Here is a 56380-nt window from a genome sequence, read left to right as displayed (position 1 = left end):
CATGACTATTCCCTGATGGTTAATAAACAATCGCTGCCCAGTGTCTCATTTCTGGCGAAACAAGACATGACCAAAGTGCAGGTCTTGGGCTCTTTGTTATGAAAATCAGTAGGCTTTACCTCAACCTCCTGTCATGGTCAGGCCCCCGCTTTTCAGGCGCGAAGGTGATTAGTATCAAATTTTGGAGTTTTATTACAACCGCACGCCTGACAGCACGCGTACAGATTTCAGCCCATCCCCGCCGAGGATTAAAAAAAACAAACCAAATTAGAGGCTTATACCAGTAAAAACGGCTGAAAAAAGTGATCCAACCAGTCAAAAAAAATGTTTCACCGGCTCTCTATCTTAGCGTTTTTTGTTCTTACGAAATGCGCCGGAGCTCTGTACGGCTGCGGCAAAGGCCGAAAAAATAACAATTTCACAACAATGACAGGGCCGCACTCCCGCCAGCTGGCAGGAGGCGGCCCTCGATATTCAATCGTTTCGCCGGTTGGCGCCCGATCCGGGGCTTTTACCAGGCAGCTTCATAAATATGCTGACTCTGCACCAGATCGATATCGCCGTGCTCGCCCAGACGGCTCATGCCGTGCTCACCCAGCTTGCCGATCAGGGTATCGATACCCAGATCTTTGAGACCGTAGTCGCGCAGCCGGGTCTTGACCCCCATCCGCTCGAAGAAGTCGCGGGTCGCGGCGATGGCATCGTCGATGCGCTCCGCTTCGCTGCCGCTGCGCAGACCCCACACCCGCTCTGCGTATTGCAGCAGCTTGGCATGCTTCTGTTTGCGCTTGGCCTGCAGCAGGGCGGGCAGCACGGCTGCCAGAGTCTGGGCATGGTCAAGTCCGTGCAGAGCGGTCAGCTCGTGACCCAGCATGTGGGTGGCCCAGTCCTGCGGCACACCGGCACCGATCAGGCCGTTCAGCGCCATGGTGGCACTCCACATGATGTTGGCACGCACCTCGTAGTTGTGCGGCTCGGCCAGCGCCTTGGGGCCCTCTTCGATCAGGGTCAGCAGCAAGCCTTCGGCGAAGCGATCCTGCACCTTGGCGTTGACCGGATAGGTGAGGTACTGCTCCACGATGTGGACGAAAGCATCCACCACTCCGTTAGCCACCTGACGCTCGGGCAGGGTGTAGGTGAGCACCGGATCGAGCACGGCAAAGCGCGGCATCACGAACGGCGAGAAGAAGTGCACCTTGTCGCCACTGCTGCGACGGGTGATGACGGCACCCATGTTCATTTCGGAACCGGTCGCCGGCAGGGTCAGCACCGAACCGAGCGGAATGGCGGAGCGCATTTCGCTGCCGACGGTCTCGAGAATGTGCCAGGGATCCCTGGCCGGATCGTAGTGCGCGGCAGCGGCGATAAACTTGGTGCCATCGAGCACCGAGCCGCCGCCAACGGCCAGCAGGAAGTCGACCCGCTCGGCACGGGCCAGAGCCACGGCGCCCATCAGGGTCTCGTAGGCCGGGTTGGGCTCGATGCCGCCAAATTCAAACAGGGTGAAGCCAGCCAGTTCGCTGCGGATCTGCTCCAGCAGACCGCTGCGTACCACGCTCCCGCCACCGTAGGTGATCATGACGCGGGCATCGCTCGGCAGCTGCTCGCGCAGCTGGGCGATCTGCCCCTGGCCGAACAGGATTTTGGTCGGGGTATGGAGAGTAAAGTTGTTCATCGACATTGCCTTCTTCTGATAGTCAGGGCGGCCTGGCCGCGAAATCGTGATTGCATTTTTCTCCAGAACAACCCTACCATCAAGACAACATCCTGCTTGATTCTTGCCTATTACTACAAAGCAGTGAAAACCAAAACAGTCGAATCAAAGAGCACCCATGCAAAACCGTTACAGCGACCTCGCCGCCAGAGTAGCCCGCCACGTCACCACCCCCGGCATCTCCCCGTCCCCGGTGAAACAGGTCAATCTCATCTACACCACCGAGTACCACGGCCGCACTCCGGTGCTTTACCAGCCGCGGATGATCGTGATCCTGCAGGGGCACAAGGTGGGTTATCTGGCGGATCAGGTATTTCGCTACGACCCCAACCACTACCTGCTGATGACCCTGCCGCTGCCCTGCGAGTGCGAGTGTTTCGCCTCCCCCGAGCAGCCCCTGATCGGTTTCTCCATCGAGATCGATCTGGTCATCCTGCAGGAGCTGTTGCTGGAGCTGGGCGATGCCCTGCCCGCCCCCGCACCGCAAAAGAGCGGCGTCCACTCGGTCCCCCTGTCGGAGACCATGTTCTGCGCCGCCGAGCGGCTGATCGAGCTGATGGACAATCCGCTGCACGCCAAGGTGCTGGGGCCGCAAACGGTGCGGGAGATGCTGTTTCACGCCCTCACCGAGGGGGGCGGCCCGGCGTTGCAGGCGCTCGCCAACCGCCACAATCACGTGGGCCAGATAGCCCGGGTGCTGCGTATGATAGAGCAGCGCTACGCCGACAACCTCACCATTGAGGAGCTGGCACGGGAGGTGAACATGAGCGTCTCCGCCTTTCACCACCACTTCAAGGCGGTCACCGCCACCTCGCCGCTGCAGTACATCAAGTCGTTTCGCCTGCACAAGGCGCGTCTGATGATGCTGCACGACGGCATCAAGGCGGGGGCGGCCGCCGCCAGAGTCGGTTACGAGAGCAACTCCCAGTTCAGTCGGGAGTACAAACGGTTCTTCGGCAGCACGCCGACAGATCAGGCCTCCCGCTTTCGGGATGGCCAGCTTCGCATCATAGAGGGATAACGAGAGAGGGATTACCTATGCGTTCACTGCTTTGTCTGTTTACCGTCTGGCTGCTGACAGCCTGCACCGGCCTCGCCGACGGCATCCGCCCCGTCACCGGCTTCCAGCTCGACCGCTATCTCGGCACCTGGTACGAGATTGCCCGCCTCGACCACGGTTTCGAACGCGGGCTGGAGCAGGTGAGTGCCACCTACAGCCTGCGTGACGATGGTGGCGTCAAGGTGCTCAACCGCGGCAAGCAGAGCGATGGCAGCTGGCGCGAAGCCGAGGGCAAGGCCTACTTCGTCGGTAGCCCTGACGAGGCACGGCTCAAGGTGAGCTTCTTCGGCCCCTTCTACGGCGGCTACAACGTCATCGATCTCGATCCCGATTACCAGCTCTCGCTGGTGACCAGCTACAACCACGACTACCTCTGGATCCTCGCCCGCTCACCCAACCCGCCCAAAGCGAAGGTGGATGCGCTGCTCGCCAAGGCGAAATCGCTGGGCTTTGCCACCGACCAGCTTATCTGGGTCAAACAGAGTCATTGACCCCTGCCACCGGTGGCGAAACGCCTTCGCCACCGGCTTGTTTTTCCTTTCCAGTGAATCCCCCGCCCCCACCTTCGCAGCCATAAAAATACCGCCGGTTGGTTGTTGCCAATATATTGCGAAGCTGCATCATGCCCTGCCAATAGCGCAACAAATAATAGCCATATTATCAGTTCTGCCTTGCCACACAGGCACCGGCAATCATTGCCACAGCTGATTAAGGTGAAACGAAATAGCGTCAAAATAATGGGATTCACCGTTGACCAGAGAGCAATAAACCAACAGCAAAAGGTAATTAAAAACCAAACGAATCCCACCAAAGTGATTATTTGTTGCCATCCCCGGAGTCTGGTGATAAACAACTCGGCTACCAAAAATTACACATAAATATTCACTTTAACGAGGTGGCTAATTGGAATGGATTAAACTGAGCGGCATTCTTATTATTTTGTTGGGTTTTTATTTCAAACTCGACACCCTGGCTGTTGTACTGGTGGCCGCCGTCACCACGGCGCTGGTCTCCGGTCTCTCCATGACCGATTGCCTCTCCCTGCTGGGGGAAGCCTTCGTCTCCAACCGCATGGTGACGCTGTTTCTGCTGACCTTGCCGATGATCGGCATCTGTGAACGCTACGGCCTCAAACAGCAGGCTGTCACCCTGATCGAGCGGATCAAGAAGCTCACCCCGGGCAAGTTCATGACCCTCTATATGTTTATCCGCGAACTGGCCGGTCTCTTCTCGGTGCGGGTTCAGGGTCACACCCAGTTTATTCGTCCGCTGGTAAATCCCATGACTCAGGCAGCCGCCACCAAGGTGCACGGCAAATTAAGCGAAGAGGACGAGGAATATATCAAGGCGCGGGTTTCGGCCACCGAAAACTACGGCAACTTCTTTGCCCAGAATACCTTCGTCGCCTCAGCCGGGGTATTGCTGATCGTCGGTACATTTGAATCTCTTGGATATAGCGTCTCTGCCGTCGATATTGCCAAGGCATCCATGCCGATCGCCATTATCGCCCTGCTGATGGTGGCTATTTCCAATATGTGGTTTGACCGTCAGATGGCCAAGACATATACCGTGAGCAGCGACAAGGAGGGGCAACAATAATGGCGACCCTCATCCCCAACATGCTCGAATTCTTTTATGTGCTGATCGGCGTCATCCTGTTCAGCAGCGCCTGGCGCGTCCTGCGTGACCCCAGCCACCCGGCCAAAATCGGTACCGCCCTGTTCTGGACCATCCTGGGTGTGCTGTTTGCCTTCGGCAGCTATATCCCCAATGTCATCAATGGCGTGCTGATCCTCGCCATGGGGGTCATCACCCTGCTCAAGCAGGTGAAGATCGGCAAGCTGGAGCAGGCGGGCGAGGAGGAGTCCCAGCGCCACGCCAACCGCATCGGCAACCGGATCTTCCTCCCCTGCATCCTGCTGGCCGTGCTGGCGGTGGTGATCGCCCAGTTCACCCCCCTTGGCGGTCAGGTGGGTATCGGTCTGGCGGCGGTCATCGCCTTCGTCATCACGGTCCTGCTGACTCGTGCCACCCCCTCCACCGTGGTGGGTGACTCCGACCGGATGATCCAGCAGGTCGGCATCACCGGCATTCTGCCGCAACTGCTGGCCGCGCTCGGGGTGATCTTCAACAAATCCGGCGTCGGCGATGTCATCTCCCACGGCATCTCTACCGTGGTGCCGGTCGGCAGCCCCTTCGTCGGGGTGGTTGCCTACTGCCTCGGCATGATGGTCTTCACCATGATCATGGGCAACGCCTACGCCGCCTTCACCGTCATCACCGCCGGTATCGGCATCCCCTTCGTCATCGCCCAGGGCGGTGACCCGGTGGTGGCCGGTGCGCTGGCGATGACCGCCGGCTTCTGCGGCACCCTGATGACCCCCATGGCCGCCAACTTCAACGCCCTGCCCGCCGCCCTGCTGGAGATGAAGGATCTCAACAAGGTGATCAAGGTGCAGGTGCCGATGGCGCTGACGCTGGTGCTGATCCATATCGCACTCATGTATTTCTGGGCATTCTGACCATTCGGGAGAAGATGATGAAAGTACTGATTACCGGTTTTGACCCCTTCGGTGGCGAGCCCATCAACCCGGCATGGGAGGCGGTCAAGCGCCTGCCAGAGACCATTCTGGACGCCACCGTGATCAAGGCGCAGATCCCCACCGTCTTTGGCAAATCAGCCACCCTGCTGGCGGAGCTGATGCGCCAGCACCAGCCTGACGTAGTGATCAACGTCGGCCAGGCGGGCGGTCGCTTCGCCATTACCCCGGAGCGGGTCGCCATCAACATCGACGATGCCCGTATCCCCGACAACGAGCAGCAGCAGCCCATCGACGAAGTGATTCAGGCCGATGGCGCACCGGCCTACTTCTCCCGTCTGCCCCTCAAGGGGATGGTGCAGCGCATCAAGGAGAACGGCATTCCGGCGGCGGTCTCCAACACTGCCGGCACCTTCGTCTGCAACCACATCATGTACCAGCTGCACTACCTGATCGAAAAAGAGTTCCCGGCGGTGCGCGGCGGCTTTATCCACGTTCCCTACATCACCGAGCAGGTAGCGGACAAGGTGAACCAGCCCTGCCTCGCCATGAGCGAGATTACCCGCGCGCTGGCGCTGGCCATCGAGGCGGTGGTGCTGCAGCAGGATGGCGATATCAAGGTCGTGGGCGGCGAGATCTCATGAGCCTTTGCCAGCCACGCCCGCTGTTCGTCTACGGCAGCCTGATGGACGGGCTGTTCAACTACCGCCGCTATCTGGCTCACCACGTGAGCCAGACGCCGCGACGCGCCCGGGTGCGCGGCGCCCTCTATCACCTGCAGCACAAGGGCTACCCCGCCCTGCTGCAGGGGGATGACTGGGTCTATGGCGAGCTGTTTGTGCTGGACGACTTCCCTGCCGCCATCGCGGCCCTCGACGAGATGGAGAACTTCCACGGCGAGGATGATCCCCAGAGCGAATATCTGCGCCAGCTCATCGAGGTGGAGATCTTCGACCCGGCGCAGGGGCGTTATGTCGGCCAGCAGCAGGCCTACCACTACCGCTACGTGGTGCAGCACGATCCCAGGTGGCAGCAGGGCAAGCACTATCTGCCCGACGGCAACTGGCGTGCCTTCCATCTGGCGCAGCTGGAGAGCGCCGCCTGACGGTCAGCGACAATAACAAAGGGCAGCCCGCGGGCTGCCCTTTTTCATGGAAGATGGCCTGAGGCTCAGAGCCGGAAACGGCCGATCTCCTGTTCCAGCCGCTCGGTCAGCGCCTTCAGCTCGGCCGCCTGCGCCGCCTCCTGATTGGCCTGCTCGGCCAGCTCCTGCGAGACGTGGCGGATATTCTCGGTGTTGCGGCTGATCTCGCTGGTCACCGAGGTCTGCTCTTCCGCCGCCGCCGCAATCTGGGTCGCCATGTCGCTGATGGAGCCGATCGCCTCGTTGATCCGCGCCAGACTCTGGTTGGCGGACTCCGCATCCTCGACGCTGGTGCCCGCCAGCTGGCGACTGGTCTCCATGCCACCCACGGCGCGGCGGGTGGTCTGCTGCAGGGTCTCGATCATCTGCTGGATCTCGTCGGTGGAGTCGTGAGTACGGCGCGACAGCACTCGCACCTCATCCGCCACCACCGCAAAACCGCGCCCCTGCTCACCGGCCCGCGCCGCCTCGATGGCGGCGTTGAGCGCCAGCAGGTTGGTCTGCTCGGCAATGCCGCTGATGGTGGCCAGAATGCCGCTGATCTTCTGGGCGTGGGCATCCAGCTCATTGATGATCTGGCTGGCATCGGCCACCTCGTCCGCCAGCCCGGTAATGCTGCGCTGGCTCTGGCCGACCTGCGACTGACCGGCGACCGCCAGCTTGACCGCCTCGCCGGAGGTGGTAGCGGCAAACTCGGCGTTGCCGGCGATCTCCTGCGTAGCGGAGGCCATCTCGGTCACCGCGGTCGCCACCATCACGATCTCGTCCTGCTGCTGACGCACCCGCTGGCTGCGGGAGTGGGCGCCGGCCGCCTGAGCGCGGGACTGGGCAGCCAGCTCGACGGTGACATCGCGCAGCCGGCTGACGATGCCGTGCAGCCGGGCCACGAACTGGTTGAAGTTGCGCGCCAGCTGACCCACCTCATCCTGACTGCGGGTGTCGATATGGACGGTGAGATCCCCCTCGCCATGGGCGATGTCATGCAGCGCACCGGCCACCCGGCCCAGATCGGCAAACAGATACTTGAACATGGCGGTGAGCAGGGCGCTGAACACCAGCATCAGCACCAGCGTCAGGCCCACCAGCTGCCACAGAAGGGAGGCGAGCGGCGCCTCCAGCACGTCACGATACATCACCATGGCCAGCAGCCAGTCGGTGCCCGGCACCGGCTGTACCGCCAGCAGCACGTCGCGCCCGTCGAGGGTGGCGGCGTGCAGTTCGTTGTTCTCGCGGCCCCACTGCTGGAAGGTGGCCGCCGACAGATCGGGGGAGAGCTCGCCAATCTGCTTGAGCGCCAGCTCCTTGTTGGGGTGACCGACGATGAGGCCGCTGCTGTCGAGCAGCATGGCGTACCCCTCGCCCTGCACCTGCATCGCCAGCACCTCGTCGATCAGCTTGTCGAGCGCCAGGTTGGCCCCCACGGCGCCGACCAGCTCGCCCTGATGGCGCACCGGCTCGGAGAGGGTCACCACCAGCTTCTGCATGGTGACGCTGACATAGGGGGCGGTGACGATGAGCTGCCCCGCCTTCACCGCATCCTGATACCAGGGGCGCTCGCGCGGGTCATAGTTGCCGGTGTTGAGGGAAGGATCCTGGCGGGTCATCACCCCCTGAGTCGAACCAAAGTAGGTGAGGCCGAAGCCGCCCGAGGTATAGGCCTGCTTCAGGTGTGGCACCAGCTCGGCCTGCGGGTTGTCGGCGATCAGGTTCACCAGCGCGTGCACCGTGTTCTTGCGATCCGCCATCCAGTCACCGATGGCGACCGAGTAGGCGTGACCATAGTTGACCGCCTCGCTCTGGATGGCGCTCATGGTGCGGGATTTGAGGGTGTGAAAGGCAACGATGCCGAGCAGTGATGCCATCAGCAGCACCACCCCGAGACTGGTTGCCAGCAGCTTGCCGCGCAAAGAGAGGGTCATGACGACAGATCCTTGTTGTTGTGACGAAGCAGGGAAAGACCCTGATGTAATAGAGGCTATCGGCCACTCTCTGAACAGACTTTAGTGAATCTGTATACTTTTACATCTATCAACAACAGAAGCCGCTATCCGTGTGAGCAAGATCGCTATTCCATGCTACTGACTATCGCCACAACAAAGCAGCAGGCCGCCCGAAGGCGGCCTGTCACTTACCCCTGATATGCACCGGCGGAGTAGGTCAGCTCATAGCTGTGGCTGTAGATCTCGATGATGTTGCCGAAGGGATCTTCCATGTAGACCATGCGGTAGGGCTTCTCGCCCGGGTAGTACTCGCGCACCGGCATCCGCTGCTTGCCACCCGCCGCGACGATGCGCGCCGCCAGCCCCTCGACATCCGGATCCTGCACGCTGAAGTGGAACACCCCGGTCTTCCAGAATTCGAAGTTGTTTTCGCGCTGCTCGCTGTTGGGGAACTCGAACAGCTCGATGCCGATCTTGTCGCCGGTAGAGAGGTGAGCGATGCGGAAGGAGCCCCAGCCCGGGCCAAACACGTCGTTGCACATCACGCCGATGGCGGAGTCATCCTCGCTGATGGTGGTCGCCGGCATGATGAGATACCAGCCCATCACCTTGGTATAGAACTCGACCGCCTTGTCGAGGTCAGTCACCGTGATGCCGATGTGGGAGAAGTTGCGCGGGTAAGTCATAAGTCACCTTGAAATTGTGTGTGGGAAACAGGTGACATGATAGGAAGAGGCACCATAATGAAAAATAAGGTCAAACTAATGGAAGGCATAAATTAAATTTATGGTTAATCCACTCTGGCTCCACACCCTGGTGGTGGTGCATGAAACCGGCAGTTTTACCCGTGCCGCCGATCGGCTGGATCTCACTCAGGCCGCCGTCAGTCAGCATATCTCGCGCCTCGAGGCCGAATTCGGCCCCCTGCTGCTGCGCAAACCCCGTCTGCTGGAGCTCACCCCGCGCGGGCTGGTGCTGCTCGACTTTGCCCGCCAGCAGGAGCAGGCCGCCGAACAGCTGCGAGCCCGTCTCTCTGACGACGATCCTCACCGCGGCGCCATCACCCTCACCACCCCCGGCAGCATCGGCCTGCTGCTCTATCCCCTGCTGCTCGACCAGCAACAGGAGCATCCCGGACTCACCATCCAGCACCGCTTTGCCCCCACCCCCGACATAGTGCAGGCGGTACTGGCAGGGCGCAGCGATCTGGGACTGGTGGATCAACCGCCGGAGCACCCCAGCATCGCCGCCGAGCCCTTCGCCCGCGAACCCCTCTGTCTGGTGGTACCCAACGATGGCGAGGAGCAGAGCTGGCAGCACCTCTGTCAGCTCGGCTTTATCGATCACCCGGATGGCCGCAGCATGGCTCAGCGCCTGCTGGGACGACGCTACCCCGGCCAGCGCTTCGACGAGATCCCGCTGCGCGGCTTTACCAACCAGATCGGCCTGATCCTGGAGCCGGTCGCCCGTGGCCTTGGCTTTACCGTGCTGCCCCGCTTCGCCGTCACCGCCTTTGCCCAACAGGAGAAGATCCGGGTGCTCCAGAGCCGGATCGAGGTGATCGACACCCTCTGGCTGATCTACCGCGCCGAGTGGCCGCTTCCCGCCCGCCATCAGCGGTTGATGGAAACCCTAAAGACGCAGGTCGGCGCCAGCTGATGCACAAACAAAAAGGCCGCCTCAAGGGCGGCCTTTTACTGTCCGGCGGCTGGGTTATTTGACCCGTGCCAGCGCCGTATTGATCCTCAGGTTGGTCGCCTCCAGTCCCGGCTGCTGGCCATAGAAATCGAACTCCAGCTCGACTCCGGGGCGGAACAGCAGGCAGTGGGTGGAGCCACCGAAGTGGAACATCCCCAGCTGTTCACCCTTCTCGATCCGCTGCCCCGGCTGCACCGTCACCTCGCAGCTCGACACTTCGGCCATCCCGACCGGCACCACGCACATCAGACCGATTTTGGGATTGTCCGCCTCGATAAAGATCAGGGCGCGGGTCGCCACCGCGGTGAGGAAGGGTTGCGACTGGTTGGGGGCGCTCGGGTCGGCGCCATCGAGGTTGCCAAAACCCTGATGGCGGTTGGCCAGGTAGTAGCTGCCGTTGACCACCTTGACCGAGCGCACTGTGCCGCTCACCGGGCTGTGCCAGCGGTGATAGCTGAGAGCGCTGAGGAAGGCCTGATAGATGGTGCCCCCCTCGAACTGGGCGGCGCGCAGGTCGAAGTCGAGCAGGTTGTCCAGCGAGTAGGGCTGCCCCTTGAGCCAGAAGGAGTCCTGCCGACGCACTCTTTTGGCCACCTGCAGCGGGGCCGATTCGCAGGCGTTGGCGATCACGTTGTCATCGTCGGGAGCAGCTACCGGCCGCACGCCGGGGCGAAAGCGGCGGGTGAAGAAGTCGTCCCAGCTGGCAAACCCTTCATATTCGGCACCCGGAGTGGAGTGGAAGATCCCCTCGAAGCTGTCCGGTGTGGGGTTGTCACCGGCACCGAGCGCCCCTTGCGCCACCTTGACCATCTCCTGTTTCGCCACGTCCCCCAACCAGGGGACGATCAGGGTCTGGCGATCAAGCGGACTGACCGACTCGGTCAGCACATAGCGTGACGCCGGGCTTTGCAGGAAATTGGCCCAGTAGCCGAGGATCTTGCGCAGCTGCTGGTTCACCAGCTCGTTGGCAAAGAAGCCGTAACCGGCAGCCGTCGCCATGGGCCAGTTGAGCAGGGCATTGATGGGAAAGCCGATGAGCCCGGCCGGTTCGTGGCTCTGCACATCCTGATAGGCTTCCGGCGCCGTGGTCATGATGCCATTGAGCAGCAGCAGAAACTCTTCGAAGCTGCGTACCTCGACCTGACCGAGCGGGGTTCTGTGCTTGTGCTGCCACGCCTCGTCAAACATCGCCTGCGCCTGCAGATGCAGCGCCGGCTCCTGCTCGACCAGCGCCTTCAGCTCGGCGATCGGTGCCACCAGCGGGCGGGGCTGACGGGTAACCGCCTGCCGCAGCCGCTGCACCCAGCGCTCCACATGCACCTGATCCCGGGGTACCCAGCCGCCAGCGTGGGTGTGATTGTGACGAGTCTCCACCGCTTTGTTCATCGATCTGTCTCCTTGGATTGAAGCGCCTCAGGCCAACCGGATGCAGTACAGACGCCGGGCAACAGGGCACCATCTGACAAGAAGCAAGGTGTAGCACAGGGGTAGAGAGGCCTCAATTGACAGATGTGGCAGAGGCAAACGGCAAGAAAGAGAGCTAGCGGGAAGAGTGGCAAACGCCAGAAAGCGAAAAGCCAGCTCGATGAGCTGGCTTTTCTTGAATTAAATGGCAGGGGCGGCAGGACTCGAACCCGCAACCATCGGTTTTGGAGACCGCTGTTCTACCAATTGGAACTACGCCCCTGCAACAAACGAGGCGTAGTATACAAAGCGGGTTTCAAAGGTAAAGGCTTTTTTCACACTTTTAATGCGATTGCACAAATCCCGAACAAGTCACGCCGATTTGTGCAGCAACGAGGGGTAACTTGCTGTATTTCCAGACTCAGCGGGGTAGGAATGGGGCATAAATGGGGGTAGGGTGAAAGCAGGTACCGGGAGGCTGCTTATGCTCAATTACCGACTGCTACAACAACTTGCGCCCCTCAACTTCAGGGACGAACGCAAAACAGAGTCCCTGCCCGACTACCTGGCCCGGGTCGCCCCGCTGGTGCCCTTCATCCCCGAAAATGTGCTTTCCCAGTGGATTTACCGTCATTGGCGCGGTTTTGAGTCCAACTGGAGCTTTATCGATCTCGCCAGCCACCAGTTCGCATGCGAAAGCTGGCCCACCGCGCAGATTATCGAGCAGATAGACTCCCGTCACATGGAGGTGATCGAGCGCTGGGGCGAGATGCTGCGCAGCAATCGCTATGTCCGTCGCTCCTGGCTCGGCGAGAAGATGCTGAGCGAAGGGAGTTGGCCCGAGCCGGTGATCGTGCTGGCGCCGGAGGCGGGAGCCAGTTACCCGAACGGCTATCCCCTGCCCCACCCCTTCTGCCTGCTGGAGGGGCACCACAGACTCGGTTATCTGCGCGCCATGGCCCGCGATGGCGAGCCGTTGCAGGCAACGCATCAGGTGTGGGTTTGCCGTCCCGTTCGCGCCACTTAAACGTTTTTCAGATCAAAATAGGCATGGAAAATAAAATTTTGACAATTAAAAATGCAGCCCTATAATCTGTCCGGTTTTGAACAAGGTCGGGACAGGAAGATGCCGTTTTTGATGAAAAAAACAGCTTTGCAAACGGGTGGAGCGCACCAGAGCGGCCCCGTTGTTTCCGGTTTCCGACCCGATGTTCCCCAGTTATTTTTAAAAAAAGCCCCTGTTTCCAGGGGCTTTTTTTTGTGCCCGAAAAACCTCCAATGATGTCAAAGGGAATGCAGACGATGACCAATCCACTCTACAAGAAACATGTCATCTCCATCACGGACCTGACCCGGTCTGAAATGGAACTGGTAGTCTCAACCGCACAACGGTTGAAGGCCGAACCCGATACCCGCTTGCTGAAAGACAAGCTGGTTGCCAGCTGCTTCTTCGAAGCCTCCACCCGCACCCGCCTCTCCTTCGAGACCGCGGTGCAGCGCCTCGGCGGCAACATCATCGGCTTCGCCGACGGTGGCAACACCAGCGCCAAGAAGGGCGAGACCCTGGCTGATTCCATCAAGATCATCGGCTCCTACACCGATGCGGTGGTGATGCGTCATCCGAAAGAGGGGGCTGCCCGCCTCGCCTCCGAGTTCTCCCGCGTGCCGGTCATCAACGGCGGCGACGGCTCCAACCAGCATCCGACCCAGACCCTGCTCGACCTCTTCTCCATCCGCGAGACCCAGGGCAAGCTGGACGGCCTCAACGTCGCCTTCGTCGGTGACCTCAAGTACGGCCGCACCGTCCACTCGTTGGCGCAGGCTCTCAGCCTGTTCAACTGCCGCTTCTTCTTCATCTCCCCGGAAGCGCTGGCGATGCCGGACTACATCTGCGAAGAGTTGGAAGAGAAGGGCATTCAGTTCAGCATCCACGAGACCATGGAGGAGGTGATGCCGGAGCTGGACATCCTCTACATGACTCGCGTCCAGAAAGAGCGCTTCGACGAGACCGAGTACAAACACATGGCCGCCAAGTTCATCCTGGAGCTGGCGACCCTGGAAGGGGCCAAGCCCACCATGAAGATCCTGCATCCCCTGCCCCGCGTCGACGAGATCGATGTGGCGGTCGACAAGACCCCTCACGCCTACTACTTCCAGCAGGCGGAGAACGGGGTCTATGCACGCCAGGCTCTGCTGGCACTGGTACTGAACGAAACTGTCTAAGGGAAAGGGGAACAACATGTCTGACAAGAACCAACTGCAAGTCGAAGCCATCCGTCACGGCTCCGTCATCGACCACATCCCCGCCGGCCAGGGCATCAAGATCCTCAAGCTGTTCCAGCTGGTGGAGACCCAGGAGCGGATCACCGTCGGCTTCAACCTGAAATCCGGCGCGCTCGGCAAAAAGGATCTCATCAAGATTGAGAACACCCGCCTGACCGAGCAGCAGGCCAACCAGCTGGCGCTGTTCGCCCCGAAAGCGACCGTCAACATCATCGAAGACTTCAATGTGGTGAAGAAGCATCAGCTGGAGTTGCCGGAGTTCATCGCCGGGGTGTTCCACTGCCCCAACTCCAACTGCATCTCCCACAACGAACCGGTTGAGAGCTACTTCCGGGTACGCGAGGTGAAGGGCGCGGTGCGGATGAAGTGCAAATACTGCGAGAAGTCCTTCACTCAGGACATCGTCAGCGAACGCTACTGATAGCCAGAATCAAAAGATATTCATGTGGGCCCCAAGGGGCCCATTTTTGAACCCTGTCACATCACCAAATTCCCAGTCGGCTATAATTTGCCATCCAATATGGTAAAGCCCGCTCATTCCCTGCCAATCACCTGATTGCCAAGATTTTCCGCTAACAAGCAGCAAATTTGGCAGATATCGAGCGCTCATCCCCGATCATCGTCAAAGGAAGTCGCCGTGGTCAAAACCCTCAGCCGTCCCGTTGCCCAAGAGCCCGATCTGGCCCAGCTGGATGCCTGTCGCCAGATCATCGGCCAGCACTGCTACAGCACTCAGGAAGAGATCCGCCGCGAGCTGTCGGAGCGGGGCTTTGCCGACATCAGCCAGTCCACCATCTCCCGCCTGCTGCGCCGTCTCGGCGTCGCCAAGGCGCAGAATGCCAATGGCAAGAAGGTCTACACCCTGGTCGACGAGCAGCTGGAGCCCGCCGGCAGCACCCGCTCCATCCACGACATGGTGCGCGAAGTGGTGCACAACCAGCAGATGGTGCTGATCCACACCACTCCCGGCGCCGCCACCGTGGTGGCCCGTCTGCTCGATCGCAACGCCAATCCCGAGATCATGGGCGCCGTGGCCGGCAACGACGTGGTGCTGGTCGCGCCGCGCCATATCAGCCGCACCCGTCAGGCCCACGCTGCCGTGGTGCGCACGCTGGAGCAGGCGCGCTAGCTACTGCCACACAACGAACAAGCAAAAGGCGACCTCAGGGTCGCCTTTTTGTTGGCCGCTACTTTGTGCCCATCTCTTCTTGCCTCCATAAAAAACGGGAGCCAGCGGCTCCCGTCTTCAGCGTCATCTTGGTTGTGGCTTAGAGCATGGCACCCAGGCTCAGGCAGGCCACGATCAGCACGGTCAGGATACCGAGCAGCGGAGCCACCCACTTCAGGTAGCGCACATAAGGCACCTTGGCGATGGCCAGACCGCCCATAACCACGGCGGAGGTCGGGGTCACCAGATTCACCAGACCGGAGGCAGACTGGTAAGCAGTCACCACCAGCTCACGGCCTACGTTGGCGAAGTCGGCCAGCGGCGCCATGATCGGCATGGTCAGCACGGCCAGACCGGATGAGGACGGCACCAGGAAGGAGAGCACCACTTCCAGCAGGAACATCACGTTGATGAACACCACGGTGGAGAGGCCGGTCACGATCCCTTCTGCGCTGTGCAGGATGGTGTGGGTGATCATGCCGTTGTCCATTACCACCACGATACCGCGGGCGATACCGATGATCAGCGCCACACCGAGCAGGTCGCGAGCACCGTCGATGAAGTTGGAGGTCAGCTCCTCCTCGCTCATCCGGGAGATGAGGCCGACGATGATGGCAGCAGCCAGGAAGACGCCGGAGATCTGCGCCATCCACCAGCCCAGCACGGCCACACCGTAGATCATCACGGCGAAGGCGGCGACGAAGATACCCAGCACGATTTTACGGGTCAGGGTGAACTCCAGCATCTGGTCGCTCTTGTTGCCGAGGAAATGGGCACGGTTTTCATCCCACTTGTCAGCCACCAGCGATTTGCTCGGGTCGTTGCGCACCATCTTGGCGTAACGCATGACGTAGGCAACGCAGATCAACCAGCCAGCCACCAGCATGGCAACGCGCAGCCAGATACCGTCGGTGAAGGAGATACCCGCCGCGTTGGCAGCGATAACGGTCGCAAACGGGTTGATGGTGGAACCGAGAGTACCGATACCGGCACCCAGCAACACAGTTGCAGCAGCCACCACCGGGTCAAAGCGGGCGGCCATCATCACCGGCACCAGCAGGGTGTAGAAGGGCAGCGACTCTTCGGCCATGCCGTAGATGGTGCCGCCTGCGGCGAACAGCGCCATCAGGATCGGGATCATCCACTCTTCACGGCCACGCAGACGGTCGGTCACGCGTTCGATACCGGCATCGATGGCACCGGTCTTGGTCACAATGCCAAGAAAACCACCGATGATCAGGATAAACAGGGAGACGTCGATGGCGCCTGCCTGATAGGTGTCATGGTTGTAGAGACCATCGATCGGCGCCAGCAGCACGTCGACGATCCCCTGGGGATTGCCCTCTACCAGCTTGTAGGTACCCGCCACCGGCACTTCTTTGCCGAGGGCTTCGTTCATGGTCATCTCATATTTGCCGGCCGGCACTATCCAGCTCAGGGCGGCCACCAGGGCGATCAGCACAAACAGTATCGTGTAGGCTGACGGGAACTTGAATTTGGTCATGGTCCAGCTTCCTTCTGTGGGTGTGGTATCCATGCAGGCTGCGGGTTGTAGGGTTAGAGGTATTATGCCGCTGTCACATGGTCGAAAAGCCGGGGGTCACCCCCCGGCACCACTACTGCGACCTTAGTCGCCCAGCGTAGCAACCATCACTGCCTTGATGGTGTGCATCCGGTTTTCGGCCTCGTCGAACACGATGCTGTGCTCGGATTCGAACACATCCTCGGTCACTTCCAGACCTTTCATGCCATATTTGTCAGCCACTTCCTTGCCCATGGTGGTCTCGTCGTTGTGGAACGCCGGCAGGCAGTGCATGAACTTCACATCCGGGTTCTTGGTGGCGTTGATGACATCCATGTTGACCTGATACGGAGTCATCAGTTTGACGCGCTGATCCCATGCTTCTTTCGCTTCACCCATGGATACCCAGACGTCGGTGTAGAGGAAGTCGGTGCCCAGCACACCCTCTTTGACATCTTCGGTCAGGGTGATGCGTGCGCCGGTCTCTTCGGCGATCAGGCGGCACTTGGCAACCAGCTCTTCTTCCGGCCAGAAGGCTTTCGGAGCGACCAGACGGATATCCATACCCATTTTGGCTGCGCCGACCATCAGGGAGTTACCCATGTTGTTGCGGGCATCACCCAGGTAGGCGAACTTGATTTGATCCAGACGCTTGCCCTTGCCGTGCTCCAGCATGGTCATGAAGTCAGCCAGAATCTGGGTCGGGTGGAATTCGTTGGTCAGGCCGTTCCACACCGGTACACCGGCGTAGGCACCCAGCTCTTCCACGATCTCCTGACCGTAGCCACGGTATTCGATACCGTCATACATGCGACCCAGTACCCGGGCGGTGTCCTTCATGGACTCCTTGTGACCGATCTGGGAACCGCTTGGGCCAAGGTAGGAGACTTGCGCGCCCTGGTCGAAGGCCGCCACTTCAAACGCACAACGGGTACGGGTGGAGGTCTTCTCGAAAATCAGGGCGATGTTCTTGCCAACCAGATGCTTGCGCTCGTAGCCACCGTATTTGGCTTTCTTCAGGTCGATGGCCAGATCGATCATGTATTGGATTTCGCGCGGGGTGAAGTCCAGCAGTTTCAGGAAGTTACGGTTACGCAGATTAAAAGCCATGATGAGTTCTCTCTATATTTGTTCAGACCAATTTAGGCAGTAGTGTTGACTACGCATTCTTCAGTACAGATTTGTAACTACGCATTCACGGTACGGGTGGCGACGATATTGGTACCGGCTTCACCCTTGAGGATGGCGAGGCCATCTTCCAGAGAGCCGATGCCGACCATGCCGCCGGTCGCTTTGACAAATTCACAGGAGGCTTCGACTTTCGGTCCCATGGAACCTGCGTCGAACTTGACCCCGGCCAGCTCGTCCGGGCTGGTGATCCGCAGTGGACGCTGGGTCGGTTTGCCCCAATCCAGGTAGACGGCATCGGCATCGGTCAGGATCAGCAGGGCGTCGGCCTTGATCTGCTTGGCCAGATAGGCGGCAGACATATCCTTGTCGATGACGGCTTCGATACCGGTCAGGCTCTGACCATCCCAGGTCACCGGGATACCACCACCACCGGTACAGATGATGAGGTGACCCTGGGCAATCAGGGTTTCGATGGCGTCGCCTTCGACGATGCGCTGGGGCAGCGGGGACGGCACTACGCGGCGGAAGAACTTGCCGTCAGCCTTGACCACCCAGTGCTTCTCTTCTGCCAGGGTGCGGGCTTCAGCCTCTTCGTAGACGGGGCCGATAAATTTGGTCGGGTTGGCGAATGCCGGATCCTTGGGATCGACCTGCACCTGAGTCAGCAGCGCGGTAACGTTGCGGCTCGGCATCAGGTTTTTTAGCTCCTGGATCAGCATGTAGCCGATCATGCCCTGGGACTCGGCACCCAGCACATCCAGCGGATAGGGGGATACCTTGGTGTAGGCGCTGTTTTGCAGGGCCAGCAGGCCGACTTGCGGGCCATTGCCATGCACCAGCACCACGTTGTACTCCTGAGCGATCAGGGCGATGGTCTTGGCGGCGGTGGCGATGTTCTTGCGCTGGATGTCAGCTTCGAGCGGCTCGCCACGACGGAGCAGAGCATTGCCACCCAGGGCGACGACGACAGTTGGTTTTTTCATGAGTGTTACTCTCGAGTCTTGGTATCTGTGGCGCCGGCATCTTGCCGGCGCCACGCCGTCTTGTTAGATGCCGTCGCGTTCCATCGGGCAGCTCATGCAGCGGGCGCCGCCGCGACCACGTCCCAGCTCTTCACCCGGGATGGGCAGCACTGTGATGCCAGCCTTGTCGTACTTCTCGTTGGTGTAGGTATTGCGCTCGTAACCCACCACCACGCCGGGGCGCACGGTCAGCACGTTGTTAGCGTCGTTCCACTGCTCGCGCTCGGCCTCGAAGGTGTCACCACCAGTGGTGATGAGCTTGAGCTGATCCACACCCAGCGCCTTCTCGATGGCGGTGACGAAGTAACCCTCTTCCTTGATGTTCATGCCGGTAGCGCCGCCCGGAGTCAGGCTCCAGCAGTTCACATCCTTGCGGATGACTTCCGGATAGACGGAGAAGGTGTCGATGTCCATGTGGGTCATCACGGTATCCAGGTGCATGCAGCTACGGTGTTTCGGCAATTGCATGGCGATAACCTGTTTGGCCTGACCGTGTTTGAACAGGCCGCGAGCCAGATGCTCTACACCTTGCGGGGTGGTGCGCTCGGACATGCCGATCAGCACGGCGCCGCGGCCGATAACCAGCACGTCGCCACCCTCGATGGTGGAGTTGTCGTAATCGCGATCTTCATCACCGAAGTATTTGATGAAGTCCTGACCGGCGAACTGCGGGTGCCAACGGTAGATGGCCTTCACATGGTTGGTCTCACGACGACGAGCGGCCTTGGCCATCGGGTTGATGGAGACGCCACCGTAAACCCAGCAGGAGGTGTCGCGGGTAAAGAGGTGGTTGGGCAGCGGCTCGATGATGAAATCGGTCGGTGCGTGCATGCCTACTACCATGTTGACGCCGCTGTAGGGCATCTCGGAGTAGGTCAGGCCGCCGGAGAGAATGCGGGCCAGTTCGCGGTGCGGCATGTCAGCCAGGAAGCAGCGCACATCGTTGGCAAAAGAAGAGCCGAGGCGATAGTCGGAGACCTGATGTTGCAGCAGCCAGGTTTTGGCTTCCGGCACATCCAGAGTCTCGGCCAGCAGATTGGTCAGCAGGAAAACTTCGACATTCTGATCGCGCAGTACCTGAGCGAATTTGTCGTGCTCCTGACCGGCGCGTTCAACAGACAGGACGTCATCAAACAGCAGATCCTGGCAGTTGGAAGGAGTCAGACGCTTCAGACTGAGGTTGGGGCGGTGCAACATGACACGGCGCAATTGGCCAACTTCAGAACCTACATAAAATTTGCTCATGATTATATTCCGTCTAGCAGTGGTCCCTGCGAGTGATTGAATAGATTCCTTCTATTCATGCTCGTGGCTAAGGCGGGATATTCTTTATGTAGGGTACTCGGCTTGTGTTCTATCCTGCCCTTGCCTTTCGAGAGCGAGGTTAGACCTGCCAATCACTGCAAACTTAGAGATTGATCACATTCACTCAGAACTGAATAAATTCATGAAAAGATCTTTGATAGGGGTAACAGATCCCACATTCTCTTATTCACCAAGCCCGCATACATACTTAAAAAAAGCCCTTTATATTTCATATTGAAAGCCATTTCATTCATTACCCCACTCTCAAAATGGATAGAAACAAAAAGGAAATGTAATTAATTTCAATTGGTTAGGTTAAATGAAAAATATTCCATGAATTTACCATGCACTAATATGAATAATGTCACCCTCTCATCGCCTCTAACCAATAAATAAAAAGTCACCCATCCTTCTCACTCTGCATAATTCTTTTCTTGTCCCAGATCATGGCATTCACGCCAGCTTGGTCGCACAGCGGCTCATATCATTACCGCCCAGCTATCGGTTGCTCATTAATATGCACAAAGTCAGCATCTTGGCCGCCAGAGATTCAGTACCTGCCATCAGGTTTCTTTTGAGAGTTTTTTCATTGGCTGAATTTATTCGCTCTTCCTTGCGCTGGGTCGAACCTCGGCTTAACTCAAAAAGTGATCCAGATCACGTATGAATGGTGTTACCAAGGAGTTTTTATGAAAATGAAGTCCATGCTGCTGTTCGCAACCCTGTTGCTGCCTCTCGTACCCAGCCTCACGCAGGCAGAAGGAGCCCCGGCCGTGCCCATGGTGGTATGCCATGTCGACAAGGCCCCCCAGACGCTGGTACCCGACTATGTGTGCCGCTCCAGCGGCGGTAGTCAGCACTACTAATAGATTGGGCGGGAGGCAAACCACCTCCTGCCTTGTTATGAGAGCAGCCCCTCCTATACTGAAAACAGCGGTTTTCTCATGGATAGGGGAACGTCATGATCTTGTTGGTTGGCGGAGAAAAAGGAGGGAGTGGCAAGAGCTGCCTGGCGCAAAATCTGGCGGTCTACCTCAGATCCCAGTTTCAGGGGGAAGTTTTGCTGGTCGACTGCGATCCCCAGCGCACCACCTCCGACTGGATTCAGGAGCGCAATGACAATCCGGAACTGCCACAAATCAACTGCGTCCAGCTCTACGGCAATATCCGCAACGACTTGCTCAGTCTGAAAAACCGCTACGACTACGTCATCGTCGACTGTGGCGGGCAAGACAACCGGGCGCTGCGTTCTACCATGGCAGTCGCTACCCACGCTCTTATCCCGCTGCGCCCCAAACGCCGGGATCTCAAGACCCTGCCCCATATGGAAGATCTCATCACCACCTGCAAGATGGTCAACCCGGCCCTCCATGCGGCTGTGGTGCTGACCCAGTGCCCTTCCCTGCCCAATCAAGTAAAACGGATTCTGGAAGCGAAAGAAGTTTGCTCCTCCTTTGGGGTAGATGTGCTTAATGCCATCACCTATGGACGCAACGTCTACGACGACAGCGAGGAGAAGGGGTTGTCGGTGATGGAGATCGAGCCGGATGGCAAATCCGCCGAAGAGATCCGTGCCATCGCCAAAGAGTTCCTGCAAGTGGGGGTGTGAGATGGGTCTGGCCGATCTGAAGAAGAAGCACCAGTTGCACCACCAGAAGAACTTTACCGTCGACGAGTTTATCGAAGATGCGGAGTTCTACGCCAAAGGCAAGCCCAAGGTGGTCAGTCTGGAGCTGAGCCTGCACCGGGACGAAGCCCTTACGGCACTGGCATTCATCGAGAGCGGCGAACACCTCAAGCCCAGTTACAAGAAGGCGACCTTCTCCATGAGTACCGTCGCCATCGATGAGTTGGGCAATCTGACCCAGCAGGACGGCATGAACAAATCTCTGCTGCTGCGCCTCTTTACTCACTACTTCTCATCGCTCAGCCCTGAAGAGCGGCAGACCATATACGAACGCCTCAATCAGCGCTCCTGACCCCGCCTTTTCTTGCTCAAGTTCCCCTTTTCCTGCTGGTGAAAGACATCACCATCAGGACGACATATTTGTTTCCACAGCAACCATAATGCCGCGTAAGAGATCAGCCATTAAATATGTGAGCAATACGCTCAAAATATTCTCGAAATAATCGGAAGATAACGTCTTAAAAACAGCAGTGAATTTTAATAACACAATGTTTTATATCAAATAAATCGAAAGCCATTGCTTTCGTTAACCATCAACACAAAAACGTTTTCCAACTTGCCATTGTCGCCTCCCGGAAAATCCTTATAGTTACTCATGCACGGACGCAATGAAGTCGGTCAGGAAGACTGGCTGCCAGGGTTGGGCAAATGGACTAGTCACAGGATGTGGCAAAGGACACCTCCCAGGACGGAGAAAGTGCGGCGGGACAGGATGACTCGTCAGGCCAAGATGGCTAAAGGACACCCCAAAGGATTGGGAAGGGGAAACCTAAAGGAAGAGGTAAACAGTCAGGGATTGCAGGGAGCAACTTCGTTCAAGGATATGAGCGATACGACTACCGGGGGCGACGCAAGTCGCCCCCATCTTTTTATCTGCGTTTCACTGGGCAATTGCTTGCCCCACTCGCAGCGCTTTCTTGCCAAGACCTTCCAGCGTCACTGGCTCAAGCAAAAGACATGCATATGAAAGGGGCGCCACTGATGGCGCCCCTTTCTGTTTTCTGACCGGCAAGCAAAACTTATATCACGCGAGAGAACTGCTGCTGGCGAGCCTTGTTGCGCAGGTAGACGTCGAAGCACATGCAGATATTGCGGATCAACAGCTGCCCTGTGGAAGATACCTCGAGCCCCGTATCTGTCATACGCACCAACCCATCGTCGATAAAGGTCTGTAGCAGCTTGAGATCCTCGGCGAAGTACTCTTTGAAATCCAAGCCAAATGTCTGCTCAATGGTGATGAAGTTCAAACGAAAGTCACAGATAAGCCGCTTGATCACTTCACGGCGGATCAGGTCATCCTGATTGAGCGAGCACCCTTTCCATTGTGCATGCCCCAACTCCTCGACCTGAGCGTAATAGGTTTTGAGCTCTTTCTGATTCTGCGAGTAGGCATCGCCGATCATGCTGATGGAGGAGACGCCCAGCCCAAGCAGATCGCAATCCCCCTGGGTGGTATAGCCCTGGAAATTGCGATGCAGCTTGCCTTCGCGTTGTGCCACAGCCAGCTCATCATCCGGCTTGGCAAAGTGATCCATGCCGATGAACTGATAACCGCGGCCGGTAAGGAACGCAATAGTCCCCTGCAACATAGCCAGCTTCTCCTGCGGAGCAGGCATATCCTCTTCCTTCAGCTTGCGCTGCGCAGCAAAGCGACTGGGCAGATGGGCATAGTTGAAGATGGAGAGACGCGCCGGATCCGTCTTGAGCACCTCTTCCAACGTATGGTGGAAGCTCTCTTTGTTTTGATGCGGCAAACCGTAAATCAGGTCGAGATTGGTTGAGCGAAAGCCCAGCTTTCTGGCTCGTTCCAGCATGGCGCGAATGAAGTCGTTATCCTGCTCGCGATTTACGGCAACCTGCACATCCTTGTTAAAGTCCTGCACGCCCAGGCTGATACGGTTAAACCCGACTTCTCGCAACACATCCAGCATGGAAAGTTCGATCTCGCGCGGATCGACTTCAATACTGAATTCGCCCTCATCGGCAAAATGGAAGTGCTCGCGCAGCATGGCCATCAGACGCCGGGTCTGGCTTTCATCGAGATAGGTAGGAGTGCCCCCCCCCCAGTGCAGCTGGGTAACCAGCCGCTGTTTGAATAGCGGAGCCTGCGCCTTGATCTCCCGTTCGAGATAATCGAGGTACTCGTCAGCCTTGTGCTGATGACGGGTAATGACCTTGTTGCAGCCACAGTAGTAACAGAGTTTGTGACAGAAGGGGATGTGAACATAGAGAGAAAGATGACGCTCGGGGTACTGCCCGGCAGCACGAACAAAATCCGGGTAACCGAAGTTCTCGTTGAACTCCAGCGCCGTGGGATAGGAGGTATATCTCGGGCCGCTGTAGTTATATTTTTCGATCAGGGCCTGATCCCACACAATCTGTCCTGCTTGCACGCTCGCTTCCTCTCTTTTTGTTATCAATGGCTTATCGGCTTAACTGAAAATCCTTCAGTTGTGCCACATCCTTGAGGATCTGGGCTTCCAGCTCGGCCTCATAACCGCTGCGCTCGAGATCCATCTTCATCACTTCATTGCGCTTGAGTGCACGCCGCGCCTCATGGGTCGGCATATCCTTCACCTTCTCGTATAACCCGTAGAGACCGGGAAATTCGCTGGCAAAAGGGCGCCCATCCTTGATCTGCAGCGCATCCAGCAGATTGGTCAGCCGAATGGCTCCTTCGGAGTAGTCGCACTGCCCCTCCTGCACCGCATGGGCAATAACCCGCACGCTCTCCAGGATTCGTTCATTGCGAGCTGCAATGGCCTGCCACTGCATCGCCTGCTGGCGCCGGAGTCTGGCCAGCAGCATACCTGCATAAATGGCCAGCCCGGACAAAATCAGGCCGCCCAACAGGGCGGCCAGCATCCATCCACTCATCACTTCTTCTTCGGCTCAGGTTTGGTCTCGGGCTGATAATCGACCTGGGTAAAGCGATCCCACAACTCATCTTCAGAAGCTGGCTGGAACGACTCTTCATAGTCGCTCTCCTCGAAGGCGTCGTCGGTCTCTTCGTCATCGTCGTTGTCGATGATGCCAAGCTCATCCATCAGCTCCTGATAGCGGTCAACCCGCTGGTCAACCCAGGCCTGCTCGGCCGCTTCCAGGGTTTCACCGGCATCGAGGCGATCCAGCAAATCATTGAGACGGTCATCATTCTCGATGGATGCCAGCTCCTGCTCCGGAGTCATCACCAGCTTCTTCTCTTTTACCGCCTTGGACACGGTGGACTTGGTGCCCTTCTCTTCAACAATCAGAGCGACCGGCTTGCGTGAACCGATACGCGGATCCTTGGCCTGTTTGCCGGCTGACTTGCCTTTCTGCTGCTCGACTTGCTGGCGAGAGCCCGCTTTCAAGCCCTTGCGCTTGGCCGCACGTTTCCGCTCACGACCTTCCTGAGCACTGGCTTCTGATTCTTTGCGCTTGCCAGCAGGCTTGCGATTGGGTTGTTTGGCAGACATGAATGGATAACTCCGAAAAATAACTGGATTGAGCCCGACTCCGGGATGATCTCACCCGGCGGGATGCAATTCTGGGGAACAGTGAAACCGGAACATCAGCAGGATCCCGCATCAATCCGGCCCGTCAGGGCCACTGAACACCGCAGGATCGGTATCCTCTGGGCATATTGCTGGTATTTTGACACAGAAAGGCTGATCGGGTTAATGACCCAATAAGAAAAAAGGCAGCCGAAGCTGCCTTGATATGTCTGTGTGAGGATCATCCTGAATGGTAAAACAGCCTGTTTTGTCCCGTCCATGACGACTTGTTGCCACATCATATCTTTATATGGTCATCCTGACCTTCTTGTGGTCGTTCCTGAATGTGCGTGTGCCTGTTTGACCCGTTCCGACCGCATCCTGCCATCGTGCCGGGGAGCCTGCATCCCGCAACTCCATCCCGCTCCGGAGATGGTCACCATCCTGATCTTTCAATCCCTTGCCAGTTCTTGCGAACCCATGGCATCCCGCCATGCCAAACATCCTGTGCTCAAAGCATCCTACTGTGAAACCGCTATCCATTCCGTGGATAAATCCATTGAACTTAATGTATCAGCTCTATAAAGGCGCTCAATCTACCTGAATAGATCCCAATGCTTCAGAAAACCGCAACAAAGCAATAAGCCATTGATAAATATCTTTTATTTTAAATTTTATACAAATCTATGAGCCTTGGCCTGCCGCGGGAATGGAAGATCTCTTACATAACGAGAGGATTAAACCGAGAATGATCTGAAAACCATAAAAACAACGAGGAGCCCAAGCTCCCCGTTTCTCATCCATTGCAGGTAACGCAATCAGCTTAGTGCAGTCCGGCAACATACTTGGACAACATATCGATATCCTGATCAGTCAGCTTCTTGGCTACGTCGCGCATCATGCCATTCGGGTCGTTATCCCGGGTACCGGCACGGAAACCGGTCAGCTGCGCTTTGATATAGGCAGGGTGCTGCCCGGAGAGACTGGGATATTTGGCCTGCTCAACCCCGGAACCTCGCGGCCCGTGGCAAGCAGTACAGGCTGGCAGGCCGCGACTCATGTCGCCACCCATATAAAGCGCCTTGCCTGCAGCAACAACGTCATCAGGAACGGCCACCGGAGTCACTTTCTGGCTGGAGAAGTAAGCCGCCAGGTCATCCATGTCCTGATCCGACAAAGGCAAAGCCATCGGCCCCATAACGGGCGCAACCCGACCAATTTGGCCAGAAGCGGCAGCCTTCAGTTCAACCAACTGCTTTTTGATATATGATGCGTGCTGACCAGCAATTTTGGGGTACATATCAATCAGGCTGTTTCCGTCCGGTCCATGACAAGCCGCACAAACTGCAGCCTTGGCCTGTCCCGCAGCGGCATCGCCTTTGGCTTGTGCCATCCCCGTTACGCCAACCATCAGAGCAAGAGTAATGACTAGGTTCTTCATGGCGTTCCAACTTTTAGTTATTAGGCTTCCAGATCCCATGCCGCTGAAGGCATGTTAAAATAAACGCGTTTAAGCGACGCCATTTTACACCTTTTTACAAAAAAGTAACTCTATAACCCTCTATCTCCATGGGGAATTTACGTTGGATACACAAACTCTCAATTTCAATAAGGTGCATTTTGTGACCAGCGCACCCGACATCCGCCACCTGCCAAATGATGGGGGTGTCGAGATCGCGTTTGCTGGCCGTTCCAACGCCGGTAAGTCATCTGCATTGAACACGTTAACCAAACACAAGAACCTGGCCCGAACCAGTAAAACCCCCGGCCGCACCCAGCTGATCAACCTGTTTGAGCTGGAACCGGGCAAACGTCTGGTCGACCTGCCGGGTTATGGTTATGCCCAGGTTCCACTGGAAATGAAACTCAAGTGGCAAAAGTCACTGGCAGAATACCTGCAGCGTCGTGAGTCATTGAAAGGGCTGGTAATCCTGATGGATATCCGTCATCCGCTCAAAGATACCGACATGAACATGCTGGAGTGGAGCGCTCATCGCGAACTGCCGGTTATGCTGCTGCTGACCAAGGCCGACAAGCTGAGCCCTGGCCCACGCAACAATCAGGTGATCAAGGTGCGCCAGGCCGTAGCCAGTCTGGGTTCCCAGATCCAGGTTGAAGCCTTCTCTTCCCTCAGCAATATCGGGGTAGAAAAACTGGCCCAGACCCTGACCAACTGGTATGTCGCCGGAGCCGATGACTCTCACATCGAAACAGATGAGCAAGAACCCGCCGGGGAGTGATCCACTCCTCGCTAGTCTCGCAATTGGCGGAGTCCCCCTCCGCTGATTGAAAGACTTTCAGATCCCTACAGTCCTCACAACCCAGCCCACACACCCGATATCACTCTTGGCAAGAGCGAGTTAGTGGTTGAAATTCATATAGATAGACAATTAATTCTCGAAAATAATTAACTTTTCATATTTCTGATATCGTTTTCATATCTGCCCCCACATCAGGGATGAAAATCACCAAAAACGACAAAAAATGAAATTTAATTACATCGCAAGCAGAGAAGGGATAAAAATGAGGCCGGACGACAGTTCTGCCATCCAGCCTTAAACAATAAGTTCAAAAATTGGGAAGAAGCTGAATCTCGAGCACCAGACGACCGGTGTACCTCAAGAATCGACCCCATTTTAGCAAACGCATCGACAAATTAAAGCTTTTACTCTAAATGCTGCACATAAAAAAACACCCCGACGAGAAACTCATCGGGGCCGCTATTCAGCCACATTCAATTACGTGAAATAAAAGGTCTGAAAGATAGAACATCTTACCTCTGTACCCTACGCAGACAACTGTACAGCAAAGCAGCAAAAAGTGAAAGTAATTTATGTAATTTAGTTTCACGAATTTTTGCTTTATAAAAAACACTTTTATTTCAAATAGATAAAAAAATCCCCAGTACGAATACCGGGGAGTTATAAAGGTGACTAGCTAGCACTTCCTCAACTATCAAGTTAGTCAGCAGAAAATCGATGAAGTTCCGCTGCAAAGGAAAAAAACTTTGAAAATCTACAGATAGATGGCGCCATCTTCAGCAAATGATTGTTCTTCAATGAGTTTTTCCGCAAAATCCTCAATATCAAAACGCACGCTTTCGAACGCTCGCAGGATGTCATCCTCTCGGCTCAGAGCCAGACCAGTCATCTTCTCCAACCGACGCAGGCTAATATAACAGTTGATCAGAGCCCCCATCTGCTGGGCAGGAAAATGCACCCGCATCTCCTGGGCCTGCCACTCCATCAGATCAGGAAACAGAATACCCTGGTTCATATCACCCCCAAGTTACGCTTCAACTCTCTCAATACCTGTTTAGTACCGGGACGGATTCCACGCCACACGGTAAACGCCTCGGCAGCCTGTTCGACCAGCATGCCGAGCCCATCCATGGTTTGACGGGCGCCATGTTGCTTGGCCCAACCAATGAAGGGGGTATCCGTTGCACCATACATCATGTCGTAGATGGCAATATCGGCGTGGATAAGACCGGGAGCCAGTGGCGGCAGCTCACCCTGCAGACTGGCCGATGTGGAGTTGATAACAAGATCGAAATGACCGGCCAGCTGTTCATACGTCAGGGCGCTGACACTACCCAGGTCGCGGAATTCGGCAGCCAGTTGTTCTGCCCGGGCGTGGGTACGGTTGACGATCACCACCTCGGCCGGATGTTCGGCCAGCAGTGGAGCCAGAGCACCTCGAGCGGCGCCTCCTGCCCCCAGCAGCAGGATCCGGCTGCCGGTCAATGTCACACCATGTGCCTTGAGATCCGCCACCAGCCCGGCACCATCGGTGTTATCGCCAAGCAGCACACCGTCATCGGTCAGTTTGATGGTATTGACTGCCCCCGCCCGTTTTGCCCTTGGGCTCAGCCGATCAACCAGCGCGAATGCCTGCTCCTTGAACGGCACGGTGACATTGCAACCCTTGCCGCCCCGATCAAAGAAGTCCCGCAGAGTGTTGGCAAATTCATCCACCGCAGGTTCGGCCAACCCGTACTCCAGCTCTTGCTGGGTCTGTCTGGCAAACAGGGTGTGAATGAACGGGGATTTACTGTGGCGCACCGGGTGGCCAAAAACCAGATAACGATCCATCAAACAGTTCCTTTATAGGGCAATCTCCCGATTTAACGGTTTTTCCCCTGCAGGAACAAGTCGAATATCGGCTAACAAAAAGGGGCCGTTATGGCCCCTTCGTTCACAACCACTCGCGTGGCTTGAGGTAATCAGTGTAGAGCAAGGCTTCCGGACTGCCTGCGGTCGGTTGCCAGTCATACTCCCAACGAGCCAGAGGCGGCATCGACATCAGGATCGACTCGGTACGGCCACCGGTTTGCAACCCGAACAGGGTGCCCCGATCGAACACCAGATTGAACTCCACATAACGTCCGCGACGATAGAGCTGGAACTCCCGCTCCCGCTCGCCATAGGCAAGACCTTTGCGCCTCTCGATAATCGGCAGATAGGCCGCAAGGTAACCGTTACCCACCGCCTGCATAAAGGCGAAGCACTCGGCAAAGGGCCAGCGATTCAGGTCGTCGAAGAAGAGGCCACCGACGCCGCGTGTCTCGTCCCGATGTTTGAGGAAGAAGTAGCGATCGCACCAGGATTTGAATTCCGGATAGATATCTGCGCCAAACGGCTGACAGAGGTCGTGAGAAACCTGATGCCAGTGGCGAACATCCTCTTCAAACGGATAGAAAGGAGTCAGGTCAAAACCACCGCCAAACCACCAGATGGGCTCTTCGCCCTCTTTCTCGGCAATGAAGAAACGGACGTTGGCGTGGCTGGTCGGCACATAGGGGTTGTGCGGATGGATCACCAGAGAGACCCCCATCGCCTCGAACTTGCGACCGGCCAGTTCGGGTCGATGAGCGGTGGCAGAAGCCGGCATGGCATCCCCATACACATGGGAGAAGTTGACCCCACCCTGCTCGATCACTGCACCATGGCGCAGCACGCGGGTACGCCCACCACCACGGCCTTCACGACTCCAGGCATCTTCCACAAAGTGTCCGCGGCCATCGGCCTGCTCCAGGCCACGGCAGATCTCGTCCTGCAACTGCAGCAGAAAGGCCTTGACCCGGGCCACATCCGGTTTGCTCATCTTGTCTCCAGCTCAGGCGGGATCTACAGAGTCCCGCTCATTTTTTATAGTGATATTACAGGCAGGCTAGCCCGCCGGCATGGCCGCAAAGCGGTCCGCCATTCAGGAAGGGCGGATAATTGCGCCGCTTCTGGCATCCTTGATTTCGGAGGGGTTGGCTTGTCCACCCACCTCACCCGGCAGGATATAGGCCAGCTTGCTTGCCAGCAGTTCGCCGATATCGGCCACGCGGCGAGCCGGCTCTTCGCCAGTCAGGTTGGCGCTGGTAGAGACCAGCGGCTTGCCAAAGGCCCGACACAGCCCTTGTACCTGCGGATGCGCCGTGACCCGCACTGCCAACGTATCGAACTGACCGGTCAGCCATGAGGGCGTGTCGGGCTTGGCAGGCATGATCCAGGTAAAAGGGCCTGGCCAGCTGGCCTCAACCCGAGCCAGCTGCTCTGCGGTGAGTTGACTCAGGTCGATATAATCAAGCAGTTGCCCCAGTTCGGCCGCAATCAGGATCAAGCCCTTCTCCACCGGGCGCTGCTTGATATCGAGCAGACGCTGCACGGCCAGTTCAGAATCCGGATCACAGCCCAGACCGAAGACAGCCTCGGTTGCATAGGCGATCACTCCTTCGCTCTTGAGCGCGGCAACCGCTTGTTCAAATTCGTTTTGCATCAGAAAAAATGCGGCAGTCCAGCTGCCGCCTCATCATTGGGTTGCTATCAACACAATGGCCACCGTTGCAAACCCGGCATCCCGGAGGGGAAGGTCGTGCAACTGGCGGCCACCTAGAAACTTACTTGAGCTGCGCCTGCAGGGCAGCATCTTTCGCCATCACCTCTTCGGCGCTCTTCTGGCGTTCGGCACGCACTCTTGCGGCCAGCTCGTCGTCAGCGACAGCCAGCAGCTGAGCTGCCAGATAACCGGCATTCTTGGCTCCCGCCTTGCCGATGGCAACCGTCGCTACCGGTACGCCGCCCGGCATCTGCACGGTAGAGAGCAGCGCATCCAGCCCTTTCAGCGGGCCACCATCGATGGGCACCCCGATCACGGGACGCGTGGTGATACCTGCAACTGCCCCTGCCAGATGGGCAGCCAGACCGGCAGCACAGATAAATACCTTACAGCCACGGGCCTCGGCATCGGTCACATACTGGTGGGTCGCAGCCGGAGTCCGGTGGGCTGAAGTCACTTTGACTTCCACTGTGATATCAAACGACTTGAGCACTTCAAGGGTGGCTTGCATCACGGGGAAATCAGAGTCAGAGCCCATCAGTACGGCAACAAAGGGTTTCTTCATGGTGGGAATTTCCTTACTCCAAGTGGGGGGTTGAAGTTCGCCGAAAACGTTTTAGTTCCGTTATGGCGGCGCGATTATACCCGCTCACTTTGATGGCCGCATTTCTTTTGCGGACAGACCCAGCGCAGCGTTCCCCGCACCTTTTTCTCCACCATGATGCCCCAGCCACACTGCGGGCAAGGCATGGGAACCGGCTTGTCATTAACCACATATTTGCAGTGTGGATAGCCGTCGCAGGAGTAAAACTGCTTGCCGTAGCGGGAGGTGCGGCTCACCAGGTGGCCCTTGCCACACTCCGGGCAGAGGATCTGGGTATCGTCGCTCTCCTGCAGGGATTCGATATGCTGGCAGGCCGGATAGTGAGTACAGCCGACAAACAGACCATAGCGCCCCTTCTTGATCGCCAGCGGCTGACCGCATTCGGGACAGGCAGAGCCATCGAGCACCTTCTCGATATCGCGGCCGGATGGCGTCAGAGAACGAATATAGTCACAGGCGGGGTAGGCAGAACAACCGAGAAAGGGGCCATGTTTGCCCTGACGGATCACCAGCTCGGCCCCGCACTGCGGGCACGGCTCGCGCTCGAAGGCATGTTCGTGGGCTGAAAAGAGGTGATGATCGATTTTTGACATGGGCCGCGCCTTGAAATCCAGATGGTCTGAATTCTACCAGCGCGGCACCGGACTGTCAGTGAATGACGCCGTCTGACTCGTCAAACACCAGCTCTTCCATCTGCTGGTAGGCATTTTCACTGCCCGGCACGTTGAATAGCACCATCATGACGACCCACTTGAGGTCATCCAGCTCGATGTCCGGCTTATCCAGCTCGAGCAGGCGCTCGATGCAGATCTCGCGGGTCTCGGCGTTAAGTACCTGAGCCTGCTCCAGAAACAGCAGGAAACCGCGGCACTCGGTGCTGAGACGAGCCAGCTCTTGCGGAGCATAGATACGAATGGAGCCTTGCGCGCTGGCGGCTACATAGACCTCACGCTCGCTGTCATGCAGATTGGCCAGCCGCTCCAGCCAGGTCAGCGCCTTGTCGATCTCTTCCTTGTCAAAGCCGGCACGGCTCAGCTCGTCGGTGAGTTCATTCTGCTCGACCATCACATCTGCATCGCTGTGGATGTAGGTCTCGAAAAGGTACATCAATACATCAAACATGATTCACCCTCCTCGCTCTGACGTATCCACCGGCGACCGCCGTGACTGCTCCGGCCAGCTCCAGCTCTACCAACCTGCCTAATACCACTTCGACAGGAAGCTGGGCCCGCTCGGCGACGGTATCCACACTTGTGGTCTCGTAATCTACGTTATCCAACAAATCTGCATAAGGCAATTCGCTATTATGCGATTGCTCAGATGATACGACCGGTTCCGGCAACCGCACTGCCCATTCGGGCAGCTCTTCCACTATATCGGCCGCACTCAACACAAGTTTGGCCCCCTGCTGAATTAATTTATTGCACCCGGTTGCCTGCCCGTTTTGCGGCGCTCCGGGCACCGCAAATACCTCGCGGCCCTGCTCAAGCGCATAGCGCGCCGTAATGAGTGAACCACTCTGCTCGGTAGCCTCAACCACCAGAGTGCCAAGGGATAAACCACTGATGATACGGTTGCGGCGGGGAAAATGTTCAGCCAGCGGCCCTTTGTCCGGCGCCAGCTCGGAAATCAATACGCCGCCCCGCTCGAGTATTGCAGCAGCCAGCGCTTGATGACGTTTGGGATAGAGCTGATCCAGCCCTGACCCCAGCACAGCCAGGGTCATGCCTCCGGCGGCCAGGGCCTGCTGATGGCAGACACCATCGATGCCAAGCGCAAGACCCGAGGTAATTGCCAAGCCACAGCCAACCAGCTCGCAACAAAGACGGGCTGCATTATCCTTGCCGGCATAGGTTGGATGGCGGGTTCCCACCATTGCCAGCTGTGGAAGAGACAAAGCAGAAAGCTCGCCACGGCAGTAGAGCAGCAAGGGGGCGGCGGGGATCTCCCTGAGCAAGGGAGGGTAAGCGGGATGATCCTGCGGAAGTAGTGCATTGCCGAGCTGGGTCGCCCACATCAGGCTCTGCTCGACAACAGGTGATGGCCAGCGCAATTGGCGGATCTGTTCTGACGACAATCCCATCTGGTGCAACTGCGTTTCGTCACACTGAAACAGTTGCTGAATATCGCCGCCAACCCGCTCCAGCAGACGGGATGCCGTCACCGGGCCAATCCCGGTGACTGCATCCAGCGCGAGCCAGAGTGCAAGGCGATCGTCAGGATAGTGCACGGTCAGAAGTGAGTTACCTGATAACCAGTACTCACCATGTCCTTGCTCTGCATGATGAGGCCGTAACTCAGCTTGTCATACACTTTGAACAGCATGACCCGGGCAATCGCTTCGGAAGGCAGTGGCGCCTTTTTGTTGCTGCTGTAAAACACCTTGTTGTAGACCGACGAGAGCTCTTTGTACTGGACGGTACCATTCTTGGTGACCAGCGCAGCACCGGGACGGCGGATGTCGAGCACATCGCCCGCCGACAGCAGATCCCGACTCCCCTTGTTGATGAGCACCACATCGAACTTGCCGCCGCCTCGAGCCTTGCTGGGCAGGTCGACGATATAGCCCGGCTGGATGGCAGGTGCCGCCTTGGGCATGAATACGGCAGGCATGCTCTCCTGCTCGGGTAGCGGCATCACCTTGTCACCCTGCAACACCTCCCTCTGGTTGTGGGTCAGAGTCACTTCGGTGCGATCACCATCCAGGCGCGCCACCGCTCGAACGATACCGGTGAGCACGGCCTCTTGCCCAAGCAGCTCGCCCGTATCGCGATCCTTGTAGATTGCACCGGGATGGTACACGCCATACACCTGGCCCGGGGTCAAAGCCCCCTGGACATAGAGGGTGTCCCCCTCCAGCATGCCGATATGTTTTTCATCCGACCCCAGCAGATAAGGCAGTTTCTTCCCCTGCTGAGCGTTGGCAAGAATATGGTCGGTCTGCAAAAACGGGCCAATCTCGCTGATAGGAAGGGTGGGAATGGGATTGGCTTTGCTCTCATAGCGGTTTTTCGGGCTCAGGCGGATGACCTGCTTGCCCCCTTGCATCGCCTTGCCAAGGCGGGGTTCGCCATTGACCCAGCTCAGTTGCAGCACGTCACCCGGGTAGATCCAGTGGGGATTGGCAATCTGCGGATTGATATTCCAGAGACGGGGCCAGAGCCAGGGCTCGGAGAGATACTTGCCGGAGATGTCCCACAATGTGTCGCCTTTTTGCACGACATAGCTCTCGGGATAGCCGGCTTTAAGCTTCAGCTGGCCGGCCAGCAGAGTCGGGCTCGCGGCAACCAGCAGACAGGCCAGGATGGTTCGCTTCAGATACATAACACTCCCTGTTACTTCTGCGCGCAAAGTGTTGCTGTTTTTTGTCGGCGTAAATGACTAGAATTACGCCAATATTGACTGCATTTATACGAAACTAAAGAAAAAACTATGGCCATTCTAGATGTATTGCGTTTTCCCGATGAGCGCTTGCGCACCGTCGCAGCCCCTGTCGAGACCTTTACACCCGAGTTACAGCAAATTGTAGATGATATGTTCGAAACCATGTACGCAGAGGAAGGCATCGGCCTGGCTGCAACACAGGTGGACATTCATCAGCGCATCATAGTGATCGATGTCTCTGAAAACCGTGAAGACCCTCTGGTATTGATCAATCCGGAAGTCATCTCCCAGTGCGGCAGCACCGGCATCGAGGAGGGTTGCCTCTCCGTGCCCGGCAGCCGAGCTCTGGTGCCGCGCGCCGAACAGATCAAGATCCGCGCGCTGGATCGCCACGGCAAGCCGTTTGAACTGGAAACGGACGACCTGCTCGCCATCTGCATCCAGCACGAGATGGACCACCTGATGGGCAAGCTGTTTGTGGATTACCTGTCCCCGCTCAAGCGCCAGCGCATTCGCCAGAAGCTGGAGAAGATGGCCCGTGAAGATCGCAAAGCCCTCTGAGGATCTGCCCCGTTGAATAAGTTGAAACTGATTTTTGCCGGTACTCCCGACTTCGCCGCCCGTCACCTGGCGGCGTTGTTGTCTTCCGACCACGAGGTCGTCGCCGTTTATACCCAGCCGGACAAGCCCGCCGGTCGCGGCCAGAAGCTCACCGCCAGCCCGGTCAAAGAGCTGGCGCTGGCCCATTATCTGCCAGTTTATCAACCGGCTAGCCTGCGCAAGGAAGAGGCGCAAGCCGAGCTGGCAGCCCTTGGCGCCGATCTAATGGTCGTCGTGGCCTATGGCCTGATCCTGCCCAAAGCGGTGCTCGATACCCCGCGTCTGGGTTGCATCAACGTCCATGGCTCCCTGCTGCCACGCTGGCGCGGTGCCGCACCGATCCAGCGCTCCATCTGGGCGGGCGATGCCGAAACCGGCGTCACCATCATGCAGATGGATGTGGGGCTGGATACCGGCGCCATGATCCGCAAAGTGACCTGCCCAATCGCCGCCGACGAGACCTCCGCCAGCCTCTATGACAAACTGGCCGAGCTGGGCCCGCAGGCACTGGTCGACACCATCGACGCCATGGCCGCCGGCGACACCGCGGCCGAAGTGCAGGATGATGCGCTGGCCAACTACGCCGAGAAGCTCTCCAAGGAAGAGGCCCGCATCGACTGGTCGATGGACGCCGTCGCCATCGAGCGCTGCATCCGCGCCTTCAATCCCTGGCCCATCAGCTGGTTCGAAGTGGCTGGCCAGACCGTCAAGGTATGGCAAGCCGCCGTCATCGACAGCGACCATGGCCAGCGCGCCGGAACCCTGCTCAAGGCTGACAAGCAGGGGATCGATATCGCCACCGGCAAAGGGGTACTGCGCCTGCTGACCCTGCAGCCGCCCGGCAAGAAGGCGATGTCCGTGACGGACCTGCTCAACTCTCGCCGCGACTGGTTTGAACCCGGCACGCAATTGAATTGAACTGGATTGAATTGACACAAGCGGGGCTCAGGCCCCGACTTGCGCATCTAAGGTAACACTATGAAAACACGCGCACAGGCTGCTCTCGTTATTCAACAGGTGCTGGATCAGGGCCAGTCCCTCTCCGCCGTTCTGCCTGCTGCCCAGGAGAAGGTTGCGCCCCGCGATCGCGCCCTCCTGCAAGAACTCTGCTACGGTACCCTGCGCTGGCTGCCCCGCCTCGATGCAGCGGTCGGCGAGATGATGGACAAGCCGCTCAAGAACAAGAGCCGCATCTTCCACTACCTCATTCTGGTCGGCCTCTACCAGCTCATCTACACCCGCATTCCGGCTCACGCCGCGGTGGCCGAGACCGTCAACGCAGTCAAACTGCTCAAGGGCACCTCCCTGCGTGGCCTCATCAACGGCGTGCTGCGCAACTTCCAGCGCAGCGCCGAAGTGATTCTGCTGCGTATCGACCGCGTGCCGAGCGTGCGCCTCGGTCACCCCGAGTGGCTCACCAAGCGCCTGCGTCAGGCTTATCCCGACGAGTGGGAGTTCATCATGGAGGCGAACAACCAGCGCCCCCCCATGTGGATCCGCAACAACAGCCAGCGCCAGAGCCGCGAGCAGATGCTGGCCCGCATGGCCGAAGCCGGCATCAATGCGGTGGCCGGTGAAGAGGGCGAGGATTGCATCCTGCTGGAGCGTCCCTGCGATGTGACCAAGCTGCCCGGCTTCGAAGTCGGTGACTGCTCGGTACAGGATGGTGCAGCACAACAGGCTGCCGCCCTGCTCGACCCGCAACCGGGTGAGTGGGTGCTGGATGCCTGCGCCGCCCCCGGCGGCAAGACCGCCCACCTGCTGGAGCGTCAACCCAAGCTGGCCGGCGTGGTCGCCGTCGATGCCGACGAGAACCGCCTCAAGCGGGTGCAGGAGAACCTGGATCGCATCGGCCTGACCGCCAAAGTGATCCATGGCGATGCCGCGGCGCCGGAACAGTGGTGGCCGGAGGGCCAGTTCGACCGCATCCTGCTGGATGCCCCCTGCTCCGCCACCGGCGTTATCCGTCGCCACCCCGACATCAAATGGTTGCGCCGCGATCAGGACATCCGTGAGCTGGCCGAGCTGCAACGCCGCATTCTGAACGCCCTCTGGGGCAAGCTGAAGAGCGGCGGCACCCTGCTTTACGCCACCTGCTCCGTCCTGCCGGAAGAGAACCGCGAACAGATCCGCGCCTTCCTTGCCGCGACCAAAGATGCCAAATTGGTACCGTTGCACGAACAGGACACCCCGGATTGCCCGGGTCGCCAGTTCCTGCCGGGTGAAGCCGAGATGGATGGCTTCTACTACGCCAAGCTGGTCAAGCTGTGACGCTGACATGCTTCTTCCGGGGCAATCGCCATGCTGGCGGAATGCCCCTTTACTGCCTCAACGTGAGTAGACGTTCCCTATGAAAATCATCATTTTGGGAGCCGGCCAGGTCGGCGGCACTCTGGCCGAGAACCTGGCCGGAGAGAACAACGACATCACCATCGTCGATACCGACAGTGAGCGCCTGCGCGAACTGCAGGACAAGTTTGACCTGCGGGTGGTCAACGGCCATGGCGCTCACCCCAAGGTGCTGCGCGAAGCGGGCGCCCAGGATGCCGACATGCTGGTCGCCGTCACCAACAGTGACGAGACCAACATGATCGCCTGTCAGGTCGCCTACTCCCTGTTCAACACCCCGAACAAGGTGGCGCGGATCCGTTCGCCCGCCTATCTGACCGAGCGGGATCGCCTGTTCCTGCCGGAATCGGTGCCGGTGGATCACCTGATCGCACCGGAGCAGCTGGTGACCGACTATGTACGTCGCCTGATCGAGTATCCGGGTGCCCTGCAAGTGGTTGATTTCGCAGGTGGCCGCGTCGGTCTGGTGGCGGTCAAGGCCTACTACGGCGGCCCGCTGGTTGGCAATGCGCTCTCCACCCTGCGCGAGCACATGCCCAACATCGAGACCCGGGTAGCGGCCATCTTCCGTCAGGGCCGCCCGATCCGTCCGCAAGGCACCACCATCATCGAAGCGGATGACGAGGTGTTCTTCGTTGCCGCGGCAGGCCATATCCGCGCCGTGATGTCGGAGCTGCAGCGCCTCGAGAGCCCCTACCGTCGCATCATGATCGTCGGTGGTGGCAACATCGGTGCAGGTCTCGCCCGCCAGCTGGAGAAGCGCTACAGCGTCAAGCTTATCGAGCGCAACCAGAAGCGGGCGGAGCAGCTCTCCGAACTGCTGGAGAACACCATCGTCTTCTGCGGCGATGCGGCGGATCAGGAGCTGCTGGCCGAGGAGCACATCGACCAGATCGATGTCTTCATCGCCGTCACCAACGAGGATGAGGCCAACATCATGTCGGCGCTGCTTGCCAAGAAGATGGGGGCCAAGAAAACCATGGTGCTGATCCAGCGCGGCGCCTACGTCGACCTGGTGCAGGGCGGTTCCATCGATATCGCCATCTCGCCGCAGCAGGCCACCATCTCGGCCCTGCTGACCCACGTGCGCCGGGCCGATATCGCCAACGTCTACAGTCTGCGCCGCGGCGCTGCCGAGGCGATTGAGGCGATTGCCCACGGCGACGAGAACACCTCCAAGGTGGTCGGCAAGACGGTAGGCGAGCTCAAGCTGCCGCCGGGCACCACCATAGGTGCCGTAGTGCGCGGGGATGAGGTGCTGATCGCTCACGACCGCACCAGGATCCAGCAGGATGACCACGTGGTCATGTTCCTGGTGGACAAGAAGTACATCCCGGAAGTGGAACGGCTGTTCCAGCCCAGCCCCTTCTTCCTGTAACGGGCCCATGGCCACTCACTGTCACGCCAGACCCGGCTCAGCCCCACCAGGGGGATGCTCCGGGTCTTTTTTCAATCACCGACCAGGTTATCGAACATGATCAAGCTGCGTCCCATCATCTTTACTCTCGGGCTGGTGCTCTCCAAGCTGGCGCTCTTCATGTGGCTGCCGACCCTGCTGGCTCTGCTGACCGGCTCCGAGGGGTTCGTCGAGTTTCTCAAATCGGTGCTCATCACCCACGGCGCCGCCCTGCTCTGCCTCCATTACGGGCGCAAGGCGGAGTTTCATCTGGGGGTGCGGGAGATGTTCCTGCTCACCACCTCGGTCTGGGTGGTGGCCTGTATCTTCGGGGCGCTGCCCTTTGTCTTCATCACCCACATCAACTTTACCGACGCCTACTTCGAGACCATGTCGGGGGTGACCACCACCGGCTCTACCGTGCTCTCCGGCCTCGACAACATGGCCCACAGCATCCTGCTGTGGCGTTCCATCCTGCAGTGGCTGGGCGGGGTCGGCTTTATCGTAATGGCGGTAGCTGTGCTGCCCTACCTCAACGTCGGCGGCATGAAGCTGTTCCAGACCGAGAGCTCGGACTGGTCGGATAAAAGTGCGCCACGGGCCAAGACGGTGGCCAACAACATAGTGCTGGTCTATCTGGTGCTCTCCATGCTCTGCATGATGGCCTACTGGGCCAGCGGCATGACGCTGTTCGAGGCGATCAACCACTCGATGACCACCCTCAGTACCGGCGGCTACTCCACCTCCGATCAATCCATGTCCCACTTCTCCAACTCGGCACACTGGATTGGCACCCTGTTCATGTTCCTTGGTGGCCTGCCCTTCCTGCTTTACGTGCAGAGCCTCAACCACCGGGATTACAGCCTGTTCAAGGATGCCCAGGTGCGCGGCTTCTTCTGGCTGGTGGTCTGGGTCACCGCCATCATGACCTTCTACCTGTGGGAGCGGAACCTGTTCGACTTCTGGGATGCCCTGCGCATCAGCTGCTTCAACATCGTTTCGGTGCTTACCACCACGGGCTTTGGCCTCGGTGACTTCGGTACCTGGGGGCCGCTGGCCAGCATCACCTTCATCGTGCTGCTGGCGCTTGGCGCCTGCTCGGGCTCGACTGCGGGCGGCCTCAAGATCTTCCGGGTACAGGTGGCCTTTGCCCTGTTCAAGAAGCAGATGCGCCAGCTGATGCACCCCTCCGGCGTATTTCCCCAGAAGTACAACGGCCGGACGGTCAACGACGCCATCATCCGCTCGATGATCTCCTTCGTGCTGGCCTACTTCGCCATCATTCTGGTGATCGCGGCGCTGCTGGCCGCCATCGGGCTCGACCCCCTCACCTCCATCTCCAGTTCCATCACTGCGGTTGCCAACGTGGGGCCGGGGATGGGGCCGGTGGTCGGCCCCAGCACCAACTTTGCCAGCCTGCCCGACTCGGCCAAGTGGCTGCTGTCGTTCGGCATGCTGCTGGGACGGCTGGAGATCCTGACGGTCGCAGTACTCTTCTTCCCCTCGTTCTGGCGCCAGTAACGCGCAAGTAGCGACGCCCTCCACCGGTTGATAACACGCGGTGGAGGGCGTCGTTTTTTATGCCCCTGATCGGGCACCGCCCTGTAACGGCTTGGCATGAGCCACAGAGTGCTTCAGGCAGCCCACTTTGCTCACATAAGGTAAAGCTGGGTCATTAAGACAAAATCCATAAATTAAATTTATAGCGATTGCTTTGGCTCACCCATAAGAGCCCGCCCCTGCCAACAGGCCCGGTAAGACCATCTTCCGATCTGCAGAGCCCAGCCTCCAGAACACGCCCTCTGCATCGAGCCATAGCAAGCCAAACGCCCATTGAAAGCCTGTCACGCCCGGCAGCAGCGCTTATCCACAAGGCAAGGTGCAACCGTTCAGCCCAGCCCAACGCAGATAAAAAAAGGCCCAAACCTGAGGTTTGGGCCTTTCTATCAGCGAATCGTCAGCAACCGCGAGGGCTACCGAGACTCAGCACATGGGATTAACCACGGCCAGAGCGCTTGCGATCCAGCTCGGTCAGCAGCTTCTTACGGATACGGATGCTCTTCGGAGTCACTTCTACCAGTTCATCGTTGTCGATGAACTCGAGAGCCTGTTCCAGAGTCATGCGGATCGGCGGAGTCAGAACCTGAGCTTCGTCGGTACCGGAGGCACGCATGTTGGTCAGCTGCTTGCCTTTCAGGCAGTTAACGGTCAGGTCGTTGGAACGGGAGTGGATACCGATCACTTGGCCTTCGTACACTTCGGTCGCGTGACCGATGAACAGACGACCGCGGTCTTGCAGACCGAACAGGGCGTAAGTCAGTGCCTTACCGGTAGCGTTGGAGATCAGCACGCCGTTCTGACGCTCACCGATGCTGCCACCCTTGTGCGGACCGTAGTGGTCGAAGGTGTGGTACAGCAGACCGGTACCGGAGGTCATGGTCATGAACTCGGTCTGGAAGCCGATCAGGCCACGGCTCGGGATCATGAAGTCCAGACGGACACGACCCTTGCCATCCGGGGTCATGTTGGTCATTTCGCCCTTACGCAGACCCAGTTGCTCCATGACGGAACCCTGGTGCGCTTCTTCCACGTCCACAGTTACGGTTTCGAACGGTTCTTGCAGTTCGCCGTCAACGGTACGCAGGATTACTTCCGGACGGGATACCGCCAGCTCGTAACCTTCGCGACGCATGTTTTCGATCAGGATGGAGAGGTGCAGTTCACCACGACCGGATACACGGAACTTGTCCGGATCATCAGTCTCTTCCACGCGCAGGGCCACGTTGTGGACCAGCTCCTGGTTCAGACGCTCCAGAATGTTGCGGGAGGTCACGAACTTGCCCTCTTTACCGGCGAACGGTGAGGTGTTGACCTGGAAGGTCATGTTCACGGTCGGCTCGTCAACGGAGAGCGGCGGCAGCGCTTCAACAGCACCGTTGTCGCAGATGGTGTCGGAGATCTTCAGCTCGCCCAGACCGGTGATGGCGATGATGTCGCCAGCTTGCGCATCGGCAACTTCGGTACGGGACAGGCCCAGATAGCCCAGCACCTGACCGACTTTACCGTTGCGGGTCTTGCCGTCGGCACCAACGATGGTGACCTGCTGGTTGGTCTTGACGCGACCACGGGTGATACGGCCGATACCGATAACGCCCACATAGGAGTTGTAGTCCAGCTGGGAGATCTGCATCTGGAACGCGCCTTCGGTGTCAGCTTTCGGGGCTTCCACGTTGTCGACGATGGCCTGGAACAGCGGCTCCATGTTCTCGGACTCGACGTCCTGATCCATGGTGGCCCAACCGTTCAGTGCAGAGGCGTAAACCACTTTGAAGTCCAGCTGTTCGTCAGTCGCGCCCAGGTTGTCGAACAGGTCAAATACCTGATCCATTACCCAGTCAGGACGAGCACCCGGACGGTCAACCTTGTTGATGACCACGATCGGCTTCAGACCCTGAGCGAACGCTTTCTGGGTCACGAAACGGGTTTGCGGCATCGGGCCGTCTACGGCGTCAACCAGCAGCAGCACGGAGTCAACCATGGACAATACGCGCTCAACTTCACCACCGAAGTCGGCGTGACCCGGGGTATCAACGATGTTGATGCGGTAGTCATTCCAGCGGATCGCAGTGTTCTTGGCGAGAATGGTGATGCCACGTTCCCGTTCCAGATCATTGGAGTCCATGATCCGTTCCTGGCCTTCCGTGGAGCGGTCCAGGGTACCGGACTGCTGCAGCAGTTTGTCCACCAGCGTCGTTTTGCCGTGGTCAACGTGCGCAATAATCGCAATATTGCGTAAATTCTCTAACATTCTCGCCTCAATCACCGGGTAAAATTGGGCGCTAATTGTACTCTTGCCTTTGTGATCTGCCTAGCAGAATTGCAGTACATTCGCGCATGACAACGGATCTGGATCATAGACCTCGTCTGTAAACCCTGCTTATATGGGGTGCGACCGCATCTTGCGCACTATTTCAGTGCACCAAAACGATCCGCGGTCGCACTATTTTGATGCAACACCAGTCGAGATTGCCTGCTTTTGGGGAACCACCGAGACGGGATTGCCCAGAAATCAGGCTGTCACAAACTTGGCACGATACTGGCTTATGTGAATACGACGACGCATTCACCCAGAGAGTTTTAACACCGGAGGTTATTTAGCATGTCAGTCCAGAACGTTTTGGCCCTGATCCAGGAACACGAAGTCAAGTTTGTTGATCTGCGCTTTACCGACACCAAGGGCAAAGAGCAGCACGTATCCATCCCTGCCCATCAGGTTGATGAAGATTTCTTCGAAGACGGCAAGATGTTCGACGGCTCCTCCATCGGTGGCTGGAAAGGCATCAACGAATCCGACATGGTACTGATGCCGGATGCCGCCTCCGCCAAGCTGGATCCCTTCACCGAAGAGACCACTCTGAACATCGTGTGTGACGTGCTGGAGCCTGCTACCATGCAGGGCTACGACCGCGACCCGCGCTCCATCGCCAAGCGCGCCGAAGATTTCCTGAAGTCCAGCGGTATCGCTGACACCGTGCTGTTCGGGCCGGAGCCGGAATTCTTCATGTTCGACAACATCACCTTCTCCAACACCATGGGCCACAGCTTCGTGAAGATCGAATCCGAAGAAGCTGCATGGAACTCCGGTACTGCCTATGAGCATGGCAACAAGGGCCACCGTCCGTTCGTGAAAGGCGGTTACTTCCCGGTTGCGCCGGTCGACTCCTCCCAGGATATCCGTGCCGCCATGTGTCTGGTGCTGGAAGAGATGGGCCAGGTTGTTGAAGCTCACCACCACGAAGTGGCTACTGCCGGTCAGAACGAGATCGCTACCCGCTTCAATACTCTGACCCTGAAAGCGGACGAAGTGCAGGTACTGAAGTACGTGATCCACAACGTGGCCCACGCCTACAACAAGACCGTCACCTTCATGCCGAAACCCATGTTCGGTGACAACGGCTCCGGCATGCACTGCCACCAGTCTCTGGCCAAGAACGGCGTCAACCTGTTCGCCGGCGACCTGTATGGCGGTCTGTCCGAGATGGCGCTGCACTATATCGGCGGTATCATCAAGCACGCCAAGGCCATCAACGCCTTCGCCAACCCGACCACCAACTCCTACAAGCGTCTGGTTCCGGGTTATGAAGCACCGGTCATGCTGGCCTACTCTGCCCGCAACCGCTCTGCCTCCATCCGTATCCCGGTGGTACCGAGCCCGAAAGCCCGTCGTATCGAAGTGCGCTTCCCGGATCCGGCAGCCAACCCGTACCTGGCCTTCGCAGCTCAGCTGATGGCCGGTCTGGACGGTATCATCAACAAGATCCATCCGGGCGATGCCATGGACAAGAACCTGTACGACCTGCCGCCGGAAGAGGCTGCAGAAGTACCGACCGTTGCCGGTTCTCTGGACGAAGCACTGGCCGCTCTGGATGCAGACCGTGAGTTCCTGACTCGTGGCGGCGTGTTCAGCGATGACTTCATCAACTCCTACCTGGAACTGAAACAGCAGGATGTTGACCGTGTGCGTATGACCCCGCACCCGCTGGAGTTCGAGCTGTACTACTCCGTCTAAGCCGGAAACAGCTGTCCGGTTAATCGGACCAGCTTGCCCAATCGTGACAAAACCCGCCATCTGGCGGGTTTTTTCTCTGATAGGATTAAGCAAGATACCGTCAAGGAGAGATGGATGAACAACAAGTATGGCATCGGGCTTGTCGCCCTCCTGTTGCTGACCTCGTTTGGTACGCATGCCGCCAAGGTCTACTCCTGGGTCGATGGCAATGGCGTCACCCACTACACAGATGCCCCTCCTCCCGGCAAGAAGGTAAAGGAAGTCGATCTGCGCACGGCCCCCTTCTTAAGCGGAGCCCCCCGTTCGGTACAGGTGGAGAACTTCAACTCCCTGACCGGTGTCGATGCCAGCAAGAAGAAAGAGGCAGCCAAGCTGGTCATCGCCCTGCTTTCACCGGAACAGGGCAGCACCCTGCGCGACAACACCGGCAATATCGTCTTTCAGGGCCAGATCAGCCCCAAGCCCCCCACCCAGTATGATGTGCGCCTGACCCTGGATGGCAAAGCTGCTCCCCTTGTCAGCAACAGCCTCTCGATCCGGATCGAAAACGTCGATCGCGGCGCCCACGAGGCCCAGCTCGAACTGCTCGCCAAAGACGGTACGATCCTTGCTAAATCGACTCCAGTCACCTTTTACCTGCATAGAGCAAGCGTGGATCCGGCTCCCAAACCCACCCCCAAAGCCAACCAGGGGTGATATAGCGCACCGATGCGGGTAAACTCAATGCACCATATCGGTGCATTGCAGGTGCACAGCACCGTTTTAGGGAGAAACCAGTGCCAACCCGCTCGGACAACGCCAAAACACTCTTGGATAATTTGCTGACCGCCGTGATCCTGATGGATGAACGGCTCTGCATCCAGTTCGTCAATCCTGCCGCCGAGCAGCTGCTCTCTCTCAGTGAACGGCGGCTGATCGGCATCGAACTGCCCCATCTGCTGGAACATATCTCCCTCGACCTGCAACGACTGAAACAGTGCCTCGTTTCGGGGCAGGGCTTTACCGATAGCGAAGTGACTCTGGTTGTAGAGGGAGAACCGCGGTTGGTAGAGCTGAGTGCTACTCCCATGGCCGACCACGAGCAGCGCCTGCTGGTCGTGGAGCTGCGCAAGATCGACCAGCAGAAAAAGATCAGTCAGGAGCAGCAGCAGCATGCCCAGCAGCTGGCAGCCAAAGAGCTGGTCCGCGGTCTCGCCCACGAAATCAAGAATCCCCTCGGCGGCCTGCGCGGCGCAGCCCAGTTGCTGCAAAAAGAGCTGCCCGACCCGGCCCTGCGCGAATATACCGGCATCATCATTGAACAGGCCGACCGGCTGCGGGTCCTGGTCGATCGGCTGCTCGGCCCCCAGCGCCCCGGCCGCCACCAGATGCACAATGTCCATTCGGTGCTGGAGCAGGTACGCCGACTGGTGGAGCTGGAGCTGCCACCGACGGTGCGCATCGAGCGGGATTACGATCCCAGCATCCCCGAATTCGAGATGGAGCCGGATCAGCTGCAGCAGGCGTTTCTCAACATAGTGCGCAACGCTGCCGAAGCGCTGGGGGATCAGACCGGGCTTATCCGCATCAAGACCCGCACTGCGTTCCAGATCACCATCCACGGTCAGCGTTACCGGCTGGCAGCGGAGATCAAGATCATCGACAACGGCCCCGGTATTCCCGATGCCATTCGCGACACCCTGTTCTATCCCATGATCACCGGCAAAGAGGGCGGCACCGGGCTTGGCCTCTCCATCGCCCAGAACCTGATCGACCAGCACAAGGGGAAAATCGACTGCATCAGCTGGCCAGGCCACACCGAATTCACCATTTTTCTACCGCTTCGCAAGTAAGGGAACACCATGACAGCCAAAGTGTGGATCGTCGACGATGACAGCTCTATCCGCTGGGTGCTGGAACGCACCCTCGGCAGCGAAGGCTTCAACTGCGAGAGCTTTGCCGATGGTGAAGCCCTGCTGCACGCCCTTGAGCTGCGCTCGCCCGATGTCATCCTCTCCGATATCCGGATGCCCGGTATCGACGGCCTGAGCCTGCTGGAGCAGATCCACCGCCGTCAGGCCGATCTGCCCATCATCATCATGACCGCCCACTCGGATCTCGACAGCGCGGTCAACGCCTACCAGCGCGGCGCCTTCGAGTACCTGCCCAAACCGTTCGACATCGACGAAGCGGTGACCCTGGTGCGGCGCGCCGAGAATCACCTCAAGGAGCAGCGCACCAAGCGCAAGTCTCGCCAGCAAGAGGCGACAGCCACCCCGGAGATCATCGGTGAGGCGCCGGCGATGCAGGAAGTATTCCGCGCCATCGGCCGTCTCTCGCGTTCCAGCATCTCGGTGCTGATCAACGGCCAGAGCGGTACCGGCAAGGAGCTGGTCGCCCACGCCCTGCACAAGCACAGCCCGCGCGCCCACAAAAACTTTATCGCCCTCAACATGGCGGCGATCCCGAAAGATCTCATCGAATCCGAGCTGTTCGGTCACGAGAAGGGGGCTTTCACCGGTGCCAACAACATCCGCCACGGCCGCTTCGAGCAGGCCGACGGCGGCACCCTGTTTCTCGACGAGATCGGCGACATGCCGCTTGATGTGCAAACCCGGCTGCTACGGGTGCTGGCCGATGGCCAGTTCTACCGGGTCGGTGGCCACCAGCCGGTGCAGGTGGATGTACGGATCATCGCAGCCACCCACCAGAATCTGGAGAAGCGGGTCGCCGATGGCGAGTTTCGCGAGGATCTGTTCCACCGCCTCAACGTCATTCGCATCCATATTCCTGCCCTCAAGGAGCGCCGTGAGGATATTCCCCAGCTGGCCCGTCACTTCCTGTTGCGCGCCGCCAAGGAGCTAAACGTGGAGGCCAAGAGCCTGCATCCGGATACCCAGGCCTATATCAGCCGCCTGCCCTGGCCGGGTAACGTGCGCCAGCTGGAAAACGTCTGCCGCTGGCTCACCGTGATGGCCTCCGGGCAGGAGGTGCTGGTGAGCGATCTTCCCCCCGAGCTGCTTACCCCCATCACCCACAACGCCGAGCCCGGTCAACCGGCGTTGCCCGGTTGCTGGCAACAGCAATTGCAGGAGTGGGTGGCCAGCAAGCTGGCGCTGGGAGAGACAGACATCCTGGCCGATGCCATGCCGCAGTTCGAGCGGATCATGCTGGAGACGGCGCTGGAGCATACCCACGGCCACAAGCAGGAGGCGGCCCGTCTGCTTGGCTGGGGTCGCAACACCCTCACCCGCAAGCTGAAGGAACTCGATCTCTCCTGAGTCCCGGGGAAAAACGATTCCCATCACGCCTTGATAAATCACCGACCAATAAGACCCCGTTTGCCAGCAAACGGGGTATCTTTTTTGAAAGCCCCGCCTAGAATGGCAGGCTTTCAAACCCGACTCGAAGAAGGCGCCATCATGATTGACAGATCTCTCCCCCTGACCGACCTGCACCGCCATCTGGACGGCAACATCCGTCCGCAGACCATCCTCGAGCTGGGTCGCCAACACAATATCCAGCTGCCCGCCTTCGAGCTGGAGGCGCTGCGCCCCCACGTACAGATCGTCGAGAACGAGCCAAGTCTGGTCGCCTTCCTGAAGAAACTGGACTGGGGTGTTGCCGTGCTGGCCGACTACGACGCCTGCCGCCGGGTTGCCTACGAGAACGTGGAAGACCTGCTGCGCGCCGGTATCGACTATGCCGAGCTGCGCTTCAGCCCGGCCTACATGGCGATGGCCCACAGGCTGCACCCGCAGGGTGTGGTGGAAGCCATCATCGACGGCGTGGCCGCGGGCAGCCGTGACTTCGGCATCAAGGCCAATCTGATCGGCATCATGAGCCGCACCTTCGGCACCGAGCAATGCAATCAGGAGCTGGCCGCCTGTCTGGCCCACCGCGACAAGCTGGTCGCCATCGATCTGGCCGGTGACGAGCTGGGCTTCCCGGGGGAACTCTTTGTCGACCACTTCCACAAGGTGCGCGATGCAGGCATGCGCGTCACCGTACACGCTGGTGAAGCCGCTGGCCCCGAAAGCATTTGGCAGGCCATTCGCGAGCTGGGTGCCGAGCGTATCGGCCACGGTGTCAAAGCGATTCAGGATCCGGCCCTGATGGCCTATCTGGCCGAGCACCGCATCGGCATCGAATCCTGCCTCACCTCCAACGTCCAGACCACCACGGTGGCGATCCTGACCGAACACCCGATCCGCCAGTTCCTGGCTGCTGGCGTGCTGGCTTGCCTCAACACCGACGACCCGGCGGTGGAAGGGATCGACCTGCCCCACGAATATGAAGTGGCCGCTCCGGCCGCGGATATGACCGCCAGCGAAATCCGCACCGCCCAGCAGAATGGCCTGACCCTGGCCTTCCTGAGCGATAGCGAGAAAGCCGAGCTGAGCGCCCGCGCCGCCAGCCGCTGATTAACATCGGTATTGCAAATAAAAACGGCCCACTTCGGTGGGCCGTTTGCTGTTCAGCTTTCTGATGATGGGCAAACGGTAGATAGTAAAAGGCCCAAACCGGGTTTGGGCCTTTTGCTGATGGCGATGCAGGGGAAAACTACTCCCGCTCCTTATCACGCTCCAGCGCCCGCTCAACCAGCGGCTCGGGCAGGCTCTTGGTCACTTCGACCCCCAACTCGCGGAAACGCTCGACCTGGGCAATCAGGTTGCCACGGCCGTTGACCAGCCGTCCCATCGCCTTGTCGTAGCTCTCCTGCGCCTTGTGCAGGCTGCCGCCCATCTGCTGCATCTCCTCAACAAACAGCCGCAGCTTTTCGTAGAGGCGACCGGCCCGTTCGGCAATCTGGCGGGCATTCTGGTTCTGCCGCTCGTAGCGCCACAGGTTCTCGATGGTGCGCAGCGCCACCATCAGATTGGTGGGGCTCACCAGCAGGATGTTGTTGTCGAGACCGTAACGCACCAGCGAGGGATCTGCCTCCATCGCGGTGAGGAAGGCGGGCTCCACCGCCACGAACATCAGCACATAGTCGAGAGTACGCACCCCGGGCAACTGCTGGTAATCCTTGCGACCCAGCTCGCGGATATGGTTGCGCACCGAGGCGACGTGCTCCTTGAGCGCCACCGCCTTCTCCAGCTCTTCATCAGCGTTGTACCAGCGCTCGTAGGCGGTCAGCGACACCTTGGCGTCGATGATGATGTCTTTCTCTTGTGGCAGGTGGACGATCACGTCGGGCTGGTAGCGCTTGCCCTTCTCCACCTCGATATTGACCTGGGTGTGGTACTCGTGGCCCTCACGCAGGCCGCACTCGCTGAGGATCCGCGCCAGCACCACTTCACCCCAGTTGCCCTGCTGCTTGCTGTCGCCCTTGAGGGCGCGGGTCAGGGCCGCGGCCTCTTCGGTCATGCGGGCATTGAGCTCGGCGAGGCGCTCCAGCTCGAACTTGAGACTGTGGCGCTGGGCCGTTTCCTGCGCGTGGGTCTCCCCCACCTGGCGGCGGAAGCCCTCCAGCTGCTCCTTGAGCGGAGTGAGCAGCAGATCGAGGCTGTTCTGGTTGAGTTCACGGAAGTTGCCGGAGTTTTGCTCGAAGATTCGGTTGGCAAGGTTCTCGAACTGCTGGCTGAGGCGCTGCTCCGCCTCCTGTTGCAGTTGCAGCTTCTCGGCGGCGGCCAGCCGCTCGCTGCGCAGGGTCGCTTCCGCATCCTTGAGACGTGCGGTGAGTTTGATGAGCAGGCTCTGCTGCTGATCCAGCTTCTGCTGCCCCTGTTGACGCTCATCCTGCAACTCGTCAAAACGCTCCTGCAGCGCCTGATAACGCTCCTGTGCCAGCAGCAGCTCATGAGCCTGCGCCGTGCTGCTGCGCCGGCCAATCAGCCAGCCTGTTCCGAGTGCCAGCAGGGCGGCTGGCAGCAGGATGACCCAGAGCCCGGGCTCGATCATTTACGGCTCCGTTGGCGCAGGAAGAGTTCGAGATAGCGGTTGGCCAGCAGCCAGAGCAGCACGTAGATGAGGTAGGCGGCGAGCACCACCCACTTGTGGCTGTTGACCCCGGTATCGAGCTCGACGAACTCGATACCCTTGATGCGGCAGTAGCCCCACATCAGCAGGGGAAAGACATAGAGCAGGGACGAACGCCAGAGAAATAACCACATATGTTTTCATTCAACCACGGAAAAGAGACCCGCCTAGCTTACACAAGGGCAACAGCCCTTGCGATCCTGACGGCTGCTATTCTCTGGCCTGCCCTCGCAAACTTCGATAAAATTAACCCCTAATAGGTATCAGGGGTGGGCATGACTCATTATTTCCTCCGTTGGCTGACACAAGGTTGGCAAGCTTCACGCAAACCCGCGGTGGTTTGCCATGAAGCGCGCCCGCCGTGGGCGATCGAGGAGTCCCAGTACCTCACCCTCTGCACCCGCTGTGGCGAGTGTTTCAAGGCCTGTCCGCGCGGTCTGCTCAAACCGGCCACCCAGGAGGAGTACGAGGGGAGCCCGATTGCTGGCACCCCGGTGCTCGATCTCGCCTGCGGCCAGTGCAGCTATTGCGGCAGCTGCGCCAGAGCCTGTCCGACCGGCGCACTCGACTTGCAACTGGGCCGTCAGGTGCAGACCCGGGTCCAGATTGAAGAGAGCTGTCAGGCCCGTCAGGGCTTCTACTGCCTGCTCTGTGAAGATGCCTGCCCCCAGCAGGCAATCAAGGCCACAGCCGATGGCATCAACGTCAACATGGATGCCTGCAATGGCTGCGGTGCCTGTGGTCTCGCCTGTCTGCACGGCGCCATCACCCTGATCCGCCAGCCGGGCAATCGCTGACAAGCAAAAGGGGCCATCAGGCCCCTTTCCTATCTGTTCTTGTTTCCTGCCCATCAGGCCATTGCCAGAATGGACTCCTGCTCGATGCCCAACAGGTGGCAGAGACGGTTCGGATCGCGCACCGCATCGGCCAGGGTGTACTCACCCAGCACTTCGAGGAAGGCGTTCATGGCGCGGCGCAAAATGCCCTGAATGCGGCAGCCACCGGAGAGACGGCAGTTCTCGCGCTTGCAGTCGACCGGACAGAGCACATGCTCCATATCCATCACCACATCGCGCAGGTTGATGGAGACTGCGGAGCGACCGAGCCGGATACCGCCATGCTTGCCACGCACCGTCTCGATGTACCCCTTGATGCCGAGCTGGTGCACTATCTTGACCACGTGGTTGCGAGAGATGCCGAAGGTATCGGCCACTTCGGTAATGGTCGACAGGCGATCGCCCGGCTGCACCGCCAGGAAGGTCAGGGTACGCAGGGCGTAGTCGGTAAATCGTGTCAGTTGCATGGTCGCACTTGCCTCTTACTACAAGCCAGGAATCAGGACAACAACATTGAGCTAAGAGGCAGGAGACAACCGATTTGCCTCTGTCCACCAGAGGGGGGCCTGTCTCTTAATCTGAGTTGCGGAGTGACAAGGTTAAGAGCAGCACAACCGGGTGTCGATGAAGATGCACATAAATCGACACTTTCTTTGATTGATCGCAAACTTGCCGGGTTAGCCCGGCGTTTGCCTCCATTCTGGCGGCTAAATTTCCCGAAATTCCTCGCTGCCGCCCCCAACACACAAGAGGGGAAATCCCCCTTCGAACAGTGAATGAACAGGGCATCAGTGGGGCTGCTTCAGCCAGTTTTTCAGCGCGACCGAGGGGATGGAACTCTCGGAGGCGACAGCAAACGCGCCCCAGTCCACCGCACACTGCAAGGCATCCTTGATCGCCATGCCTCGTGCCAGACCATGGATCAATCCGCCAGCGAAAGCATCCCCTGCCCCCGTGGTATCGACCACCGAGACTGGCCGGGCGGCGACCCTGATCTGCTCCTCACCATGGATGGCCACTGCGCCCGCCTTGCCTTCGGTCAACACCAGCCACTCGAGCTGTTCCCCCGCCAGCTGACGGGCGTGTTGCCAGGGGTCGCTCACCTCGCCGAGATCGGAGCGAGAGGCCACCAGCACGTGGCAGGGACGGCGCGCTTGGCCACCCTTGGGATACTGGGCCACCACGAAGCTCTTGCCGAGCATCTGGCGCATGTAGCTGATGATGGCGGTACCGGGATAGTTCACGTAGAGGCAGTCGATCCCCTCCAGCGGCAGATCACCGGGCAGATCGGGGCGTCGTGGGCGGCGCAGTATGGTGCGCTCGCCGGTGGAGTCCACCAGGATCAGCAGCTCACCGGTCTCGCCGCCAAAGCGCTCCACATGGCTGCAATCCAGCCCGTAACCGGCCGCCTGCTCCAGCAGCCAGTCGCCGGTCTCGTCCAACCCGATGCGGGAGGCGATGGTCACCTCGTGACCTGCCCACACCAGCCCGATGCCGGTATTGGCTGCGCCGCCCCCCAACCTGCGCCCCTGATCCACATATTGCAGCCGGGCCCCCGCCACCAGCGGTTCGGAGAGGGATAGCACATGATCACAGTTGAGATTGGCAAGCAGCAGAATGCGGGACATAGAGACCTCGGACGATGGAGATAGCCCAAAAGAGACAGGCTGAACCCCGAGTAGAGCCCAGCCTGACAGAAGAGACAACCGGCAGCGATCGGGAATCCGATCGGGATCAATAGATGGGCAGCTCTACCCCGGCCAGCAGCTCGTCGATGCGCGCCTGGGTCGGTTGCTGCATCACGCTCTGGATCACCTCCTTGGTGAGGTGGGGCGAGAAGGAGCTGATGAAGTCATACATGTAGTTCTGCAGCAGGATGCTCTTGCTGAAGCAGATCTGGGCAGGGCAGGGCTTGAACAGGTGCTCCAGATTGATGGAGACCAGCCCGGGGCTGTCGGTGTCGTTGGCCACCAGCGAGGAGATGATGCCGATGCCAAAGCCCAGCTCCACGTAGCGTTTGATCACCCCGGCGTCCATCACCGTCATGTAGTAGCTCGGGGTGAGACCGGCGGCATGGAATACCTCGTCCTGTACCTGACGACCGGTGGCGCCACTCTCGTAGCTGAGGATGGGGTAGTGGCAGAGCTGCTCCAGGGTCGGCTTCTTCACCTTGGCCAGCGGGTGATCCTGCGGCACCACCAGCGAGAGGGTCCAGAGGTAGGCGGGCAGCGCGATCAGCTCCTTGTCGAAGCCAATCTCGTGGGCAACGATGGAGAAATCGGAGTAACCCTTGCTGATCTGCTCCTTGCTCGCCGACATTACCGGATGGAGGTGGAACGAGATCTTGGGATACTTCTTGGTGAAGTAGGTGACCGACTTGGGCAGCAGGTAGCGGGCGATGGTGTGGGTGGTGTGAATATTGAGGGTGCCCACGGTCGGGTCCAGATACTCGCGGGAGATCGCCTTGATCTTGCTCTCGATATTGAGCATCGCCTCGGCACACTTGATGATCTCTTCCCCCACCGGCGTAATGCGGTGCAGGTGCTTGCCACGGCGCTCGAAGATCCGCACCCCCAGCTCGCTCTCCAGCAGGCCAATCTGTTTGCTGACCCCCGGCTGACTGGTGAAGAGCGCATCGGAAGCCACGGACACATTGAGGTTGTGGTCCCGGATCGCGATCAAATACTTCAATTGCTGTAGTTTCAAGGCGTCACACTCTCACACTGGTTTGGCTCAGACAGGTTTGGCTCAGGCCGGGACGGCAATCAAGCCAGACAAACAGGCCGCCACATGGGCGGCCAGTGTACCATCCGATCCCGACATCTCAGCGCTTGATCCTTCATTTTGCTACAAAATCTAGCATCCGAAGGGGTGGCTGACAAACCGGGCTCAGGCCGCGCCAGCCCGCAGCGGCAGGATCCCCAGAAACTGCAGCAGCCACTGCATCATGGTCGCCGAATCCACCTCTCCCTCCAGCGAGGAGAGGCTGCTCTGGTAGCGCTCGTCGGGCAACAGGCCACGGCGCCGCTCGATCAGCGCCCGGTTGTACTCCACCGAGAACTCCGGATGCCCCTGAATGGCGACGATGTGATCACCCTGCAAAAACATGAAGTTGGGACAAAAGTCGTTGCCCGCCAGCCGGGTTGCCCCCGGCGGCAGCAGGGCCACCTGATCCTGATGGCTGGCCAGAATGCGGATCTGATCCCGCGCCGGCGCCATCCAGGGCTCATCTGCCAGCATGGGGTGCACCGACACTCCCAGCCCCCACCCCTTGGTAGACTTCACCACCTCGCCGCCCAGCGCCTGGGCGATCACCTGATGACCGAAGCAGACACCGGCCAGCTTGACGTCGGCATCGTGCGCCTGGCGGATCCATGCCCGCAGTGCCTGAATCCAGGGGATATCGCTATAGGCGTCGTGGCGCGAGCCGGTGATGAGCCAGGCATCGCACTCGTGCAGATCCTCCGGCAACTCCCCATCAAGGGCAGACCAGACCCGAAATTCCAGTTCGGGGGCCAGGGCCGCAAAGCCCCTGATAAACATCTCGGAGTAAACGGGGCCAAAACGATCCGCCAGATCGGGATCGAGCCGGTCACAATCGAGAATTCCCAATCGCATCTGTTGTTCCTTTACAGAGTTCGCCCCCGCCAATCAACGACCGGCGGGGGCAAGAGGTTAGGCCATGAACACGCGCCAGCGCGTCACTTCATGGTCGGCATGGAGAACTCGGCACCACTGCGCAGGCTCTGGGGCCAGCGCGCCGTCACCGTCTTCATCCGGGTATAAAAGCGAACCCCATCCGGCCCGTGCATGTTGAGCGGCCCGAAGATGGAGCGCTTCCAGCCGCCAAAGCTGTGAAACGCCATCGGCACCGGAATGGGAACGTTCACCCCTACCATACCGACCTGCACCCGCGCCGTGAAGTCCCGCGCGGTGTCGCCGTCACAGGTAAAGATGGCGGTGCCGTTGCCGTACTCGTGCTCGTTGATGAGGCGCAGCGCCGTCTCGTAATCCGGCACCCGCACGATAGAGAGCACAGGGCCAAAGATCTCCTCCCGGTAGATGCGCATCTCGGGGGTCACCTCGTCAAACAGGCAGCCGCCGATAAAGTAACCCTCGTCGTGGCTCAGCGTGCGACCATCGACCCGCAGCGCGGCCCCTTCGGCCACCCCCTGATCCACGTAGCCACGCACCTTGGCCAGATGCTCCTTGCTGATCAGCGGCCCCATTTCGTTCTCCGGGCTCTGGCCCAGACCGGGGCCCACCCGCAGCTGTTCCACCAGCGGCGTCAGTTTGGCTACCAGCGCATCGGCGGTCTCGTCACCCACCACCACGGCTACCGAGATCGCCATGCAGCGCTCGCCCGCCGCCCCATAAGCAGCACCCATCAGGGCGGAGACCGCCTGATCGAGATCCGCATCCGGCATCACCACCATGTGGTTCTTGGCGCCGCCCAGCGCCTGTACCCGTTTGCCGTGGGCCGAGGCGGTGGCATAGATGTACTGGGCGATGGGGGTGGAGCCGACAAACGAGACGGCACCCACTCGCGGGTCGGTCAGCAGCACATCCACCACCTCCTTGTCACCGTTCACCACGTTGAGCACGCCATCCGGCAGACCGGCCTCCTTGAGCAGCTCGGCCATCCGCAACGAGAGGGAGGGATCCTTCTCGGAGGGTTTGAGAATAAAGGTATTGCCGCAGGCGATGGCGACCGGGAACATCCAGAGCGGCACCATGGCCGGGAAGTTGAAAGGGGTG

Annotated in this window: 56 protein-coding genes and 1 tRNA gene (2 of these 57 only partly in view); 26 read left to right on the top strand and 31 right to left on the bottom strand. The window is 59.0% G+C overall.

Translation table 11 applies throughout. From position 1 onward, the window contains the following. Both pntA and yqhD read right to left on the bottom strand, forming a co-directional pair. On the bottom strand, positions 1-3 hold the 5' end (the start) of the coding sequence (gene pntA / locus BS300_RS15450; protein ID WP_042031897.1) for a Re/Si-specific NAD(P)(+) transhydrogenase subunit alpha. 1524 nt of this gene lie to the left of the window's left edge; 3 of the gene's 1527 nt are visible here — the first part of the coding sequence; the start codon lies at positions 1-3; the stop codon falls past the left edge of the window. A 508-nt stretch (positions 4-511) separates the two neighbouring features. Beyond that, a complete protein-coding gene (gene yqhD / locus BS300_RS15445) occupies positions 512-1675 on the bottom strand; it encodes an alcohol dehydrogenase (protein ID WP_071913793.1) in 1164 nt (387 codons plus the stop codon). Positions 1676-1832: 157 nt separating this feature from the next. Between yqhD and BS300_RS15440 the strand changes: the two genes are divergently transcribed. The 6 genes from BS300_RS15440 to BS300_RS15415 all read left to right on the top strand — a co-directional run bounded on the left by BS300_RS15440 (position 1833) and on the right by BS300_RS15415 (position 6419). Beyond that, complete coding sequence (locus BS300_RS15440) at positions 1833-2735, top strand: AraC family transcriptional regulator (protein ID WP_071913791.1); 903 nt, start codon at positions 1833-1835, stop codon at positions 2733-2735. A 17-nt stretch (positions 2736-2752) separates the two neighbouring features. Next, on the top strand, positions 2753-3265 hold the full coding sequence (locus tag BS300_RS15435) for a lipocalin family protein (RefSeq protein ID WP_071913789.1): 513 nt from the start codon (positions 2753-2755) through the stop codon (positions 3263-3265). A 412-nt stretch (positions 3266-3677) separates the two neighbouring features. Then, the gene (locus BS300_RS15430) at positions 3678-4373 is read left to right on the top strand and encodes a DUF969 domain-containing protein (protein WP_041209532.1); all 696 of its coding nucleotides are present in this window, start codon (positions 3678-3680) and stop codon (positions 4371-4373) included. Beyond that, positions 4373-5296 carry a DUF979 domain-containing protein gene (locus tag BS300_RS15425; RefSeq protein ID WP_071913787.1) on the top strand — a complete coding sequence of 308 codons (924 nt, stop codon included), beginning with the start codon at positions 4373-4375 and terminating at the stop codon, positions 5294-5296. Before BS300_RS15430 ends, BS300_RS15425 begins: the two co-directional genes overlap by 1 nt. A gap of 14 nt (positions 5297-5310) precedes the next feature. Continuing rightward, positions 5311-5958, top strand: coding sequence for a pyroglutamyl-peptidase I (pcp, locus tag BS300_RS15420; RefSeq protein ID WP_244463207.1), 648 nt, complete (start codon positions 5311-5313; stop codon positions 5956-5958). Next, complete coding sequence (locus BS300_RS15415; RefSeq protein ID WP_042657314.1) at positions 5955-6419, top strand: gamma-glutamylcyclotransferase family protein; 465 nt, start codon at positions 5955-5957, stop codon at positions 6417-6419. The genes pcp and BS300_RS15415 overlap by 4 nt, the downstream gene beginning before the upstream one ends. Before the next feature lie 65 nt (positions 6420-6484). On the opposite strand, the gene BS300_RS15410 is transcribed toward BS300_RS15415, so the two are convergent. Then, positions 6485-8377 (bottom strand): methyl-accepting chemotaxis protein, encoded by a 1893-nt coding sequence (locus tag BS300_RS15410; protein ID WP_071913785.1) that lies wholly within the window; start codon positions 8375-8377, stop codon positions 6485-6487. A 209-nt stretch (positions 8378-8586) separates the two neighbouring features. Beyond that, positions 8587-9084, bottom strand: coding sequence for a lactoylglutathione lyase family protein (locus tag BS300_RS15405; RefSeq protein ID WP_042031906.1), 498 nt, complete (start codon positions 9082-9084; stop codon positions 8587-8589). Positions 9085-9184: 100 nt separating this feature from the next. On the opposite strand from BS300_RS15405, the gene BS300_RS15400 reads away from it, so the two are divergent. Then, positions 9185-10057, top strand: coding sequence for a LysR family transcriptional regulator (locus tag BS300_RS15400; RefSeq protein ID WP_071913783.1), 873 nt, complete (start codon positions 9185-9187; stop codon positions 10055-10057). A gap of 54 nt (positions 10058-10111) precedes the next feature. Here the strand turns inward: BS300_RS15400 and BS300_RS15395 are convergent, their stop codons facing one another. After that, entirely contained in the window at positions 10112-11482 is a 1371-nt protein-coding gene (locus BS300_RS15395; protein WP_071913781.1) for a phosphatidylserine decarboxylase family protein, read from the bottom strand. A gap of 224 nt (positions 11483-11706) precedes the next feature. Next, a tRNA-Trp gene (locus BS300_RS15390) sits at positions 11707-11783 on the bottom strand. Between the two features lie 201 nt (positions 11784-11984). Here BS300_RS15390 and BS300_RS15385 point away from each other — a divergent pair. The 4 genes from BS300_RS15385 to BS300_RS15370 all read left to right on the top strand — a co-directional run bounded on the left by BS300_RS15385 (position 11985) and on the right by BS300_RS15370 (position 14912). Continuing rightward, entirely contained in the window at positions 11985-12527 is a 543-nt protein-coding gene (locus BS300_RS15385) for a hypothetical protein (protein ID WP_071913779.1), read from the top strand. Between the two features lie 275 nt (positions 12528-12802). Beyond that, the gene (pyrB, locus tag BS300_RS15380) at positions 12803-13723 is read left to right on the top strand and encodes an aspartate carbamoyltransferase (RefSeq protein ID WP_041209522.1); all 921 of its coding nucleotides are present in this window, start codon (positions 12803-12805) and stop codon (positions 13721-13723) included. Positions 13724-13739: 16 nt separating this feature from the next. Next, positions 13740-14204 carry an aspartate carbamoyltransferase regulatory subunit gene (gene pyrI, locus BS300_RS15375; RefSeq protein WP_041209521.1) on the top strand — a complete coding sequence of 155 codons (465 nt, stop codon included), beginning with the start codon at positions 13740-13742 and terminating at the stop codon, positions 14202-14204. Between the two features lie 216 nt (positions 14205-14420). Beyond that, positions 14421-14912, top strand: a complete 492-nt coding sequence (locus BS300_RS15370; RefSeq protein ID WP_041209520.1) for an ArgR family transcriptional regulator — start codon at positions 14421-14423, stop codon at positions 14910-14912. A 139-nt stretch (positions 14913-15051) separates the two neighbouring features. On the opposite strand, the gene BS300_RS15365 is transcribed toward BS300_RS15370, so the two are convergent. The 4 genes from BS300_RS15365 to arcA form a co-directional block, all read right to left on the bottom strand. Then, a complete protein-coding gene (locus BS300_RS15365) occupies positions 15052-16455 on the bottom strand; it encodes a YfcC family protein (protein ID WP_043850717.1) in 1404 nt (467 codons plus the stop codon). 123 nt (positions 16456-16578) lie between these two features. Next, the gene (gene argF, locus BS300_RS15360; RefSeq protein ID WP_033114793.1) at positions 16579-17583 is read right to left on the bottom strand and encodes an ornithine carbamoyltransferase; all 1005 of its coding nucleotides are present in this window, start codon (positions 17581-17583) and stop codon (positions 16579-16581) included. A gap of 77 nt (positions 17584-17660) precedes the next feature. Then, a complete protein-coding gene (gene arcC / locus BS300_RS15355; RefSeq protein ID WP_011707754.1) occupies positions 17661-18587 on the bottom strand; it encodes a carbamate kinase in 927 nt (308 codons plus the stop codon). 63 nt (positions 18588-18650) lie between these two features. Then, complete coding sequence (gene arcA, locus BS300_RS15350; protein WP_041209518.1) at positions 18651-19871, bottom strand: arginine deiminase; 1221 nt, start codon at positions 19869-19871, stop codon at positions 18651-18653. 749 nt (positions 19872-20620) lie between these two features. Between arcA and BS300_RS21385 the strand changes: the two genes are divergently transcribed. The 3 genes from BS300_RS21385 to BS300_RS15340 all read left to right on the top strand — a co-directional run bounded on the left by BS300_RS21385 (position 20621) and on the right by BS300_RS15340 (position 21910). After that, positions 20621-20797 (top strand): hypothetical protein, encoded by a 177-nt coding sequence (locus tag BS300_RS21385; protein WP_181364361.1) that lies wholly within the window; start codon positions 20621-20623, stop codon positions 20795-20797. A 95-nt stretch (positions 20798-20892) separates the two neighbouring features. After that, positions 20893-21540: an AAA family ATPase gene (locus tag BS300_RS15345; RefSeq protein WP_071913775.1), complete on the top strand. Its 648-nt coding sequence runs from the start codon at positions 20893-20895 to the stop codon at positions 21538-21540. Position 21541: 1 nt separating this feature from the next. Further along, positions 21542-21910, top strand: coding sequence for a hypothetical protein (locus tag BS300_RS15340; RefSeq protein ID WP_033114790.1), 369 nt, complete (start codon positions 21542-21544; stop codon positions 21908-21910). A gap of 727 nt (positions 21911-22637) precedes the next feature. Here the strand turns inward: BS300_RS15340 and hemN are convergent. The 4 genes from hemN to BS300_RS15305 form a co-directional block, all read right to left on the bottom strand. Further along, positions 22638-24011, bottom strand: coding sequence for an oxygen-independent coproporphyrinogen III oxidase (gene hemN / locus BS300_RS15330; RefSeq protein WP_071913770.1), 1374 nt, complete (start codon positions 24009-24011; stop codon positions 22638-22640). A gap of 31 nt (positions 24012-24042) precedes the next feature. After that, the gene (locus BS300_RS15325; protein ID WP_071913768.1) at positions 24043-24483 is read right to left on the bottom strand and encodes a DUF2489 domain-containing protein; all 441 of its coding nucleotides are present in this window, start codon (positions 24481-24483) and stop codon (positions 24043-24045) included. A gap of 11 nt (positions 24484-24494) precedes the next feature. Beyond that, entirely contained in the window at positions 24495-25076 is a 582-nt protein-coding gene (gene yihI / locus BS300_RS15320) for a Der GTPase-activating protein YihI (protein ID WP_071913766.1), read from the bottom strand. A gap of 841 nt (positions 25077-25917) precedes the next feature. Then, positions 25918-26535, bottom strand: a complete 618-nt coding sequence (locus tag BS300_RS15305) for a c-type cytochrome (RefSeq protein ID WP_041209511.1) — start codon at positions 26533-26535, stop codon at positions 25918-25920. A gap of 142 nt (positions 26536-26677) precedes the next feature. Between BS300_RS15305 and yihA the strand changes: the two genes are divergently transcribed. Then, positions 26678-27334, top strand: coding sequence for a ribosome biogenesis GTP-binding protein YihA/YsxC (gene yihA / locus BS300_RS15300; RefSeq protein WP_042031917.1), 657 nt, complete (start codon positions 26678-26680; stop codon positions 27332-27334). Between the two features lie 775 nt (positions 27335-28109). On the opposite strand, the gene BS300_RS15295 is transcribed toward yihA, so the two are convergent. From BS300_RS15295 to BS300_RS15255, 9 genes are all read right to left on the bottom strand, one after another. Next, a complete protein-coding gene (locus BS300_RS15295; RefSeq protein ID WP_041209509.1) occupies positions 28110-28370 on the bottom strand; it encodes a DUF1488 domain-containing protein in 261 nt (86 codons plus the stop codon). Beyond that, positions 28367-29188: a shikimate dehydrogenase gene (aroE, locus tag BS300_RS15290; RefSeq protein WP_071913761.1), complete on the bottom strand. Its 822-nt coding sequence runs from the start codon at positions 29186-29188 to the stop codon at positions 28367-28369. The genes BS300_RS15295 and aroE overlap by 4 nt, the downstream gene beginning before the upstream one ends. Before the next feature lie 103 nt (positions 29189-29291). Then, positions 29292-30200 (bottom strand): oxygen-dependent coproporphyrinogen oxidase, encoded by a 909-nt coding sequence (gene hemF / locus BS300_RS15285; RefSeq protein WP_071913758.1) that lies wholly within the window; start codon positions 30198-30200, stop codon positions 29292-29294. 102 nt (positions 30201-30302) lie between these two features. Continuing rightward, positions 30303-30863, bottom strand: coding sequence for a Sua5/YciO/YrdC/YwlC family protein (locus BS300_RS15280; protein WP_071913756.1), 561 nt, complete (start codon positions 30861-30863; stop codon positions 30303-30305). Positions 30864-30984: 121 nt separating this feature from the next. Beyond that, complete coding sequence (gene purE, locus BS300_RS15275) at positions 30985-31488, bottom strand: 5-(carboxyamino)imidazole ribonucleotide mutase (RefSeq protein WP_033114778.1); 504 nt, start codon at positions 31486-31488, stop codon at positions 30985-30987. A 74-nt stretch (positions 31489-31562) separates the two neighbouring features. Continuing rightward, positions 31563-32120, bottom strand: a complete 558-nt coding sequence (locus BS300_RS15270) for a type I DNA topoisomerase (RefSeq protein WP_071913754.1) — start codon at positions 32118-32120, stop codon at positions 31563-31565. Positions 32121-32175: 55 nt separating this feature from the next. Then, positions 32176-32649, bottom strand: a complete 474-nt coding sequence (locus BS300_RS15265; RefSeq protein WP_071913751.1) for a DUF494 family protein — start codon at positions 32647-32649, stop codon at positions 32176-32178. Beyond that, positions 32642-33757, bottom strand: a complete 1116-nt coding sequence (gene dprA, locus BS300_RS15260) for a DNA-processing protein DprA (RefSeq protein WP_071913749.1) — start codon at positions 33755-33757, stop codon at positions 32642-32644. The genes BS300_RS15265 and dprA overlap by 8 nt, the downstream gene beginning before the upstream one ends. Before the next feature lie 2 nt (positions 33758-33759). Then, positions 33760-34851: a LysM peptidoglycan-binding domain-containing protein gene (locus tag BS300_RS15255; protein ID WP_071913746.1), complete on the bottom strand. Its 1092-nt coding sequence runs from the start codon at positions 34849-34851 to the stop codon at positions 33760-33762. Between the two features lie 108 nt (positions 34852-34959). Here BS300_RS15255 and def point away from each other — a divergent pair, with 108 nt between their 5' ends. From def to BS300_RS15230, 5 genes are all read left to right on the top strand, one after another. Then, complete coding sequence (gene def / locus BS300_RS15250) at positions 34960-35472, top strand: peptide deformylase (protein ID WP_041209500.1); 513 nt, start codon at positions 34960-34962, stop codon at positions 35470-35472. 12 nt (positions 35473-35484) lie between these two features. Next, a complete protein-coding gene (gene fmt / locus BS300_RS15245; protein WP_071913744.1) occupies positions 35485-36429 on the top strand; it encodes a methionyl-tRNA formyltransferase in 945 nt (314 codons plus the stop codon). A 60-nt stretch (positions 36430-36489) separates the two neighbouring features. Then, positions 36490-37782 carry a 16S rRNA (cytosine(967)-C(5))-methyltransferase RsmB gene (gene rsmB / locus BS300_RS15240; RefSeq protein ID WP_041209498.1) on the top strand — a complete coding sequence of 431 codons (1293 nt, stop codon included), beginning with the start codon at positions 36490-36492 and terminating at the stop codon, positions 37780-37782. Positions 37783-37861: 79 nt separating this feature from the next. Then, a complete protein-coding gene (gene trkA / locus BS300_RS15235) occupies positions 37862-39238 on the top strand; it encodes a Trk system potassium transporter TrkA (RefSeq protein WP_033114770.1) in 1377 nt (458 codons plus the stop codon). A gap of 96 nt (positions 39239-39334) precedes the next feature. Next, complete coding sequence (locus BS300_RS15230; protein ID WP_041209496.1) at positions 39335-40777, top strand: TrkH family potassium uptake protein; 1443 nt, start codon at positions 39335-39337, stop codon at positions 40775-40777. 475 nt (positions 40778-41252) lie between these two features. Here the strand turns inward: BS300_RS15230 and typA are convergent, their stop codons facing one another. Further along, positions 41253-43064, bottom strand: coding sequence for a translational GTPase TypA (gene typA, locus BS300_RS15225; protein WP_041209495.1), 1812 nt, complete (start codon positions 43062-43064; stop codon positions 41253-41255). A gap of 351 nt (positions 43065-43415) precedes the next feature. On the opposite strand from typA, the gene glnA reads away from it, so the two are divergent. The 5 genes from glnA (at position 43416) to add (ending at position 49228) form a co-directional block, all read left to right on the top strand. Further along, positions 43416-44825, top strand: coding sequence for a glutamate--ammonia ligase (gene glnA, locus BS300_RS15220; protein WP_041209494.1), 1410 nt, complete (start codon positions 43416-43418; stop codon positions 44823-44825). Positions 44826-44939: 114 nt separating this feature from the next. Beyond that, positions 44940-45521 (top strand): DUF4124 domain-containing protein, encoded by a 582-nt coding sequence (locus BS300_RS15215; RefSeq protein ID WP_071913742.1) that lies wholly within the window; start codon positions 44940-44942, stop codon positions 45519-45521. Positions 45522-45601: 80 nt separating this feature from the next. Next, entirely contained in the window at positions 45602-46657 is a 1056-nt protein-coding gene (gene glnL / locus BS300_RS15210; RefSeq protein WP_043850701.1) for a nitrogen regulation protein NR(II), read from the top strand. Between the two features lie 9 nt (positions 46658-46666). Continuing rightward, on the top strand, positions 46667-48085 hold the full coding sequence (glnG, locus tag BS300_RS15205; protein WP_041209491.1) for a nitrogen regulation protein NR(I): 1419 nt from the start codon (positions 46667-46669) through the stop codon (positions 48083-48085). Positions 48086-48226: 141 nt separating this feature from the next. Then, the gene (gene add, locus BS300_RS15200) at positions 48227-49228 is read left to right on the top strand and encodes an adenosine deaminase (protein WP_071913867.1); all 1002 of its coding nucleotides are present in this window, start codon (positions 48227-48229) and stop codon (positions 49226-49228) included. A gap of 139 nt (positions 49229-49367) precedes the next feature. Here the strand turns inward: add and rmuC are convergent, their stop codons facing one another. Further along, positions 49368-50708, bottom strand: coding sequence for a DNA recombination protein RmuC (gene rmuC, locus BS300_RS15195; protein ID WP_071913740.1), 1341 nt, complete (start codon positions 50706-50708; stop codon positions 49368-49370). Beyond that, the gene (locus tag BS300_RS15190) at positions 50705-50920 is read right to left on the bottom strand and encodes a hypothetical protein (protein WP_071913737.1); all 216 of its coding nucleotides are present in this window, start codon (positions 50918-50920) and stop codon (positions 50705-50707) included. The genes rmuC and BS300_RS15190 overlap by 4 nt, the downstream gene beginning before the upstream one ends. Positions 50921-51061: 141 nt before the next feature. On the opposite strand from BS300_RS15190, the gene BS300_RS15185 reads away from it, so the two are divergent. Beyond that, on the top strand, positions 51062-51583 hold the full coding sequence (locus BS300_RS15185) for a ferredoxin-type protein NapF (RefSeq protein ID WP_033114761.1): 522 nt from the start codon (positions 51062-51064) through the stop codon (positions 51581-51583). Between the two features lie 53 nt (positions 51584-51636). Here BS300_RS15185 and BS300_RS15180 read toward each other — a convergent pair whose 3' ends face one another. From BS300_RS15180 to BS300_RS15160, 5 genes are all read right to left on the bottom strand, one after another. After that, entirely contained in the window at positions 51637-52089 is a 453-nt protein-coding gene (locus tag BS300_RS15180) for an Rrf2 family transcriptional regulator (protein ID WP_033114760.1), read from the bottom strand. Positions 52090-52410: 321 nt separating this feature from the next. Beyond that, a complete protein-coding gene (locus BS300_RS15175) occupies positions 52411-53250 on the bottom strand; it encodes a PfkB family carbohydrate kinase (RefSeq protein ID WP_019445767.1) in 840 nt (279 codons plus the stop codon). 106 nt (positions 53251-53356) lie between these two features. Then, positions 53357-54328 (bottom strand): LysR substrate-binding domain-containing protein, encoded by a 972-nt coding sequence (locus BS300_RS15170; RefSeq protein WP_071913734.1) that lies wholly within the window; start codon positions 54326-54328, stop codon positions 53357-53359. Between the two features lie 183 nt (positions 54329-54511). Next, positions 54512-55240: a glutamine amidotransferase gene (locus BS300_RS15165; protein ID WP_005357481.1), complete on the bottom strand. Its 729-nt coding sequence runs from the start codon at positions 55238-55240 to the stop codon at positions 54512-54514. 83 nt (positions 55241-55323) lie between these two features. Further along, positions 55324-56380, bottom strand: partial view of a CoA-acylating methylmalonate-semialdehyde dehydrogenase gene (locus tag BS300_RS15160; protein WP_071913732.1) — the 3' portion only. The gene runs 440 nt beyond the window's last position; 1057 of the gene's 1497 nt are visible here — the last part of the coding sequence; its start codon lies off the right edge, out of view — the gene reads right to left on this strand; the stop codon is at positions 55324-55326.

This window comes from Aeromonas sp. SCS5 (assembly GCF_001887375.1).
In the GTDB taxonomy this organism is placed as follows: Bacteria; Pseudomonadota; Gammaproteobacteria; order Enterobacterales; family Aeromonadaceae; genus Aeromonas; species Aeromonas jandaei.
The sequence above is the reverse complement of the archived record's forward strand: the minus strand, read 5'-3'. Positions and strand labels throughout refer to the sequence as shown.

What these genes read in the sequence shown, in the direction of transcription:
- typA (WP_041209495.1), bottom strand. Translation starts at nt 43,064, where the DNA reads ATGTTAGAGAATTTACGCAATATTGCGATTATTGCGCACGTTGACCAC.
- BS300_RS15415 (WP_042657314.1), top strand. Translation starts at nt 5,955, where the DNA reads ATGAGCCTTTGCCAGCCACGCCCGCTGTTCGTCTACGGCAGCCTGATG.
- BS300_RS15325 (WP_071913768.1), bottom strand. Translation starts at nt 24,483, where the DNA reads ATGCTGGCCGCCCTGTTGGGCGGCCTGATTTTGTCCGGGCTGGCCATT.
- arcA (WP_041209518.1), bottom strand. Translation starts at nt 19,871, where the DNA reads ATGAGCAAATTTTATGTAGGTTCTGAAGTTGGCCAATTGCGCCGTGTC.
- arcC (WP_011707754.1), bottom strand. Translation starts at nt 18,587, where the DNA reads ATGAAAAAACCAACTGTCGTCGTCGCCCTGGGTGGCAATGCTCTGCTC.
- BS300_RS15365 (WP_043850717.1), bottom strand. Translation starts at nt 16,455, where the DNA reads ATGACCAAATTCAAGTTCCCGTCAGCCTACACGATACTGTTTGTGCTG.
- BS300_RS15175 (WP_019445767.1), bottom strand. Translation starts at nt 53,250, where the DNA reads ATGTCCCGCATTCTGCTGCTTGCCAATCTCAACTGTGATCATGTGCTA.
- pyrI (WP_041209521.1), top strand. Translation starts at nt 13,740, where the DNA reads ATGTCTGACAAGAACCAACTGCAAGTCGAAGCCATCCGTCACGGCTCC.
- BS300_RS15180 (WP_033114760.1), bottom strand. Translation starts at nt 52,089, where the DNA reads ATGCAACTGACACGATTTACCGACTACGCCCTGCGTACCCTGACCTTC.
- BS300_RS15305 (WP_041209511.1), bottom strand. Translation starts at nt 26,535, where the DNA reads ATGAAGAACCTAGTCATTACTCTTGCTCTGATGGTTGGCGTAACGGGG.
- BS300_RS15345 (WP_071913775.1), top strand. Translation starts at nt 20,893, where the DNA reads ATGATCTTGTTGGTTGGCGGAGAAAAAGGAGGGAGTGGCAAGAGCTGC.
- BS300_RS15295 (WP_041209509.1), bottom strand. Translation starts at nt 28,370, where the DNA reads ATGAACCAGGGTATTCTGTTTCCTGATCTGATGGAGTGGCAGGCCCAG.
- BS300_RS15270 (WP_071913754.1), bottom strand. Translation starts at nt 32,120, where the DNA reads ATGTCAAAAATCGATCATCACCTCTTTTCAGCCCACGAACATGCCTTC.
- BS300_RS15280 (WP_071913756.1), bottom strand. Translation starts at nt 30,863, where the DNA reads ATGCAAAACGAATTTGAACAAGCGGTTGCCGCGCTCAAGAGCGAAGGA.
- BS300_RS15165 (WP_005357481.1), bottom strand. Translation starts at nt 55,240, where the DNA reads ATGCGATTGGGAATTCTCGATTGTGACCGGCTCGATCCCGATCTGGCG.
- BS300_RS15190 (WP_071913737.1), bottom strand. Translation starts at nt 50,920, where the DNA reads ATGTGGTTATTTCTCTGGCGTTCGTCCCTGCTCTATGTCTTTCCCCTG.
- rsmB (WP_041209498.1), top strand. Translation starts at nt 36,490, where the DNA reads ATGAAAACACGCGCACAGGCTGCTCTCGTTATTCAACAGGTGCTGGAT.
- def (WP_041209500.1), top strand. Translation starts at nt 34,960, where the DNA reads ATGGCCATTCTAGATGTATTGCGTTTTCCCGATGAGCGCTTGCGCACC.
- trkA (WP_033114770.1), top strand. Translation starts at nt 37,862, where the DNA reads ATGAAAATCATCATTTTGGGAGCCGGCCAGGTCGGCGGCACTCTGGCC.
- BS300_RS15340 (WP_033114790.1), top strand. Translation starts at nt 21,542, where the DNA reads ATGGGTCTGGCCGATCTGAAGAAGAAGCACCAGTTGCACCACCAGAAG.
- glnA (WP_041209494.1), top strand. Translation starts at nt 43,416, where the DNA reads ATGTCAGTCCAGAACGTTTTGGCCCTGATCCAGGAACACGAAGTCAAG.
- hemF (WP_071913758.1), bottom strand. Translation starts at nt 30,200, where the DNA reads ATGAGCAAACCGGATGTGGCCCGGGTCAAGGCCTTTCTGCTGCAGTTG.
- BS300_RS15385 (WP_071913779.1), top strand. Translation starts at nt 11,985, where the DNA reads ATGCTCAATTACCGACTGCTACAACAACTTGCGCCCCTCAACTTCAGG.
- BS300_RS15405 (WP_042031906.1), bottom strand. Translation starts at nt 9,084, where the DNA reads ATGACTTACCCGCGCAACTTCTCCCACATCGGCATCACGGTGACTGAC.
- aroE (WP_071913761.1), bottom strand. Translation starts at nt 29,188, where the DNA reads ATGGATCGTTATCTGGTTTTTGGCCACCCGGTGCGCCACAGTAAATCC.
- glnG (WP_041209491.1), top strand. Translation starts at nt 46,667, where the DNA reads ATGACAGCCAAAGTGTGGATCGTCGACGATGACAGCTCTATCCGCTGG.
- BS300_RS15265 (WP_071913751.1), bottom strand. Translation starts at nt 32,649, where the DNA reads ATGTTTGATGTATTGATGTACCTTTTCGAGACCTACATCCACAGCGAT.
- BS300_RS15440 (WP_071913791.1), top strand. Translation starts at nt 1,833, where the DNA reads ATGCAAAACCGTTACAGCGACCTCGCCGCCAGAGTAGCCCGCCACGTC.
- yqhD (WP_071913793.1), bottom strand. Translation starts at nt 1,675, where the DNA reads ATGAACAACTTTACTCTCCATACCCCGACCAAAATCCTGTTCGGCCAG.
- BS300_RS15185 (WP_033114761.1), top strand. Translation starts at nt 51,062, where the DNA reads ATGACTCATTATTTCCTCCGTTGGCTGACACAAGGTTGGCAAGCTTCA.
- add (WP_071913867.1), top strand. Translation starts at nt 48,227, where the DNA reads ATGATTGACAGATCTCTCCCCCTGACCGACCTGCACCGCCATCTGGAC.
- argF (WP_033114793.1), bottom strand. Translation starts at nt 17,583, where the DNA reads ATGGCTTTTAATCTGCGTAACCGTAACTTCCTGAAACTGCTGGACTTC.
- BS300_RS15425 (WP_071913787.1), top strand. Translation starts at nt 4,373, where the DNA reads ATGGCGACCCTCATCCCCAACATGCTCGAATTCTTTTATGTGCTGATC.
- purE (WP_033114778.1), bottom strand. Translation starts at nt 31,488, where the DNA reads ATGAAGAAACCCTTTGTTGCCGTACTGATGGGCTCTGACTCTGATTTC.
- BS300_RS15435 (WP_071913789.1), top strand. Translation starts at nt 2,753, where the DNA reads ATGCGTTCACTGCTTTGTCTGTTTACCGTCTGGCTGCTGACAGCCTGC.
- rmuC (WP_071913740.1), bottom strand. Translation starts at nt 50,708, where the DNA reads ATGATCGAGCCCGGGCTCTGGGTCATCCTGCTGCCAGCCGCCCTGCTG.
- BS300_RS21385 (WP_181364361.1), top strand. Translation starts at nt 20,621, where the DNA reads ATGAAAATGAAGTCCATGCTGCTGTTCGCAACCCTGTTGCTGCCTCTC.
- pcp (WP_244463207.1), top strand. Translation starts at nt 5,311, where the DNA reads ATGATGAAAGTACTGATTACCGGTTTTGACCCCTTCGGTGGCGAGCCC.
- yihI (WP_071913766.1), bottom strand. Translation starts at nt 25,076, where the DNA reads ATGTCTGCCAAACAACCCAATCGCAAGCCTGCTGGCAAGCGCAAAGAA.
- BS300_RS15395 (WP_071913781.1), bottom strand. Translation starts at nt 11,482, where the DNA reads ATGAACAAAGCGGTGGAGACTCGTCACAATCACACCCACGCTGGCGGC.
- BS300_RS15410 (WP_071913785.1), bottom strand. Translation starts at nt 8,377, where the DNA reads ATGACCCTCTCTTTGCGCGGCAAGCTGCTGGCAACCAGTCTCGGGGTG.
- BS300_RS15255 (WP_071913746.1), bottom strand. Translation starts at nt 34,851, where the DNA reads ATGTATCTGAAGCGAACCATCCTGGCCTGTCTGCTGGTTGCCGCGAGC.
- BS300_RS15215 (WP_071913742.1), top strand. Translation starts at nt 44,940, where the DNA reads ATGAACAACAAGTATGGCATCGGGCTTGTCGCCCTCCTGTTGCTGACC.
- BS300_RS15400 (WP_071913783.1), top strand. Translation starts at nt 9,185, where the DNA reads ATGGTTAATCCACTCTGGCTCCACACCCTGGTGGTGGTGCATGAAACC.
- pyrB (WP_041209522.1), top strand. Translation starts at nt 12,803, where the DNA reads ATGACCAATCCACTCTACAAGAAACATGTCATCTCCATCACGGACCTG.
- BS300_RS15230 (WP_041209496.1), top strand. Translation starts at nt 39,335, where the DNA reads ATGATCAAGCTGCGTCCCATCATCTTTACTCTCGGGCTGGTGCTCTCC.